Source organism: Haemophilus haemolyticus, from assembly GCF_001008205.1.
In the GTDB taxonomy this organism is placed as follows: Bacteria; Pseudomonadota; Gammaproteobacteria; order Enterobacterales; family Pasteurellaceae; genus Haemophilus; species Haemophilus haemolyticus_Q.
Window position 1 is genome coordinate 1 of record NZ_LCTK01000007.1, and the last position, 57671, is coordinate 57671.

49 protein-coding genes, 1 tRNA gene, 1 other RNA gene and 1 pseudogene (1 of these 52 running past the window's edge) are annotated in these 57671 nt (G+C 37.8%); 38 read left to right on the top strand and 14 right to left on the bottom strand.

What is annotated here, in order from left to right; translation table 11 throughout:
- Nucleotides 1–1312, bottom strand: a 1312-nt coding sequence (gene pyk / locus AAX18_RS02345) for a pyruvate kinase (RefSeq protein WP_046952874.1), incomplete at its 3' end; no start/stop codon positions are given.
- Between the two features lie 229 nt (nt 1313–1541).
- On the opposite strand from pyk, the gene AAX18_RS02350 reads away from it, so the two are divergent.
- Nucleotides 1542–1618, top strand: a tRNA-Val gene (locus AAX18_RS02350).
- Nucleotides 1619–1754: 136 nt separating this feature from the next.
- On the opposite strand, the gene AAX18_RS02355 is transcribed toward AAX18_RS02350, so the two are convergent.
- Both AAX18_RS02355 and AAX18_RS02360 read right to left on the bottom strand, forming a co-directional pair.
- A complete protein-coding gene (locus tag AAX18_RS02355; protein ID WP_046952811.1) occupies nt 1755–2159 on the bottom strand; it encodes a Z-ring associated ZapG family protein in 405 nt (134 codons plus the stop codon).
- A 30-nt stretch (nt 2160–2189) separates the two neighbouring features.
- Nucleotides 2190–2540: a RidA family protein gene (locus tag AAX18_RS02360; RefSeq protein WP_005629055.1), complete on the bottom strand. Its 351-nt coding sequence runs from the start codon at nt 2538–2540 to the stop codon at nt 2190–2192.
- 111 nt (nt 2541–2651) lie between these two features.
- Between AAX18_RS02360 and AAX18_RS02365 the strand changes: the two genes are divergently transcribed.
- The gene (locus AAX18_RS02365; RefSeq protein WP_046952812.1) at nt 2652–3368 is read left to right on the top strand and encodes a YwiC-like family protein; all 717 of its coding nucleotides are present in this window, start codon (nt 2652–2654) and stop codon (nt 3366–3368) included.
- The gene (locus tag AAX18_RS02370) at nt 3369–3911 is read left to right on the top strand and encodes a tetratricopeptide repeat protein (RefSeq protein ID WP_046952813.1); all 543 of its coding nucleotides are present in this window, start codon (nt 3369–3371) and stop codon (nt 3909–3911) included. It begins immediately after the preceding gene.
- Between the two features lie 13 nt (nt 3912–3924).
- Here AAX18_RS02370 and AAX18_RS02375 read toward each other — a convergent pair whose 3' ends face one another.
- A complete protein-coding gene (locus tag AAX18_RS02375) occupies nt 3925–4332 on the bottom strand; it encodes a Cd(II)/Pb(II)-responsive transcriptional regulator (RefSeq protein ID WP_005633867.1) in 408 nt (135 codons plus the stop codon).
- Between the two features lie 89 nt (nt 4333–4421).
- Here AAX18_RS02375 and AAX18_RS02380 point away from each other — a divergent pair, with 89 nt between their 5' ends.
- From AAX18_RS02380 to hypE, 8 genes are all read left to right on the top strand, one after another.
- Nucleotides 4422–5105: a DUF4198 domain-containing protein gene (locus AAX18_RS02380; RefSeq protein WP_046952814.1), complete on the top strand. Its 684-nt coding sequence runs from the start codon at nt 4422–4424 to the stop codon at nt 5103–5105.
- A gap of 12 nt (nt 5106–5117) precedes the next feature.
- Nucleotides 5118–5603, top strand: coding sequence for a hypothetical protein (locus AAX18_RS02385; protein WP_046952815.1), 486 nt, complete (start codon nt 5118–5120; stop codon nt 5601–5603).
- Nucleotides 5603–6223 carry a cobalt transporter CbiM gene (gene cbiM, locus AAX18_RS02390; protein ID WP_046952816.1) on the top strand — a complete coding sequence of 207 codons (621 nt, stop codon included), beginning with the start codon at nt 5603–5605 and terminating at the stop codon, nt 6221–6223. Before AAX18_RS02385 ends, cbiM begins: the two co-directional genes overlap by 1 nt.
- Nucleotides 6223–6855, top strand: a complete 633-nt coding sequence (locus tag AAX18_RS02395; RefSeq protein WP_046952817.1) for an energy-coupling factor transporter transmembrane component T family protein — start codon at nt 6223–6225, stop codon at nt 6853–6855. Before cbiM ends, AAX18_RS02395 begins: the two co-directional genes overlap by 1 nt.
- 1 nt (nt 6856) lies before the next feature.
- Nucleotides 6857–7474 (top strand): energy-coupling factor ABC transporter ATP-binding protein, encoded by a 618-nt coding sequence (locus AAX18_RS02400; protein ID WP_046952818.1) that lies wholly within the window; start codon nt 6857–6859, stop codon nt 7472–7474.
- A gap of 136 nt (nt 7475–7610) precedes the next feature.
- Nucleotides 7611–8420, top strand: coding sequence for a hydrogenase nickel incorporation protein HypB (gene hypB, locus AAX18_RS02405; protein WP_046952819.1), 810 nt, complete (start codon nt 7611–7613; stop codon nt 8418–8420).
- A gap of 3 nt (nt 8421–8423) precedes the next feature.
- Nucleotides 8424–9536, top strand: coding sequence for a hydrogenase formation protein HypD (gene hypD / locus AAX18_RS02410; RefSeq protein ID WP_046952820.1), 1113 nt, complete (start codon nt 8424–8426; stop codon nt 9534–9536).
- A 1-nt stretch (nt 9537) separates the two neighbouring features.
- Complete coding sequence (gene hypE, locus AAX18_RS02415; RefSeq protein ID WP_046952821.1) at nt 9538–10551, top strand: hydrogenase expression/formation protein HypE; 1014 nt, start codon at nt 9538–9540, stop codon at nt 10549–10551.
- A 215-nt stretch (nt 10552–10766) separates the two neighbouring features.
- On the opposite strand, the gene AAX18_RS02420 is transcribed toward hypE, so the two are convergent.
- A complete protein-coding gene (locus AAX18_RS02420) occupies nt 10767–11147 on the bottom strand; it encodes a pyrimidine dimer DNA glycosylase/endonuclease V (protein WP_005638006.1) in 381 nt (126 codons plus the stop codon).
- Between the two features lie 172 nt (nt 11148–11319).
- Nucleotides 11320–11685: a transfer-messenger RNA gene (gene ssrA / locus AAX18_RS08675) on the bottom strand.
- A gap of 172 nt (nt 11686–11857) precedes the next feature.
- On the opposite strand from ssrA, the gene dinB reads away from it, so the two are divergent.
- The 17 genes from dinB to aroG all read left to right on the top strand — a co-directional run bounded on the left by dinB (nt 11858) and on the right by aroG (nt 27765).
- Nucleotides 11858–12925, top strand: a complete 1068-nt coding sequence (gene dinB, locus AAX18_RS02425; RefSeq protein WP_046952822.1) for a DNA polymerase IV — start codon at nt 11858–11860, stop codon at nt 12923–12925.
- A gap of 32 nt (nt 12926–12957) precedes the next feature.
- Nucleotides 12958–13494: an elongation factor P hydroxylase gene (locus tag AAX18_RS02430; RefSeq protein WP_046952823.1), complete on the top strand. Its 537-nt coding sequence runs from the start codon at nt 12958–12960 to the stop codon at nt 13492–13494.
- A gap of 93 nt (nt 13495–13587) precedes the next feature.
- Entirely contained in the window at nt 13588–14670 is a 1083-nt protein-coding gene (gene prfA / locus AAX18_RS02435; protein ID WP_032803489.1) for a peptide chain release factor 1, read from the top strand.
- Nucleotides 14671–14722: 52 nt separating this feature from the next.
- A complete protein-coding gene (locus AAX18_RS02440) occupies nt 14723–15163 on the top strand; it encodes an RDD family protein (protein ID WP_046952824.1) in 441 nt (146 codons plus the stop codon).
- Entirely contained in the window at nt 15163–16041 is an 879-nt protein-coding gene (gene prmC, locus AAX18_RS02445) for a peptide chain release factor N(5)-glutamine methyltransferase (RefSeq protein WP_046952825.1), read from the top strand. The genes AAX18_RS02440 and prmC overlap by 1 nt, the downstream gene beginning before the upstream one ends.
- A complete protein-coding gene (locus tag AAX18_RS02450) occupies nt 16041–16844 on the top strand; it encodes a SirB1 family protein (RefSeq protein WP_046952826.1) in 804 nt (267 codons plus the stop codon). Before prmC ends, AAX18_RS02450 begins: the two co-directional genes overlap by 1 nt.
- A gap of 14 nt (nt 16845–16858) precedes the next feature.
- The gene (gene kdsA / locus AAX18_RS02455) at nt 16859–17713 is read left to right on the top strand and encodes a 3-deoxy-8-phosphooctulonate synthase (protein WP_005629022.1); all 855 of its coding nucleotides are present in this window, start codon (nt 16859–16861) and stop codon (nt 17711–17713) included.
- A 62-nt stretch (nt 17714–17775) separates the two neighbouring features.
- Nucleotides 17776–18723, top strand: coding sequence for a 2-hydroxyacid dehydrogenase (locus AAX18_RS02460; RefSeq protein WP_046952827.1), 948 nt, complete (start codon nt 17776–17778; stop codon nt 18721–18723).
- Nucleotides 18723–19904, top strand: a complete 1182-nt coding sequence (locus AAX18_RS02465; protein WP_046952828.1) for a lipoprotein-releasing ABC transporter permease subunit — start codon at nt 18723–18725, stop codon at nt 19902–19904. Before AAX18_RS02460 ends, AAX18_RS02465 begins: the two co-directional genes overlap by 1 nt.
- Before the next feature lie 21 nt (nt 19905–19925).
- Complete coding sequence (bioA, locus tag AAX18_RS02470; RefSeq protein WP_046952875.1) at nt 19926–21215, top strand: adenosylmethionine--8-amino-7-oxononanoate transaminase; 1290 nt, start codon at nt 19926–19928, stop codon at nt 21213–21215.
- A gap of 8 nt (nt 21216–21223) precedes the next feature.
- The gene (gene bioF, locus AAX18_RS02475; RefSeq protein WP_046952829.1) at nt 21224–22366 is read left to right on the top strand and encodes an 8-amino-7-oxononanoate synthase; all 1143 of its coding nucleotides are present in this window, start codon (nt 21224–21226) and stop codon (nt 22364–22366) included.
- Nucleotides 22367–22375: 9 nt separating this feature from the next.
- Nucleotides 22376–23023, top strand: a complete 648-nt coding sequence (locus AAX18_RS02480) for a DUF452 family protein (protein WP_046952830.1) — start codon at nt 22376–22378, stop codon at nt 23021–23023.
- Entirely contained in the window at nt 23011–23790 is a 780-nt protein-coding gene (gene bioC, locus AAX18_RS02485; RefSeq protein ID WP_046952831.1) for a malonyl-ACP O-methyltransferase BioC, read from the top strand. Before AAX18_RS02480 ends, bioC begins: the two co-directional genes overlap by 13 nt.
- A gap of 12 nt (nt 23791–23802) precedes the next feature.
- Entirely contained in the window at nt 23803–24444 is a 642-nt protein-coding gene (gene bioD / locus AAX18_RS02490; protein WP_046952832.1) for a dethiobiotin synthase, read from the top strand.
- Nucleotides 24445–24525: 81 nt separating this feature from the next.
- Nucleotides 24526–25209: a lipoprotein-releasing ABC transporter ATP-binding protein LolD gene (gene lolD, locus AAX18_RS02495; protein ID WP_046952833.1), complete on the top strand. Its 684-nt coding sequence runs from the start codon at nt 24526–24528 to the stop codon at nt 25207–25209.
- Nucleotides 25209–26459, top strand: coding sequence for a lipoprotein-releasing ABC transporter permease subunit LolE (gene lolE / locus AAX18_RS02500; protein WP_046952834.1), 1251 nt, complete (start codon nt 25209–25211; stop codon nt 26457–26459). The genes lolD and lolE overlap by 1 nt, the downstream gene beginning before the upstream one ends.
- A 217-nt stretch (nt 26460–26676) precedes the next feature.
- Nucleotides 26677–27765 carry a 3-deoxy-7-phosphoheptulonate synthase AroG gene (aroG, locus tag AAX18_RS02505; protein WP_046952835.1) on the top strand — a complete coding sequence of 363 codons (1089 nt, stop codon included), beginning with the start codon at nt 26677–26679 and terminating at the stop codon, nt 27763–27765.
- A gap of 54 nt (nt 27766–27819) precedes the next feature.
- On the opposite strand, the gene AAX18_RS09080 is transcribed toward aroG, so the two are convergent.
- The 4 genes from AAX18_RS09080 to purE all read right to left on the bottom strand — a co-directional run bounded on the left by AAX18_RS09080 (nt 27820) and on the right by purE (nt 31405).
- Nucleotides 27820–27918 (bottom strand): IS3 family transposase, encoded by a 99-nt coding sequence (locus tag AAX18_RS09080; protein ID WP_080948088.1) that lies wholly within the window; start codon nt 27916–27918, stop codon nt 27820–27822.
- A gap of 504 nt (nt 27919–28422) precedes the next feature.
- A complete protein-coding gene (locus tag AAX18_RS02510) occupies nt 28423–29613 on the bottom strand; it encodes an amino acid aminotransferase (RefSeq protein WP_046952836.1) in 1191 nt (396 codons plus the stop codon).
- Between the two features lie 139 nt (nt 29614–29752).
- Nucleotides 29753–30841 (bottom strand): 5-(carboxyamino)imidazole ribonucleotide synthase, encoded by a 1089-nt coding sequence (gene purK / locus AAX18_RS02515; RefSeq protein WP_046952837.1) that lies wholly within the window; start codon nt 30839–30841, stop codon nt 29753–29755.
- A 69-nt stretch (nt 30842–30910) separates the two neighbouring features.
- The gene (gene purE / locus AAX18_RS02520) at nt 30911–31405 is read right to left on the bottom strand and encodes a 5-(carboxyamino)imidazole ribonucleotide mutase (RefSeq protein ID WP_046952838.1); all 495 of its coding nucleotides are present in this window, start codon (nt 31403–31405) and stop codon (nt 30911–30913) included.
- Nucleotides 31406–31566: 161 nt separating this feature from the next.
- Between purE and pepN the strand changes: the two genes are divergently transcribed.
- A complete protein-coding gene (gene pepN / locus AAX18_RS02525) occupies nt 31567–34176 on the top strand; it encodes an aminopeptidase N (protein WP_046952839.1) in 2610 nt (869 codons plus the stop codon).
- Nucleotides 34177–34226: 50 nt separating this feature from the next.
- Here the strand turns inward: pepN and AAX18_RS02530 are convergent, their stop codons facing one another.
- Nucleotides 34227–39068 (bottom strand): DEAD/DEAH box helicase, encoded by a 4842-nt coding sequence (locus AAX18_RS02530; RefSeq protein WP_046952840.1) that lies wholly within the window; start codon nt 39066–39068, stop codon nt 34227–34229.
- 546 nt (nt 39069–39614) lie between these two features.
- On the opposite strand from AAX18_RS02530, the gene metE reads away from it, so the two are divergent.
- Nucleotides 39615–41885, top strand: coding sequence for a 5-methyltetrahydropteroyltriglutamate--homocysteine S-methyltransferase (gene metE / locus AAX18_RS02535; RefSeq protein ID WP_046952841.1), 2271 nt, complete (start codon nt 39615–39617; stop codon nt 41883–41885).
- A 200-nt stretch (nt 41886–42085) separates the two neighbouring features.
- Here metE and AAX18_RS02540 read toward each other — a convergent pair whose 3' ends face one another.
- A complete protein-coding gene (locus AAX18_RS02540) occupies nt 42086–43678 on the bottom strand; it encodes a phosphoethanolamine transferase (RefSeq protein ID WP_046952842.1) in 1593 nt (530 codons plus the stop codon).
- A 267-nt stretch (nt 43679–43945) separates the two neighbouring features.
- Between AAX18_RS02540 and pyrD the strand changes: the two genes are divergently transcribed.
- Together pyrD and rnm are read left to right on the top strand one after the other, a co-directional pair.
- On the top strand, nt 43946–44965 hold the full coding sequence (gene pyrD / locus AAX18_RS02545) for a quinone-dependent dihydroorotate dehydrogenase (RefSeq protein WP_046952843.1): 1020 nt from the start codon (nt 43946–43948) through the stop codon (nt 44963–44965).
- The gene (rnm, locus tag AAX18_RS02550) at nt 44965–45789 is read left to right on the top strand and encodes an RNase RNM (RefSeq protein WP_046952844.1); all 825 of its coding nucleotides are present in this window, start codon (nt 44965–44967) and stop codon (nt 45787–45789) included. Before pyrD ends, rnm begins: the two co-directional genes overlap by 1 nt.
- A 100-nt stretch (nt 45790–45889) precedes the next feature.
- Here the strand turns inward: rnm and AAX18_RS02555 are convergent, their stop codons facing one another.
- Both AAX18_RS02555 and fumC read right to left on the bottom strand, forming a co-directional pair.
- The gene (locus tag AAX18_RS02555) at nt 45890–46498 is read right to left on the bottom strand and encodes a chalcone isomerase family protein (protein WP_046952845.1); all 609 of its coding nucleotides are present in this window, start codon (nt 46496–46498) and stop codon (nt 45890–45892) included.
- 127 nt (nt 46499–46625) lie between these two features.
- A complete protein-coding gene (fumC, locus tag AAX18_RS02560; RefSeq protein ID WP_046952846.1) occupies nt 46626–48020 on the bottom strand; it encodes a class II fumarate hydratase in 1395 nt (464 codons plus the stop codon).
- Between the two features lie 234 nt (nt 48021–48254).
- On the opposite strand from fumC, the gene AAX18_RS02565 reads away from it, so the two are divergent.
- The 6 genes and pseudogenes from AAX18_RS02565 to AAX18_RS02590 all read left to right on the top strand — a co-directional run.
- Nucleotides 48255–48689, top strand: a complete 435-nt coding sequence (locus AAX18_RS02565; protein ID WP_046952847.1) for a DNA polymerase III subunit chi — start codon at nt 48255–48257, stop codon at nt 48687–48689.
- 3 nt (nt 48690–48692) lie between these two features.
- A pseudogene (gene yqfB, locus AAX18_RS02570) lies at nt 48693–48992 on the top strand (N(4)-acetylcytidine aminohydrolase); the annotation flags it as partial.
- 710 nt (nt 48993–49702) lie between these two features.
- Nucleotides 49703–52567: a valine--tRNA ligase gene (gene valS / locus AAX18_RS02575; protein ID WP_046952848.1), complete on the top strand. Its 2865-nt coding sequence runs from the start codon at nt 49703–49705 to the stop codon at nt 52565–52567.
- Between the two features lie 59 nt (nt 52568–52626).
- Nucleotides 52627–53925: a DNA (cytosine-5-)-methyltransferase gene (dcm, locus tag AAX18_RS02580; protein ID WP_080948089.1), complete on the top strand. Its 1299-nt coding sequence runs from the start codon at nt 52627–52629 to the stop codon at nt 53923–53925.
- A 1-nt stretch (nt 53926) separates the two neighbouring features.
- Complete coding sequence (locus AAX18_RS08695) at nt 53927–55801, top strand: McrB family protein (protein WP_046952850.1); 1875 nt, start codon at nt 53927–53929, stop codon at nt 55799–55801.
- Nucleotides 55802–55806: 5 nt separating this feature from the next.
- Nucleotides 55807–57671: the 5' portion of a DUF2357 domain-containing protein gene (locus AAX18_RS02590; RefSeq protein WP_046952851.1), read on the top strand. 436 nt of this gene lie beyond the right edge of the window; the window shows 1865 of its 2301 coding nt (coding positions 1–1865); the start codon lies at nt 55807–55809; its stop codon lies beyond the right edge, outside the window.

Genomic DNA, 57671 nt, shown 5'->3' on the forward strand with positions numbered 1-57671 from the left:
CACTGGTTTCTGTACGGCTATCTTCATCATGATAAACTGGAGTTACACCACGGTATAGTGCACAAAGGTTTAAAGTTTCTTGATTACGAGATAACGCAAAGATTGGTAAGCCAGAGCTAATGCGTGACATTAATAATGGAGTACGGCCTGTGCTAGTTAAAGTGACGATTGCCACCACACCTTTCATGTGGTTTGCAGCATACATTGCAGACATCGCAACAGATTCTTCAATGGTTTCAAATTCTTTATCCATACGGTGACGAGAAACGTTAATACTTGGCATTTTTTCTGCACCTAAACATACGCCAGCCATTGCCGCTACTGTTTCAGAAGGATATTGACCTGCTGCTGTTTCTGCAGAAAGCATAACTGCATCAGTACCATCTAATACTGCGTTTGCAACGTCCATCACTTCAGCACGAGTTGGCATTGGGTTGCTAATCATTGATTCCATCATTTGAGTCGCTGTAATTACAGCACGATTTAATTGACGTGAACGACGGATTAATTTTTTCTGTACGCCGACTAATTCAGGATCACCGATTTCTACACCTAAGTCACCACGAGCAACCATGATAACATCAGATGCTAAAATAATATCGTCCATTGCTTCATCAGTAGCCACTGTTTCTGCTCGTTCAACTTTAGCAACGATTTTTGCATTTAAACCAGCTTGTTGTGCAAGCTCACGCGCATAATTTAGGTCAGCGCTTGAACGAGGGAAAGAAACAGCTAAGAAATCAACACCAATGCGTGCAGCAGTAATAATGTCTGCTTTATCTTTTTCTGTTAATGCATCAGCAGATAAACCGCCGCCTAATTTGTTGATACCTTTATTATTTGATAATGGACCACCAACGGTGACTTCAGTAAATACTTTTGCACCATCAGTTGATAATACTTTTAATTGAACACGGCCATCGTCTAATAAAAGAATGTCGCCAGGAACAACATCTTGTGGAAGCGTTTTATAGTCTAAACCAACAGATTCTTGAGTACCTTCGCCTTTTGGTAATTCTGCATCAAGAATGAATTTATCACCAACGCTTAAGAAAATTTTACCGTCTTTAAAAGTAGAAACACGAATTTTAGGACCTTGTAAATCACCTAAGATTGCCACAGTTTTACCTAATTTTTTCGCAATAGAACGTACACGTTCAGCACGTTCAATATGGTCATCAGGTGTACCGTGAGAGAAGTTCATACGAACTACGTTAGCGCCCGCTGCGATAATTTTTTCAAGATTGTTATCACGGTCAGTTGATGGGCCCATAGTACATACAATCTTCGTTCTTCTTAGTCTTCTAGACATTATTTACTCCGTCAATAATTACAAAATTTTAAAGATACTATTTTTACTTGGCTATATATTAGCCAGATGAAAAATCGGTGCGCATTATACGCTTAAAAATTTGGGAAATCAAAAACAGCCCTGTTATTTAAGGCAATACTGTTTACTTTTTTGCCAGTTATATCGGGTTTTTATAAAAATACTTGTTTTCAATTTAAAAATATCTATAATTCCAAATAATTTGTACAGTGCGACTATAGCTCAGTTGGTTAGAGCACCACCTTGACATGGTGGGGGTCACTGGTTCGAGTCCAGCTAGTCGCACCATCTAACTCTTTCATAACCCCGCGAAACTAATCGCGGGGTTTTGTTTTATCTAGGTTTTATGAGTGGTATAAGAGAACAATAAATTGTTTCTATATTAAAACGGCTAAAAATATTTCTATTTTTAGCCGCACTTTTTTTAATTTTCTTCTTTATTTTCTTTAAATAAACCTGATGCGCCCTCAGAATAATCTCTTGGCTGTTCATTTTGAGATTTATCTGTTGCAGTAATCAACTGTTGGGTGAATAAACCTTTGTGATCTTTTTCGCCCAGTAAATTATTCGAGGAGGTTGCGTAGTGGCGATAAAGTTTTTGATAATCGTTAATGAGGGTTTTGAATAACTCAGCACTTTCTGCGAAATGTTTTTCGATTTGCGCTTTTTGTGTATCAAGTTGGTTTTTGACTGTTTTTAATTCGGCTTCTGTTTTAGCTTGATGTTTTACCGAGTCTTTGGTTAAACGCACAATAATGTAACCAATAAATAAGCCAACAATAAAAGCGATACCAATTGCTACCCAAATTTCATTTGTCCAATTTTCCATAATATTCTCCTGTTTATTCGGCTTAAAAAACTAACAAGTTGCAATAATAACAATTTCAACTTTCCAACGAGGATCCGCTAATTTAGCTTCGACTGTCGCTCGACTTGGTGGGCTAACATGATCGACCCATTCATCCCAAGCTTGATTTAATTGTGCATAATCTTGCATGTCAGCCAAGAAAATTTGTGCGGTTAAAATATTGCTTTTATTGGAGCCAATTTCTGCTAACAATTTATCAATTAAACCTAATACTTCTTTGGTTTGTTCATAAGCATTTTGCTCGATGGTTAATTCTGGAACTTGTCCTGCAAAATAGGCGAGGTTGTTATGAATTGAAACTTCACTTAAACGTGCACTGGGTAAAATGCGTTGAATTGTCATAGTGTTCTCCTTTGGGGTATTTTCTTCTATTCTAAATAGCGTTTACCACTTTGTAAAATCCTCTTTACTAGGCTAGAATACCCGATAATTATTCTCAATTATTTAATCATTATGAAACTGCTTATCTCTAATCAGCATGGCGCTATTGTTATGGCATTGGTGCCTTTTATTTACGGCATGTTACTTGCTAATCCTGTATGGGCGCACGTATTTTTACTATTAGGATGGTTTTCGCTTTATTTGATGACTTATCCTTTTTTGAATTTGTTTAAAGGTAAAAATCTTGAGTTATATAAAAAATGGTCTGTGATTTATTTTGCTGCCGCAGTGATTTTTGCGATTCCCGCGTTAATTTATAATTGGCAAGTACTGTATTTTATGTTTGCCATGCTGCCGTTTGTCGCGATAAACATTTATTTCACCAAGAAAAAAGATGAGCGCAATTTATGGAATGACTTGGCGGGGATCTTAATTTTTGCTCTCGCTGGAATGGGATCTTATTACTTTTCTGACCGCACTTTTGATGAAAAAATACTTTGGGTGGCGATTTATCCAACATTATTTTTTATTGGAACAACACTTTATGTGAAATCGATGATGCGTGAGAGAAAAAATCCACGTTATTTTTGGGCATCAGTGATTTTCCATCTATTATGTGTGCTGATTTTTGTGGTTTCGCAACAATTTATTTTAGCATTAGCTTTTGTTCCCGGATTAGTGCGAGCCGTTTATTTGCCCACTAAAAAGCTTTCTGTTATGCAAGTTGGACTAACAGAATTTGCGATTACTGCTGTGTTTTTTATTTTACTTTTAATAGCAACCCTATAAATGAAACCGAAGTTATTTTTTCATACAGTATTACTTTCTTGTAGCTTGCCTGTTTGGGCGATGAAAACCGTTGATGTTACAGCAAGTTCGAAAATGGATGATCAAGCGAGAATGAATTTGGCACAAGACTTTGCCAATAAACAACAATGGATCTCTGTTTTCGATATTATGTATCCGATGGCGTTAGAAGGAAATATCACCGCTCAAAGTAATCTAGGCATGTTATATAACCTTGGGCGTGGCATAGTGAGAGACTACGAAAAGGCTTATTGGTGGTTTAGCGAAGCGGCAGAGAAGGGGAGCGTGAAAGGGTTAAATAACCTTGGCGTTATGTATCTGCGTGGCGATTACGTCAAACAAAATAAAGAACAAGCCATTAAGCTTTTTGAACGTACAGCTCGGGCTAAAGATACGGATGGAATGATGATGCTAAGTAATATTTATCGCTCACAAAACCAACCTGAAAAATCATTGGAATGGCTGAAGAAAGCCGCTGAATTAGGCAATAAGGAAGCAAAACAGCGTTTATCTAGTCAGCCATAATCCAAAAGTGCGGTTATTTTAATCGCACAAATTTCACGCCACTATGTTGTAATAGCAATTTCATTGGATCTTCATCATTCGAGACTGTTTTTTCACGTAATTCAATTAATTTCATCCGCAAATGGGCGAGTTCATGAATTCGTGTGGCCACCTCTTTAATATGTTTGTCTAACACACGATTAATTTCTTCTGCTTGTTGTTTTGAAGCATTTTCTAAATTGAGTAGGCTTTTTATTTCACTTAATGAAATATCTAAATTTCGGCAGTTACAAATAAATGATAAACGTTGCAAGTGTTCTTCATTATATTGCCGAAAATTGCCTGAAGTGCGTTTTGGGGGGGGGATTAAACCTTGTTGTTCATAATAACGAATGGTTTCTACGGTACAGCCTAGGGCTTTAGCAAGTGCTCCAATTTTCATTAATCACCTTAAAAAATAACTTGATTCTAAAGTTACTTCATATTTTATCATGCGTTCAGATTTTCTTAAACAAACAAGGAGCATCCAAAATGGAATTAAAAAAAATCGCAGTGGGATTAACCGCACTTTTAGGTATGTCTGTAGCTAACGCACACAATGTTTGGCTTGAACCTGCTTCAGCCCAAGGTGAATACGTGGTGAAATTTGGACATGAACAAACTGAAACCTATCCAGAGTCTAAACTTAAATCTATCCAAGCCTTAAATGTGCAAGGAAAATTAACCGCAGTTGATTACCAATTCAGAAATGGCGAAGCCTATCTTATGCCTAAATCAGATTTAGTATTCGTTCATTTTGATAATGGTGTATGGTCAAAATTACCAAGCGGTAAATACGTTGAAAAAACAAAACGTGAAGAACCAACGGCAGAATTTAGTACCAATCCTATTAAATTTGGTAAAGCGATTTTGAAATGGGATGCTGAATCTTTCAAATCTCATCAACAAGCATACGAATTGATTCCTCAAGAAAAAGCACAAGCGAACAAACCACTTTCTATCCTTGTGTTACATAATGGTAAACCAGTTCAAGGCATTAAAGTGGGCGTGAGTGAAGATGCACCGTTCAATTTAACTAATGAAAAAGGTATTGCTCAATTTACGCCAACTAAAGGCTTCAACAAAGTATGGGCAGAGTTTGAGGAAAAAGTAACAAATAATGCGGATTACGATCGTCGCTCTGTAGAATATATGTTAACTTTTGATGCGCAATAATATGGATTTGGGATGAAGAAAATTGTTTTTTTAACCGCACTTTTTGCGGCTTGCTATCTCCCGAATGCTTATGCCCACGCGCTTTATGTGTTTGCCCAATATGATGGGCAAACACTCTCTGGCAAATCCTATTATTCTGATATGACCCCAGCAGCTGAAACTTATTTAGAAGTTTTCCGCTCAGGTGTTGCTGATCCAGTTTTAACTGGAAAAACTGACCGCCAAGGCGCATTTAAGCTTTCTATTGCTGATGTGCCACATACAACCTTAAAAGTTGTGGTGGAAGGGGATGAAGGACATCGTGCGTCAGTGGTTGCCGCTCATACATCTACCGAAAATCAAAGCGGTGCAGATTTAATGCTGCTTCGTGAAGATATTGCGCATCTAAAAGATAAAATTTATTTGCATGATATTTTAGGCGGAATTGGTTATATCGTTGGTATTGCTGGACTTATTGCTTTACGTAATGCGCGTAAAATTAAACAAGGACGTATTTAATGCATTTATCTGAAGGCGTGTTACATACGCCTATTTTATTGGCTGGCGCAGTACTTGCTGTTGCGGGCATTGCTGTGGGGTTGCGTCGTTTAGAATCAGAACGTTTACCGCTTACCGCACTTTTTGCGGCTGCATTTTTTGTGGCAGGAACCATTCATGTGCCCGTCGGAATTGGTAGTGTGCATTTAATTTTAAATGGCATGGCTGGTTTATTCCTTGGGTGGGCTGTTTTTCCTGCGTTTCTTATCGCACTTTTATTGCAAGTCATCTTCTTTTCTTTTGGCGGATTTGCAGTGTTAGGTGTCAACCTTTGCGTGATGGCAACGCCAGCGATGATCGCTCATTATCTTTTCCGTTCTCGTTTACAACCAAACATGGCTTTAAAAGATCGCTTATTAGTCGGTATTGGATCTGGCGTAATTGGCGTTGGTGGGGCAGGCGCGCTTGCTTCTTTTGTGCTGATGTTAGATGGTGGTAAAAGTTATCTGAATCTTGTTTGGCTCTTGCTAGTCTCTCATCTTCCGGTATTTATTTTGGATAGTATTATCAGCGTAGGGGTGATTACCTTACTTGGTAAAATGTATCCTGAAGTCATGAATCGTACCGAGAATTTCTCTTAATGAAAATTCACCGCTTATTTCAACCGCACTTTAGGTTAATTTATCTATTTATCTGGGGGCTAATCATCAGTGGATTGAGCGATCTCACTTGGCTTATCCCCCTTAATGTGCTTGCTGTTTCTCTCTTTTTTATTTCACTGCAGTTCAGTCAAAAATCTTTTTTACCTTACCTTAAACGTTGGTTTGCTTTAGTCATTTTTATTGCTTTAATGTGGGTGACATTAAGTTGGAAAATTGGCGAAAATGGCATTGAACTCAATTTTCAAGGCATAGAATTAGCAGAAAAATTGAGTTTACGGACTCATTTATTGCTGATTTCGCTTTGGCTTTTTTTGTGGAATATTAATGATGCGGTGCTTGTTCAAGCTATTGGTAAATTACCTTTACCAGAAAAATTAATTCAACTTTTTGTGCTGACTATACGTTACATTGCACTGCTTGGCGAATTGCGTCAAAAAATGGATATTGCCATGCGCGCTCGTGGATTTCGTCCTAGACTTAATCGCCGAACCCTTTATGTGACAGCTCAAAGTGTCGCTTTATTATTGATTCATGCCCTGCTGAAAGCTGAAACGGCACAAATGGCTTTAAAATGTCGTGGTTTTCAGTTCGGCAAAAAGAGAGAAAAATAATATGTTAGCTGTAAATAATCTTTATATAGAACGTAATGGTAGAGCGATTATTCAAGATTTGAGTTTTACCTTAGAAGGACAAAAACGTATTTTTGTACAAGGGGAAATTGGCTCAGGAAAAACGACTTTACTGCTTGCTTTGTTGGGATTTGTTCCCGTAACCAAAGGTGAAATTCAATTATTTGGCCAAGTTTGTCGTGAAGAAAAAGATTTCGCACCGTTTCGTGGCACGATTGGTATTTGTTTTCAAAATGCCGATGATCAACTTTTTGGCCCAACAGTATTGGATGATATTGCCTTTGGACCATTAAACCAAAATGTGCCTAGAGAGCAGGCGTATCATATTGCAGAGCAACAATTAGAACGTCTTGGTATTACACGTTTAAAAGATCGTATGGTACATACCTTATCTGGCGGTGAGAAAAATTTTACTGCACTTGCAGGTGTTTTAGCGATGCAGCCAAAAATTTTATTATTAGATGAACCCACCAATGGATTAGATCGAAAAAATACTGAAAAATTGACCGCACTTTTGCATGAACTTTCCTTACCCATTTTGATTTCATCCCATCATCATGGATTTATTAACGAATTAGCCACAGAAATTATCAGTTTATGATCTTCATCAAAAAGCCGAATTTTGATTGTGCTATGCTTGTTGCAAATTTGTTGACAAAGCTAAGGGCTTTAAGGGTTTTAAACTGAAAGTCAGTTTGAAACCTCAGCCCAAATAAGCACATTAAAACGGAGGATTTATGTGTACAACCTGTGGCTGCGGACATCCAGAGCAAGTCCGTATTGGTGAATTGCCTCATACTCATGATGATCAAGGAAGTCATCAATCAGGTACGCCAAACTTTTCACATTCAACATTTCATTTCAATAAACCAGTCGATGCAGACGATACTCAAAAACGTTTATTAAAAATCGAACAAGATGTTCTCGGAAAAAATAATCAACTCGCGGATCACAACCGAGCATTCTTTGCTAAACAACATATTTTAGCCTTGAATCTTGTATCGAGTCCGGGTTCAGGCAAAACCACCCTTTTAACGACGACGCTAAATGCCCTCAAAAATGACCGCACTTGTTATGTCATTGAAGGCGATCAACAAACTGAAAATGATGCAGATCGTATTCGTGCTACTGGCGTGCCAGCTATTCAAGTGAATACAGGCAAAGGTTGCCACTTAGATGCTCAAATGATTAGCGAAGCAATGGTGAAATTAAGACCGCAAGCTGACAGCATTATGTTTATCGAAAATGTGGGAAATTTAGTTTGTCCATCTGAATTTGATCTTGGTGAAAAAGCGAAAGTGGTGATTTTATCTGTGACAGAAGGCGAAGATAAACCACTTAAATATCCTCACATGTTTGCCGCATCAAGTTTGATGATTTTAAATAAAGTGGATTTATTACCTTACTTGAAATTTGATGTAGAACAATGCATTGCCAATGCAAAACGTGTGAATCCCAATATTGAAGTGATTCAACTTTCCGCTACCACTGAACAAGGTCTTAGCGAGTGGTTAGATTGGCTAGAACAACAACGTAAACAAGGATAATCGATGCGATTTGTTGATGAATTTCGCGATCCTGAACTAGCCCGTAGTTTAGTGGCGCAACTTGAAAAACTGATGGAAAAAATGCCGCACTTTACGGTGCAGAATCCATTGTATTTAATGGAAGTATGTGGCGGGCATACCCATACGATTTTTAAATTTGGATTGGATCGACTATTGCCAAAAAGTATCGAATTTATTCATGGCCCTGGTTGCCCTGTCTGTGTGCTTCCGATGGGACGTATTGATGTTTGTATTGAAATTGCGCTCAAACCAGATGTCATTTTTTGTACCTTTGGTGATGCAATGCGAGTGAAAGGTCGTAAAGGTTCGCTTTTAGAAGCAAAAGCGAAAGGTGCAGATGTTCGCATAGTGTATTCACCTTTGGATGCATTGAATATTGCACAAAATAATCCGAATAAAAAAGTCGTCTTTTTTTCCTTAGGATTTGAAACGACAATGCCGAGCACAGCAGTGACGCTTCAGCAAGCCAAAACACTAGGAACAAAAAATTTCTGGATTGTTTGCCAAAACATCACGATTATTCCAACGTTACATAGCTTGCTGGCACAAGATCAAGTCAAAATTGATGGTTTTCTTGCGCCAGGGCATGTGAGTATGGTGATTGGTTCATTGCCTTATCAAGGGATTGTCGATAAATATCACAAACCTTTCGTGATTACAGGTTTTGAACCTTTAGATATTTTGCAAGCGATTGTAATGTTAGTGCAGCAATTTGTTGACGGCCGTTGCGAAATCGAAAATCAATATAAACGTATTGTTGATGACTACGGAAATGCTTTAGCCCAACGCTCAATGCAAGAAGTATTCCAGCTTAAAGCAAGCAGTGAATGGCGTGGCTTGGGAGAAATTGAACAATCTGGCGTGGAATTGACGGATGCTTATCGTGAATTTGATGCCGAAATTTATTTCCAAAGCCAAGCGCAACAGGTGGCGGATGATCCTAATTCTCGTTGTGGTGATGTCTTAACTGGGCGTTGTAAACCATCTGATTGCCCATTATTTGGCACAGGTTGTAATCCTGATAATGCTTATGGCGCATTAATGGTTTCTTCCGAAGGCGCATGTGCAGCCTATTATCAATATCGGAGAGAATAAAATGAGCGAATTTATCACTATGGCGCACGGTAATGGCGGTGCTGCCATGCAGAAATTGATCCAAGATTATTTTGTTGAAGCCTTTGCGAATCCTATTTTGGCGCAAGGGGAAGATCAGGCAAGAATTCCATTAACAGAATTAGCAAAGCAAGGCGAAACACTGTCATTTAGTACGGATAGTTTTGTGATTGATCCCATTTTTTTCCCTGGTGGTAACATCGGGAAATTAGCGGTGTGCGGTACGGCAAATGATGTGGCTGTGTGCGGGGCGATACCAAAATATTTATCCTGTGGCTTTATTTTGGAAGAAGGATTACCACTTGTGGATCTTAAGGCAATTATTCAATCAATGGCTGAAACCGCAAAAGTGGCAGGTATTCAAGTTGTTACTGGCGATACAAAAGTGGTACAAAAAGGCGCAGTGGATAAGATTTTTATCAATACCAGTGGAATTGGTGTTATTCCTCAAAATCTGGATTGGGGTGTTCATAAAATTCAACCAGGCGATAAAATCATTGTGAGCGGCACCATTGGCGATCATGGCGCAACAATCTTAAATTTACGTGAAAAACTGGGTATCCAAACGGATCTTCACAGTGATTGCGCAGTGCTTTATCCATTGATTGAAAATTTGCGCGAAGTAGATGGCCTGAAAGCAGTTCGAGATGCGACCCGTGGGGGAGTTAATGCTGTTTTGCATGAATTTGCACAGGCGCAACAGCTAGGCATTAATATTGATGAACAAGCCTTACCAATTCGCCAAGAAGTGCGTGGAATTTGTGAATTACTTGGTCTTGAAGCATTAAACTTCGCTAATGAAGGAAAGCTTGTTATTGTTGCCTCTGCTGAAAAAACACCAGAAATTTTGACCGCACTTCGTCGTCATCCATTAGGTGAAAATGCGGCTGTGATTGGTGAAGTGACAACCGATAAAAAAGTGCGTTTAGTGGGCATTTTTGGGCAAAGTCGATTATTAGATTTACCAACAAATGAACCATTGCCAAGAATTTGTTAATGATTAGATAAAATCAATACTTTAGAAAAATTAAATAGGCGAAGTGATTTCTCAACTTAGCAAAAATAGCCTAGAACAGCTAGAGTAGTTTATCCATCACTGGCGATTTTCCCAAATGGTACAGAAGGCTACCTCACTATAGAGATTACAATGGTCGGTGTGGATGCTGATTATATTTCATCCAATACAATGGAAGCTAAAGCCCTTTTGGGGCTTTATTTTCTTGCGGTAAATCGTGCCTTTACAGGCATACGTAATGCAATTCGCTCACGGTTTAATGCTAAAGCATTTTCTGTGGGCAAATAATTTTGCCAAAGATTAGGATCATCAGGTAGCTCTTCAGCCCAAAAATATTGCACATTGAAACCACGAGCCAGACACTCTTCATGCAATAAGTCGTAACGTTGCTTTAAAAACGCAAGTTTATTAAAGAAAAATCGTACATGTCCTTCGCCTAATTTATAATCTTCAGGTTGCCCTTTTAAGCTAAATTTTCCTTTCGCAACCGCATTTGGAATCCGTGTTAGCTCTCTATGTTCCGCCAGTAGATGTTGATCGCAAAGTTCCGCTGGGGGAACAAGGTTAATTCTGGTCATAAAATCTCTCTTTATTATTTCATATCCCATCGAGTAACGAATATGACTAATTCCGCCAATAATGTACTAGGTAATAACAAAGTAACGGTTACTAAAATTAAGGTGAGTAGAAAAATAATAAAAACTAAATTATTGCTTTTATTGAAAACTTAGAAGAGGAAAAATAAAAGGGTGGTGGAGCTGGGGGGAGTTGAACCCCCGTCCGAAATTACTCTACCTTCAGTACTACACGTTTAGTCTCGTCTTTAATTTCACTTAAGCATGCGGACAGACACGCTAAACTTAAGCTAGTTTGATTCAATTTAGTGCTTCGATCCTCAAACGGCGGTTTCCACACGATCTCGTTTTGGTTTGACTCCGCGTTATCCCCGTCTTACGAGCGGAAGCTGGGGCGCGAAGGCTAAATGCAGGTTATTAAGCTGCTAAAGCGTATTGTTCGTCGTTTGCGACTATTTTTTTGCGGTTTATTTACGAGGCCTACCGCACCTCGACGTGCACCTTGGGCTTCGCTAATCCCGTCGAATCCAGAATCAGCCCCAAAATTTTGCGTAGTCTAGCAAAAAAAGAAAGGTAGGGAAAGTCGAGATTGATTGAATTGCTGCGTTAAAGGGCATTTATAAAATATTAAATTGCAAGGCTATTAAATTAAATGTATATTTAAACAGTTGTTTGCTTAATTAATATTAGAAAATATTTAACCGCACTTTTTTATGCTACAAGATAAAAAAATTATTCACATTGATATGGATTGTTTTTACGCATCAATTGAGATTCGTGAAAATCCTAATCTTCAGGGAAAGCCTGTTGCTGTAGGTGGTTCTTCTCGTCAACGTGGTGTATTAACAACTTGTAATTATGAGGCGAGAAAATTTGGTTTGCATAGTGCAATGCCAACGGCTCAAGCCATAAAAAAGTGTCCTAATCTCATTCTTGTGCCTGTGAATATGGCTTTGTATAAACAAGTTTCGGCACAAATTCATCAAATCTTCCAGCGCTATACCGATATTATTGAACCACTTTCTTTAGATGAAGCTTATTTAGATGTTACGCACTGCCAAAAATGTTCAGGCTCAGCAACTTGGATTGCACAAGAAATCCGCCAAGCAATTTTTGATGAGTTGAATTTAACAGCCTCCGCAGGTGTCGCGCCTTTAAAATTCCTTGCTAAAATTGCTTCGGATATGAATAAACCTAACGGGCAATTTGTGATTAAGCCGAATGAAGTCGAGGAATTTATTAAAACCTTATCTTTAAATAAAATTCCCGGTGTGGGTAAAGTAACATCACAACGATTACTCGATATGGGATTAGAAACTTGTGCTGACATTCAAAACTTTGATCAAATCGTCTTATTAAATCAATTTGGTAAAGCGGGTAAACGTATTTGGGATTTTAGCCACGGCATTGATGATCGTGAAGTACAAGCCCATCGTGAACGTAAATCAGTTGGTGTAGAACAGACTTTGGTTGAAAACATTCACACAATTGAGCAAGCTTCAGAATTATTGAATAATCTTTATGACGAGTTAATTCATCGCCTTGAACGTGTTAGCCGTAATATATCGTTATCTTCATTCCGTAAAATTGGCATAAAGCTTAAATTTGAAGATTTTCAAGTAACTACTTTGGAGAAAACAGGTTTGCCACTTTCTTTGGAGAGTTTTCAGCAATTACTTCCCCAAATTTTTATGCGAGCAAAAGGGCGATCGATTCGTTTGATTGGGCTACATGTCAATTTACCTGAAGAAAATAAACAAGAACAAATGAGCCTCTGGTGATATAATATTGCGGTTTTTTAGGAGTCGATACCATGGAACATAAATTAGAAGATATTATTGCAATTTTTAATCAATGTTTTGAAGAGGAATACAACACTTGCTTAGTCAAAGGCGGTGATGAGCCCATTTATTTACCCGAAAATGATGAAGTACCTTATAACGCGATTTATTTTGCTCGAGGCTTTTACAGCAGTGCATTGCACGAAATTGCCCATTGGTTAGTGGCAGGTAAAGAACGTCGTAAACTAGAAGATTTTGGTTATTGGTATGAGCCAGATGGACGTTCAGAAGAACGCCAGCGTGATTTTGAAAAAGTTGAAGTTAAACCGCAAGCATTAGAGTGGATTTTAGCGACAGCGGCAGGTTTCCGTTATTTTGCCAGTGCGGATAATTTGAATGGCAATCCGGGCGATACACAGCCTTTTAAACAAGCTGTGTATGAACAAGTGAAAACCTATGCGAAAAAAGGTTTACCAAAACGAGCTGAAACGTTACGCCATGCTCTTGCTATTTTTTATGGCACAGAAGATCGTATTGATTTAAGTAAATTTGATGTGGCGCGTATTTAAAGAGCGGCGATTTTTAACCGCACTTTTGACACTGTCAATTTTCCCTAAAATCGGCTAGAATACGCCGATTTTATTTTCGGTGACTTACAAATGATGAAAGATTCCATTATTGCAAAATTAGAAAGTTTAAAAGAACGTTATGAAGAGCTAGAAGCATTATTGGGTGATGTTTCTGTGATTAGTGATCAGGATAAATTCCGTGCGTATTCTAAAGAATATTCGCAACTTGAAGAAGTGGTGAAATGTTTTAATCGTTGGACGCAATTAAATCAAAATATTGAAGAAGCTGAAATATTGCTCGACGATCCTGAAATGAAAGAAATGGCGCAAATGGAAATCGAAGAATCCAAAGCGGAAATTGAAGAAGTAGAACAACAACTTCAAATTCTTCTACTGCCGAAAGATCCTAATGATGAATATAACTGCTATTTAGAAATCCGTGCGGGAACAGGCGGTGATGAAGCGGGTATTTTTGCGGGTGATTTATTCCGTATGTACAGTCGTTATGCTGAAAGTAAACGCTGGCGTGTAGAAATGCTAAGTGCTAACGAAAGTGAGCAAGGCGGTTATAAAGAGGTGATTGTTAAAGTCACTGGCGAAGGTGTGTATGGTCAATTGAAGTTTGAATCTGGCGGTCATCGTGTGCAACGTGTACCAAAAACAGAATCACAAGGGCGTATCCACACGTCTGCTTGTACCGTCGCGGTAATGCCAGAATTGCCAGAGTCTGAAATGCCAGAAATTAATCCAGCAGATTTACGTATTGATACTTACCGTTCATCAGGTGCAGGTGGTCAGCACGTAAACACAACGGATTCTGCGGTGCGTATTACACATATTCCAACTGGTATTGTGGTGGAATGTCAGGATGAGCGTTCACAGCACAAAAATAAAGCGAAAGCAATGTCGGTATTAGCGTCACGTATTGTTCAAGCAGAGCAAGAACGCCAAGCTGCAGAACAAACAGATATGCGCCGTAACTTATTAGGTTCGGGCGATCGTTCTGATAAAATTCGTACATATAATTATCCGCAAGGTCGAGTAACCGATCACCGTATCAATCTCACAATTTACCGTTTGGATGAAGTGATGAATGGTAAAATTGATGAACTGATTCAGCCGATTATTACCGAATATCAAGCGGATCAGTTGGCGGCATTGTCTGAACAGAATTAATGATAGGGGCATCTGATTTCAGATGTCCTTTTTAACTTTACGGGGAAATAAAATGATCATTGAAAATCAAAAAGATGCTGAATTTTCTTCTGCTTTCAAACCTTCTCAACCCGCTCAAGCGAGCCGTTTTAAACGCTGGCTTGCAAGTATAATTAATGGGCTTGTGCTTTGGGTAATGGTTGGTCTAGGTTTTGCATTGGGAGATTTTGCTGGTGTATTAGGGACGATGGTATATATTGGTTTTCAGTTATATTTCATGAAAACTTATGGTCAAACAATGGCAAAACGCTGGTTAGGCTTGCGTGTATTTAATTATCATACCAATCAGCCTGTTGAATTTGGTAAATACATCGGTCGCGAAATTATTGATATTTTATTGGCGTGGACAAGTTTCTTATTGATTATTAGCGGTATTGTTGCACTTGTACGTGATGATCGCCGTTCTTTAACTGATTTATTGGCTGGCACAATTGTGTTAAAAGACGAAAAATAATGAATTATAAAGAATGGCTAGCACAAGCGATTGCGGATTTAGCGCAAAAAAATCCCACTGAAAATAGTAAAATTGATGCGCTTGTGCTTCTTCAACATGCTACTGGCAAATCGCGTACGCAAATCCTTGCTTTTGATGATACCGAGATTGATGAAAAAGTGCGGTTAAAATTGACCGCACTTTTAGATCGTCGTCTAAAAGGCGAACCTATCGCTTATATTCTTGGTGAAAAAGAATTTTGGTCGTTGTCATTAAATGTCTCAAAAGGCACCTTGATTCCAAGACCAGACACGGAAATTTTAGTGGAAAAGGCATTACAAATTGCTTTAGAAAAATTACAAAAAAATCCACCGCACTTTCGTATTCTTGATCTTGGCACTGGCACTGGCGCAATCGCCCTCGCTTTGGCTTCCGAGCTTGCACCTCTTTGTCAAAAACGACTAATTTTATTAGAGATAATTGGGGTTGATTTTATGCCCGATGTTGTGGCGTTAGCCCAATCTAATGCGGAAAGAAATAAGCTAAATGTAAAATTTTTACAGAGCCGTTGGTTTGAAAATATAACAGGGCACTTTGATCTTATCGTCAGCAACCCGCCTTATATTGATGCTCAAGATGAACATTTGCATCAAGGAGATGTGCGTTTTGAACCTCTTTCTGCATTAGTTGCCAATGATGCGGGGTATGCTGATTTACGTCATATTATTGAATTAGCACCGAGTTATTTGAATTCTAATGGCGTATTATTACTTGAGCATGGATGGCAACAAGGCGAAAAAGTGCGGTCAATTTTCCTAGAAAATCATTGGGAAATGGTTGAAACCGTGCGTGATTATGGCGACAATGAGCGCGTCACTTTAGGTTTTTGGAAGAAGTAATGAAATATTATCGACGTGCGTTATACGATCAATTTGTGCATTTTTATAATACCATCTCAGATGATGGCACATCAGAAGCGCAACTTCGGGGAACAATTGGTGGACTTGTACGTAAAGCACGTAAAGAAATTTCGCCAGATTTGCCGAAAGAAGAGCAGATTCATCAGTTACTACAGCTATTTTATGGTGATTGGGGCTTTCATTGCGATCCAGAAGATTATTTTTATGCTCGCAATTTATATTTGCCTTATGTGTTTCAAAACCGTCAAGGTATGCCAGTGACTCTTGGGGCGATAGTGCTTTATTTAGCTGACGTATTAGATTTACCAATTTATCCTGTCAATTTCCCAACACAGCTCATTTTACGTGTCGAAGTAAGAGATGAAGTGGCTTTTATTGATCCTTGGGATGGCACTTATATATCGCAAGAAAAATTACAGCAACTTTATGAAGGTGCATTTGGCTTTGGTGTGCAAATTCAACCTGAAGAACTTGATAGAGCCGATCTTTCTTTACTTTATTCTCGTTTTGAGCAATTGGCGAAGAATGCGCTCATCCGCGAAGAACATAACGACATGGCATACCGTTATATTGAAAATTTATTGATTGGCAATGATGAAGAGCCTTATCACATCCGTGATCGCGGTTTAGTTTTAGCTCAGATGGGCGCTTACCCTTCAGCATTGAAAGATCTAGAATTTTTTGTGGAACGTTGTCCGGAAGACCCAACTGCGGCTTTAATCCGAACTCAACTTTTAGAACTTAAGGGCGAGATTGATAAAGACTCTTTTGCCCTCCATTAATTTAAGGAAAATTTATGCAAAATAAAATTGTAAAAATCGGCAATATTGATGTCGCAAATGACAAACCTTTCGTGCTTTTTGGTGGAATGAACGTACTTGAAAGCCGTGATATGGCAATGCAAGTCTGTGAAGCTTATGTGAAAGTGACAGAGAAACTTGGCGTGCCTTATGTGTTTAAAGCTTCTTTTGACAAAGCGAATCGTTCGTCTATTCATTCTTACCGTGGCCCTGGCATGGAAGAAGGATTAAAAATTTTCCAAGAATTAAAAGATACCTTTGGGGTAAAAATTATTACCGATGTACACGAAATCTATCAATGTCAGCCAGTTGCAGATGTTGTCGATATTATTCAACTTCCAGCCTTTTTGGCGCGCCAAACAGATCTCGTTGAAGCGATGGCAAAAACAGGTGCTGTGATTAATGTGAAAAAACCACAATTTTTAAGCCCAGGTCAAATGGGCAATATCGTGGAAAAAATCGAAGAATGTGGTAACGATAAAATCATTCTTTGTGATCGTGGAACAAACTTTGGATACGATAATTTAATTGTGGATATGCTTGGCTTCAGCGTGATGAAAAAAGCATCTAAGGGCAGCCCAGTTATTTTTGATGTAACTCATTCGCTTCAATGCCGAGATCCATTTGGGGCAGCATCAGGTGGGCGTCGCGCACAAGTAACCGAATTAGCGCGTTCAGGTTTAGCTGTAGGCATTGCAGGTTTATTCTTAGAAGCGCATCCAAATCCAAATCAAGCGAAATGTGATGGCCCTTCTGCATTGCCCCTTTCTGCTCTTGAAGGCTTTGTATCGCAAATGAAAGCGATTGATGATTTAGTAAAATCTTTTCCAGAATTGGATACATCTATCTAAGAAAATATTTAAGCAAAAGTGCGGTTAATTTTGACCGCACTTTGTATATAAAAGGAGAAACAATGAATATCGTCTTTTTAGATAGTACAGCTATCCCGAAACATATCCCTATTCCTCGTCCAAGTTTTGCGCATACTTGGATTGAATATGAACATACATCTTCTGTAGAAACGATTGAACGAGCGAAAGATGCTGATATTGTTATTACGAGCAAAGTCATTTTTGATCGAGAAACGTTAAAACAATTACCTAAGTTAAAGTTGATTGCGATTACTGCAACCGGTACAAATAATGTTGATCTTGTGGCTGCAGAAGAAATGGGCATTACTGTGCGTAATGTGACAGGTTATTCCAGTACAACAGTGCCAGAACACGTAATCGGTCTGATTTTTTCTTTAAAACACAGCTTGGCAGGTTGGTTACGCGATCAATCGGAAGCAAAATGGCCTAAAAGCAAACAATTTTGTTATTTTGATTACCCAATTACAGATGTGCGCGGTTCAACATTAGGCGTATTTGGTAAAGGTTGCTTAGGGACAGAAGTGGGGCGTTTGGCTAATGCCGTGGGAATGAAAGTGCTTTATGCAGAACATAAAGATGCCACTGTTTGCCGTGAAGGTTATACGCCCTTTGAGGAAGTATTAAGACAATCGGATATTGTGACGTTGCATTGCCCATTAACTGAAACAACCAAGAATTTAATGAATGCAGAAACCTTATCCAAAATGAAAAAAGGTGCATTTTTGATTAATACAGGGCGTGGGCCTTTGATTGATGAAGTTGCCTTAGTTGATGCGTTAAAAACGGGGTATTTAGGCGGAGCAGCTTTGGATGTAATGGTAAAAGAGCCACCAGAAAAAGATAATCCGTTAATTTTAGCTGCAAAAACTATGCCTAATTTAATTATCACCCCGCATATTGCTTGGGCGAGTGATAGTGCAGTGACAACATTAGTTGGCAAAGTAATGCAAAACATCGAAGAATTTGTACAACAATTAAATCAAAAATAATGAATTTTCCTATTTCTCTTTATATTGCACTACGTTATTGGCGTGCGAAAAGTGCGGATCGTTTTGGGCGATTAGTGACTAATCTTGCAAGCCTGGGGATTGTATTAGGTGTGATGGCATTGATCATCGTGCTTTCGGTGATGAATGGATTAGAAGGTTACCAAAAACAACAGGTGCTCTCTTCCATTCCTCATGCGATTGTGAGTGAAAAACAGCCTATTTCTACAGAAAAAACATTAGAAAATTTACCGCACTTTGTCCAAAAAGCAGTGCCGATCAATACAACAAATGTGATTTATCAAACGACAAAAGGCGTGAGTGCAGGACAAATCATTGGTATTCAATCATTTTCTGATGATCCTTTGGTTGAATCTTTTGATCAGACTAAATTTAATGAAATTTTACCGACTGGTGAATTTAAATTGGTCATTGGAGATCAACTAGCTCAAAAATTGGGCGTGAATATTGGGGATAAAATCCGTTTGATGATTACGGAAAATAGCCAATATACACCATTCGGTCGGGTGCCAATGCAGCGTTTATTTACTGTTAGCGATATTTATTATGATTATGGCGAAGCATCGGGTTATGAAGCCTTTGCTAATATTACAGATATTGGTCGCTTAATGCGTATTCAACCGCAGCAAGCGCAGGGATATCGTTTATTTTTGAATGATCCGTTCCAAATTACAGAACTCCCACAACATTTCCCAACACAAAAAATCACGGATTGGCGTGTCCAAAAAGGTGAATTTTTCCAAGCGGTGAGAATGGAAAAAAATATGATGGGATTACTGATTAGTTTGATCATTGTCGTGGCGATTTCCAATATTGTCACCTCTTTAAGTTTAATGGTGGTGGATAAACAAGGGGAAATTGCTATCTTGCAAACTCAGGGCTTAACAAAATCCCAAGTTCGTTCAGTGTTTATTTATCAAGGATTACTGGTGGGATTTGTTGGCACATTGCTCGGTGCTATTTTGGGTGTTTTAGTCACCTTGAACTTAACAGACATTGTAAGTGCAGTAAATCCACAAGGCGTTTTTTTACCGACAGAATTGTCCTTTATTCAAATGATGTTTGTCATTGGATTTTCCTTGTTGCTTTCTTTACTTTCTACCCTTTATCCCGCTTATCGAGCTGCGAAAGTAGAACCTGCCGCTGCCTTGCGATACGAATAAGTTTTTAATGGTAAATGAATGATGGATGAACAATCACTTTTAGCTTTTGATACACAACATATTTGGCATCCTTATTCTTCAGTTTCTTCTGATATGCCGCTTTATGCGGTAGAACGTGCTGATGGCGTGATGATAACCTTAAAAGATGGCTGTCGTTTGATTGATGGCATGTCTTCTTGGTGGGCGGCGTTGCATGGTTATAATCATCCTCGTTTAAATGCGGCTGCACAGAATCAGTTGGCAAAAATGAGCCATATTATGTTTGGCGGTTTTACCCATGAACCCGCGGTGGAATTAGCTCAATTATTGGTACAAATTTTGCCAAATGGATTAGATAAGATCTTTTTTGCTGATAGTGGTTCTGTTGCTGTGGAAGTAGCGATGAAAATGGCTATTCAATATCAGCACGCTAAAGGCGAAGTACAACGGCAAAAATTCGCCACCATCCGTTCGGGTTATCATGGCGATACTTGGAATGCGATGTCTGTGTGTGATCCAACCACCGGTATGCATCATTTATTTCATCATAGCCTGCCCGTACAATATTTTCTTCCTCAACCCAATATTCCATTTAATGAATCTTGGAATGATTGTGTGATGGAACCTTTAGCTGATTTACTTAAGAAAAAAGGTAGCGAAATCGCCGCACTTATTTTAGAGCCTGTTGTGCAAGGTGCGGGCGGTATGTATTTTTATTCGCCAACTTATTTAGTGAAAGCACAAGCGCTTTGTAAACAATATGGTGTATTGCTAATTTTTGATGAAATTGCTACGGGTTTTGGCCGTACAGGGAAATTATTTGCTGCCGAGCATGCTGGGATTTCGCCAGATATTATATGTATCGGTAAAGCCTTAACTGGTGGTTATTTAACTTTATCTGCAACCATTACGACCACTGAAATTGCGCAAACTATTTGTGGCGGTGAGGCTAAATGCTTTATGCACGGCCCCACTTTTATGGCAAACCCGTTGGCCTGTGCAGTTGCGGCAGAATCTATCCGTTTATTATTGGAAAGCCCTTGGCAGCAAAATATTCAGCGAATTGAATCTTCCTTAAAACAACAGCTTTCGCCTTTAGCTGAAAAAGATTACGTCAAAGAAGTTCGCGTATTAGGGGCGATTGGGGTGGTCGAAATGAAAAGTGCGGTAAATATGAAAACTTTAGTCCCACGTTTTGTGGAACAAGGTGTTTGGATTCGACCTTTCGGAAAATTGGTTTATGTTATGCCACCATTTGTGATTAAAGATGATGAACTTCAGAAATTAATGGAAGGCATGATTCTGGCTTTAACGCAGGAATATGAACATTAGGATAAAAAATGGATGCTTTTAAACAGCAACTGGAACAGCTTAGGGCACAAAATCAATATCGTTCAATTCCAGACTTAGTTCATCAAGGACGATATATTACGCGAGAAAATCGCAAAATGTTGAATATGTCATCTAATGATTATTTAGGTTTGGCATCAAATGAAAATTTGCGCCAGTCTTTTTTACAGCAATATGGCGGTAATTTCCCTTCTTTTACCAGTTCTTCGTCTCGTTTATTAACGGGAAATTTTCCTATTTATACCGATCTTGAGCAGTTTATTGCTCAACGTTTCCAACGAGAAAGTGCTTTATTATTTAACAGTGGCTATCACGCCAATCTTGGTATTTTACCGGCGTTGACGACAACAAAAAGTTTAATTTTGGCAGATAAATTAGTGCATGCCAGTATGATTGATGGTATTCGTTTAAGCCAATGTGAGTTCTTTCGTTATCGTCATAATGATTATGAACATCTAAAGAGTCTACTCGAAAAAAATGCCGGAAAATTTGACCGCACTTTTATTGTGACGGAATCGGTTTTTAGTATGGATGGCGATGTAGCTGATTTGAACTATCTTGTTCAATTAAAAAAACAGTTTCCCAATACTTATCTTTATGTGGATGAAGCCCATGCAATAGGCGTTTATGGTAAAAACGGATTAGGTATTGCTGAGCGAGCCAATGTGATAGCTGATATAGATTTGTTGGTTGGCACTTTTGGCAAAGCCTTAGCTTCAATGGGCGCTTATGTCGTCTGTGATAAAATATTAAAAGAGTGCTTGATTAATCAAATGCGTCCATTGATTTTTTCAACCGCACTTCCGCCGTTTAATGTGGCTTGGACTCATTTTATTTTTGAACGATTACCACAACTTTCAAAAGAAAGAACACATCTTGAGCAGTTAAGTGCATTTTTACGCCAAGAAGTGGAGCATAGAACGCAAATAATGCCAAGCCAAACTTGCATTGCTCCCTATATTTTAGGTGAGAACGAAGCAACCCTTGCTAAGGCGAAAGATCTGCAAGAGCAAGGTTATTATTGCTTGCCGATTAGGCCACCGACAGTACCCAAAGGTACATCCAGAATACGATTGTCTTTGACGGCAGATATGACAATGGATGAAGTAAAACAGTTTGTGGCATGCTTATAAGGAAATAATGTGAAAACGAAATTTTATGATCATCAAGGTGAGCATTTAATAGTTTATTTTGCTGGCTGGGGAACACCTCTTGATGCTGTGGCTCATTTGATTTTGCCAACAGATCATGATTTATTAATTTGCTACGATTATCAAGATTTGACGTTAGATTTTGATTTTTCTGCCTATCAGCAAATTCGTGTAGTGGCATGGTCAATGGGTGTTTGGGTGGCAGAGCGAGTATTACAGGGAATCACCTTACAATCAGCAACAGCAGTGAATGGTACGGGGTTACCTTGTGATGATAGCTTTGGTATTCCCTATGCTATTTTTAAAGGTACGTTAGATAATCTCACAGAAAATACTTGTTCAAAGTTTGAACGTAGAATTTGTGGTGACAAAGTATCTTTTGAACGTTATCAACAATTTTCTGCACGACCATTTAACGAAATTCATCAAGAACTCACCGCACTTTTTGCGATGATTCAGCAGGATAAACGCACTGATCTTATTCACTGGGCAAATGCATGGGTTAGTTCTCGCGATAAAATTTTTATGCCAGCTAATCAGCACCAATATTGGGCATCGCGTTGTGCGGTTCAGGAAATAGAGGGTGAGCATTATGTGTTTTCAAGATTTAGCCACTGGTCGGCATTATGGAATCATTAACTTCCGTAAATAAATCGCGTATTCAACACGCCTTCCAAAAAGCCTTAAATAGCTATGATGAACATGCGTTAATTCAACAAAAAATGAATATTAAGTTAATGATGCATTTGCAAGACTATTTACCAAATGGATCATTAGATAGCGTTTTGGAACTCGGTTGCGGTTCTGGTATGTTGAGTACGTTGTTGCAGAAACAGATTTCAGCCAATTATTGGTTATTTAATGATTTGTGCAATGTGCGCTCTCTACTCGCTGAAAAGCTGATTCAACCCTTTGATTTTTATTGTGGTGATGCAGAGAACTTTCCTTTTCAACGACGATTTGACTTGATTGCAAGTGCATCAGCGGTGCAGTGGTTCCATCATCCTGATAATTTTATTTCCTATTGTAAAACAGGATTGAAACCTAACGGTTTATTGGCAATTACGAGCTTTGGTGAAGATAATTTAAAAGAGATTCGCCAAATGACGAATGTGGGGTTAAGTTATCCGAATTTATCTCAATGGCAAAATTGGTTAGCCAATGATTTTGAGCTTTTATGGTGTGACGATTTTACTGTAATACTAGAGTTTGATACGCCATTGGATGTACTCAAACATCTGAAATATACCGGTGTAACAGCGACTAACCAGAAAAATTGGACAAGAAAAAATCTCAACAAATTTATTGATGATTACTTACAGGCTTTTAGGTTGCCATCGGGTAAAGTGCGGTTAACTTATCATCCATTGTTTTTTATCGCACGTTATTCTGGTGCTGGAAATTAGTAAGGCGTATTTATGGGCAAGGTTATTTTTGTATCGGGCATTGATACCGATGTAGGTAAAACGGTTGCAACAGGCATTTATGCTAAAAAGTTGATGGAACAAGGCTTTTCCGTTATTACACAAAAAATGATTCAAACAGGCTGCAAAAATATCGCTGATGATTTGCTTGTACATCGAAAGATTCAAGGGATTGATTTGACAGCAGAAGATTTACAAGGCGACACCTGTCCTTATCTTTTTGAATATCCTTGTTCTCCTCATTTAGCGGCAAAGCTCGAAGGGCGAGAAATTAATGAAAAAATTATTAAAAAATCCACCGCATTTTTGGCTGAAAAATATGATTATGTATTGTTGGAGGGGGCGGGAGGATTAATGGTGCCTTATTGTGACGATGCGACGACGTTAGATTATATCCAGTCAAATAATTACCCTTTGATTTTAGTGACATCAGGAAAATTAGGTAGCATCAACCACACATTATTAAGTTTAGAGGCTTGCCGTTCTCATGGTGTGTCAGTGTTAAGCGTGATGTATAACGGTTATCCAGAATACGATCCTATCATTAGTCAAGAGACACAAGGCTATTTAAAACGTTATCTTAAAAGATATTTTCCTGAAACGGGATTTGAATGCTTTGGGCGTATTGAAATTTAAGCTCAGGGAAAAGTGTGATAGACTCGCGCCAGTTTTTAATGAGATGATCTGCCGCTAAAGTGCGGTTAAAACGAGTAAAAAATGAATAACTATTTATTAAAATGCGAAAACATCAATAAATTTTATCAAGAAGGTGAAAATCAAACGCAAGTGTTAAAAGGCGTTTCTTTTTCTATGGAACATGCAGAGCTGGTTGCGATTGTGGGAAGTTCTGGTTCAGGGAAAAGTACTTTATTGCATACTTTAGGGGGACTTGATCAGCCAAGTAGTGGGGAAGTGTTTATTAATGGGCAATCCTTGCAAAAAGCATCGGCTAATGAATTAGCTGCTTTGCGTAATCGCTATTTAGGATTCGTGTATCAATTCCATCATTTAATGGCGGATTTTACCGCACTTGAAAATGTGATGATGCCGATGTTGATTGGTCATCAAAATAAAACAGAAGCGAAAGATCGTGCCGAAAAAATGCTAAATGCGGTGGGATTAAGCCATAGAATTACACATCGTCCATCTGCGCTTTCTGGTGGGGAACGTCAGCGTGTGGCGATTGCACGAGCTTTGGTGAATAATCCATCGTTAGTTTTAGCGGATGAGCCTACTGGAAATCTCGATCACAAGACCACAGAAAGCATTTTTGAACTCATTCAACAACTCAATCAAGAGCAAAATATCGCTTTTTTATTAGTTACTCACGACATGGGGCTTGCTGAAAAATTATCACGCCGTTTAGTTATGCAAGATGGTATTTTGAAGGAAGGTGTGTGATGAATACGCCGTTTTTTATTAGTTGGCGTTATCAACGTGGCAAGCAGAAAAATCCTTTGGTTGCATTAATTGCAAAATTTTCAGCTATCGGTATTGCGCTGGGTGTTGCAGTTTTAATTGTTGGCTTAAGTGCGATGAATGGTTTTGAGCGTGAGCTTAACCAACGAATTCTTGCAGTGGTTCCCCATGCAGAGATTTTATCAGCGCCCAATGCAACGGATCCAACCATTCATCATTGGCAAAATTTGGAAAAACGCTTACAACAAAATGCCCAAATTAAAGGTATTTCCCCTTTTGTTAGTTTTACTGCATTAGTAGAAAATGGCTCAAAATTGAAAGTGGTTCAGGTGAAGGGCATTGAAAAACAAGCAGAAGATCGTGTGAGCTCTCTTGGTAATTTCGTACAAGAGCAAGGCTGGGATACATTTGGTAAAGAAGGCGGATTAGTCTTGGGATCGGGTATTGCTAGAGAACTTGATGTGCAATCGGGCGATTGGGTTACCTTACTTATTTCTCAGCAAAATGGCGATGAACAACTTGCTCAACCCACTCGTGAACGCGTACAAGTCACTGCGATTTTACGTCTAGATGGGCAACTTGATTATAGTTATGCCTTATTACCGCTTGCTCAAGCACAAGAATTTTTGACTTATAAATCAGACCAAATAACAGGTGTTGAATTGAAATTAGATGATCCTTTTTCTGTGAAAAATCTGGATTTATCTATGCTTAATGATTATCCGCAGATGCTTTATATTCAAAACTGGATTGGTAAATTTGGTTATATGTATCGCGATATTCAACTTATTCGAACAGTGATGTACATCGCCATGGTGCTCGTGATTGGGGTGGCATGTTTTAATATTGTTTCTACGCTGATTATGGCGGTAAAAGATAAGCAAGGCGATATAGCCATTATGCGTACACTTGGGGCGAATAATGCGTTCATTAAACGTATTTTTATTTGGTATGGCTTACAGGCAGGAATGAAAGGTTGCTTAATTGGTATTGTGCTAGGCATTATACTTGCATTAAATCTTACAACCTTTATTCAAGGCATTGAGTGGGTTATCGGTAAGAAATTATTATCGGGCGATGTGTATTTTGTCGATTTTTTGCCAAGCGAGTTACATTGGTTGGATGTTTTGATGGTTTTAGTCGCAGCGCTCGCATTGAGTTTAATTGCTAGTCTTTATCCAGCAAGTAGGGCCGCTAAATTACAACCAGCACAAGTATTAAGTAGCCATTAATTTTGTGAATACCGCATGAAAGTGCGGTATTTTTTTGTCCTTTATTCACTCAATATTTCACTTTATTCGGCTTGCAAGCATGTGTTAAAGATAGTTTAATAACGAACTTGTAGGTTTTATTCTTAAAAAATACAACGAACTAGTTTACTAGTACAAAAAATAGGTGTAGATTACCTACATAATTAAAACACAACATTTGAAGGTTTGAGAGTGATATATGGCTAAAGAGAAAATTGAAATTGTCGTGGCAAACGACGATACGCGAATTGAAAAAGTCGATCAGGTGTTACCACCCATTGCCTTATTAGAAAAATACCCAGCAAGTGAACATGCTGCGGCATTAGTGAAGCAAACCCGTCATGAGGCACATAATATTATTCATGGTAAAGATGATCGTTTATTAGTGATTATTGGTCCTTGCTCTATTCATGATCCTAAAGCTGCGATTGAGTATGCAAACCGTTTAAAACCATTACGTGAAAAATATAAAGATAGTCTTGAAATTATTATGCGTGTGTATTTTGAGAAACCACGTACAACAGTGGGCTGGAAAGGTTTAATTAACGATCCGTATTTAAATGATACTTATCGTTTAAATGATGGTTTACGCATTGCACGAAAATTACTTTCTGATATTAATGATTTAGGTGTACCATCTGCCGGTGAATTTTTAGATATGATCACGCCACAATATGTGGCAGATTTTATGAGCTGGGGCGCAATTGGGGCGCGTACAACTGAATCACAAGTTCACCGTGAGTTAGCCTCTGGTTTGTCTTGTGCGGTTGGTTTTAAGAATGCAACCAATGGTGGTGTGAAAGTTGCTTTAGACGCAATTGGCGCAGCAGAAGCACCTCATTATTTCTTATCTGTAACCAAATTTGGTCATTCAGCGATTGTTTCTACAAAAGGGAATGAAGATTGCCATATTATTTTACGTGGCGGAGATAAAGGACCGAACTATAGCGCTGAAGATGTGGCAAAAGTTTGTGCAGATATTGAGAAATCTGGCCGAATCCCTCATGTAATGATTGATTTCAGCCATGCCAATAGCTGTAAACAATATAAGAAACAAATGGATGTTTGCCAAGACGTATGTAATCAGATTGCATCTGGTTCTAAACAAATCTTTGGAGTAATGGTGGAAAGCCATTTAGTGGAAGGCCGTCAAGATTTAGTTGATGGCAAAGCACAGACGTACGGACAAAGTATTACTGATGCATGCATTGGATGGGAAGATTCTGAAAGATTATTGCAACAACTTTCTGATGCAGTTATTGCTAGACGTAAAGTGACGAGTAATTAATTGAAATAGATAGAAGTACGGTTGATTTTGATCTGCTCCAAAAAAGTTAGACTGTTATTTAAAGGATTGTTTTCGATATTGTATCGGACTCAGTCCTTTTAATTTTAGTTGAATCCATCGGTGATTATAGTAATCCAAAATCTCTGACGGCATCAATTATCTCTTCTCTACTGTTAAATTCCCGACCATAAAAACATTACGTTTTTAATCGCCGCGGCATTGTCCTAGCAATTCCCTTTTCTCGATATACTTTGAATGATGCAATGTTCAGCCAAGATATCGACGATAGACACCTCCGCTTCAAGCTGAAAAATTCTCAAACACAAGCGATCTTCTTCTATTTTAGGTGGAGGTGACATTTTGGTATATTGGTATAGTGAGATTTCATAGAGAGTTGTCCAGATGGTTCACGAAGAATCAGCCTATTTATGCTATTTTGTTCAATGAATTTCAATCTAGTTCCAACTAATTTTTCTGAGAATATATTGTACGCTTTTCTAATACTGATTTTTCGATTCAGAATAGACTGGAGACGCTATCATTTCAATTCTATTGTATCGTATTTACTTATGATAAAATCTGCACCTCAATTGTTGGTTTGGTTAGTCCAACTTTTGGGGTGCAGATCAACTTAACCGCACTTTTGCTTTTTATGAATTACAGTACTTTCACAATGCTTTCACATAAATAACGAATATTGTCTTCAGTGATACCAGCCACATTGATACGACCAGAACGAACAGCGTAAATTGAAAATTCTTCTTTTAAGCGATCAACTTGTTCAGGTGATAAGCCGCTGAAAGAGAACATACCGTTTTGTTCCATGATAAAGCTGAAATCTTGTTCTGCACCATATTCTTTTAATAACTGAACGAATAAATGACGCATTTTTTTGATACGTTCACGCATTTCAGTTAATTCATTTTCCCATTCTTGACGAAGTTGTGCATCATTTAAGACCGTTGCTACGGTCGCACCACCATGAGATGCTGGGTTAGAGTAGAGTGTACGAATAATTGATTTCACCTGTGTTAATGCCGTTGAAGCAATTTCTGCATTTTCAGCCACAAGGGTAAAGGCACCTACGCGCTCATTGTATAAACCAAAGTTTTTAGAGAATGAACTCGCCACTAATAATTCTTTATGATTTGCCGCAAAAGCACGTAAACCGTAAGCATCTTGATCTAAGCCATTGGCTAAACCTTGATAAGCAAAGTCAAAGAGTGGTAACCAGCCATTTTTTGCTGAAAGCGCAGCTAATTCTTGCCATTGTTCTGGGGTTGGGTCAATACCAGTTGGGTTGTGGCAGCAACCGTGTAAAAGCACCACATCACCTTCACTTGCTTGGCTTAAATCTTCGAGTAAATGTTCCCAATCAAGGGCTTTACGTTCAGCATCATAATAGCGATATTCACGAATCGTCATGCCCACTGCATTGAAAATTGCATTGTGGTTTGGCCATGTTGGTGTACTAATCCACACATTTTGTGCTTTGGTTTGGCGTTTAATGAATTCCGCAGCAATGCGTAATGCACCTGTGCCCCCTAAACTTTGCGCAGTTCTTGCACGATTAGATTGGATGACTTCAGAATCTTTACCGAAAAGTAGTGCTTTTGTACGTTCGTTATAATCCGCAATACCATCGATAGTTAGATAATTCTTCGTTTTTTCCTTATCAAATAAGCGTTTTTCGGCTTCTTTTACCGCACGCATAATTGGGGTTGTGCCTTGCGCATCTTTATAAACGCCAATACCCAAGTTGATTTTATTTTCGCGAGTTTCGGATTTGAATGCTTCGCCTAAGCCTAAGATTGGATCGGCTGGTGCCGCTTTGATATGTTCAAACATAGCTTTTCCTTATGTATGTGTTGTGTGGTGGATAATTTTATACTTCAGCCGTTTTATTTTATCAAGAAAGATTTTTATAAAAATTAACCGCACTTTGATATTTTTAAATATTCATCAAAAAGTGCGGTCATTTTTTACATTATTTTAGCTTTTCAATCGTCCAATTTAATCCCGATTGATAATCTTCTGGTAACTCAGTACGGAGTTTTTCTAATTGTTGAATAATGACTGTTTTATTAGGATGAGAAAGATTGATATGTCCGACTTTACGCCCAGCTCTCACTTCTTTACCGTACCAATGAAGTTGTGTAAACGGTGTATTAAGCCATTTTGGGTTATGGTTTATGCCGATTAAATTTACCATTACACTTGGGGCGAAAGTTTGTAATTCAGGTGTTGGTAAATCGAGTAGCGCACGTAAATGTAATTCAAATTGGCTAATCGAGCATCCTAGTTGTGTCCAATGTCCACTGTTATGTACACGGGGCGCAAGTTCGTTAATCAGCAATTTATCGCCAACAACAAAACATTCCATTGCCATGACACCCACATAGCCTAGTTTATCCATAATTTTGCCGAGCATTGCTTCTGCTTGTTTTTGTTGTGCAGATTGTTGAGGAAACGCAATATCAACCACACTGTAGCGTAAAATACCGTTTTGTTGCAGGTTATGCGTAACGGGATAAAAACGTTTTTCACCATTTTTAAATCTTGCGCCTACAATAGAAACCTCATAATCGAAAGGAATAAATTTTTCTGCGATTACTTCACCAAATAAATCATCGGTGATGTCCGCTTTGTTTTCATCGCTGATAATCCATTGACCACGCCCATCATATCCGCCGGTTCTGCGTTTAACGACGACTTTCTCGCCAACAGTTTGGAAAACCTCATTCCATTGCGTTTTATCTTTTAATAAATACCAAGGAGAGGTAGAAAGATTCAGTTCATCAAGCAAGGATTTTTGAGTAAAACGATCGGCTAATAATCCAAATACATGTTGATTAACGAAGTTTTTATGATTGCCGAGTAATTCAGTCAAAGGTGTTTTTTCCCAGCGTTCAATTTCCGCCGTGATGATCGCATTTTCAGGTAAGTCAAAAACTGGCGCATTGAAGGCTAAGGGTTCAACATAAATATCTAAAGGTGCGCCCGCGTAACGTAACATTCTGCCGAGTTGTCCGTTGCCGAGTACATAAACAGTTGGGTATAAGGTGGAGTTTTGCATAATATTTCTCGTTAAATTTACGAAAAAAACAACCGCACTTTAAAAGTGCGGTCAGATCTGAAGATGTTTTTATATGCGTGGATCGGGATTATCCAATACAGCATGAGTTTGGCTTTCACGGAAAGATTGCAGGCGTGAAAGCAATTCTAAATCCCAACCTGCTAGAATTTGTGCGGCTAACAACCCAGCATTTGCCGCGCCCGCAGGGCCAATTGCTAATGTTCCGACAGGAATCCCTTTTGGCATTTGCACAATCGAATAAAGGCTATCTACGCCACTTAACATAGAACTTTTTACTGGCACGCCCAGCACCGGCACAAGTGTTTTCGCTGCGATCATACCGGGTAAATGTGCCGCACCGCCTGCCCCAGCAATAATTACTTTATAGCCATTTTTTTGTGCATTTTCGGCAAATTCAAAAAGTTTATCAGGCGTACGATGAGCCGAGACGACTTCCACATGATAAGGTACTTTTAATTCATCTAAAATCTGAGTTGCCTCTTGCATGGTAGCCCAATCGCTTTTTGAGCCCATGACAACGGCAATTTGTGCAGTTTTTGACATGCTATTTTTCTCAATTTTTTAATTAAAAACGTGACGTAGAATAGCACATCTTACACATATCAAGCAAACGTTTGCTAAATGGGTTTTATAGGAAAATACCATTGCAACTTTAAGGATAAAATTTTATCCTAAGCACAATTTTTATAAGAATAGGGCAAATTATGTTAGCCAAAGCAAAATATAGAAAAGATTACAAACAACCAGATTTTACTGTCACAGACATTTATTTAGATTTTCAACTTGATCCTAAACACACTGTGGTGACTGCAACCACAAAATTCCAACGCTTAAATGATGAAGCGACTTCTTTACGTTTAGATGGGCATAGTTTCCAGTTTTCCTCTATTAAATTTAATGGTGAGCCATTTTCTGCCTATCAACAAGATGGCGAGAGTTTAACGCTCGATTTAAAAGGTAAAAGTGCGGAAGAATTTGAACTTGAAATTGTGACGTTCCTTGTACCAGCCGAAAACACTTCATTACAAGGCCTATATCAGTCTGGAGAGGGAATTTGTACGCAATGTGAGGCGGAAGGTTTCCGTCAAATTACTTATATGCTTGATCGTCCTGATGTGTTGGCGCGTTACACAACCAAAATTACCGCAGATAAAACCAAATATCCATTCTTACTTTCGAATGGTAACCGCATTGCAAGTGGTGAATTAGAAGATGGTCGCCATTGGGTGGAATGGAACGATCCATTCCCGAAACCAAGCTATTTATTTGCTTTAGTTGCAGGGGATTTTGATTTATTACAAGATAAATTTATTACTAAAAGTGGTCGTGAAGTGGCATTAGAACTTTATGTGGATCGCGGCAATCTTGATCGCGCAACTTGGGCAATGGAAAGTCTAAAAAAAGCGATGAAATGGGATGAAGATCGCTTTAATTTAGAATATGACTTAGATATTTACATGATCGTTGCCGTCGATTTTTTCAATATGGGCGCAATGGAAAATAAAGGGTTAAATATTTTTAACTCTAAATTCGTGTTGGCAAATCCACAAACGGCAACTGATGATGATTATCTTGCCATTGAAAGTGTAATTGCTCATGAATATTTTCATAACTGGACAGGTAACCGTGTAACCTGCCGAGATTGGTTCCAGCTAAGTTTGAAAGAAGGCTTAACTGTTTTCCGTGACCAAGAGTTTTCTTCAGATACGGGTTCGCGCGCAGTGAATCGCATTAATAATGTGAAATTTTTACGCACTGTGCAATTTGCCGAAGATTCAAGCCCAATGTCACACCCAATTCGTCCTGAAAAAGTCATTGAGATGAATAACTTCTATACAGTGACGGTATATGAAAAAGGGGCAGAAGTGATTCGTATGTTGCACACTTTATTAGGTGAGCAAGGTTTCCAAAAAGGCATGCAGCTTTATATTGCTGAAAATGATGGCAAAGCGGCAACCTGTGAAGACTTTGTTTCTGCGATGGAACGGGCAAATAACCTCGATTTAAACCAATTCCGCCGTTGGTATAGCCAATCGGGTACACCTGAATTATTGATTAGCGATGCTTACGACGAAAAAACGCATACTTATCGTTTAACGGTTTCACAATCCACACCGCCAACCGCAGATCAAATGGAAAAAGTGAATTTACATATTCCATTAAAAGTGGCGCTTTATGATGTGAATGGCACGAAACAAATGCTACAACATAATGGCGAACTGTTGAGTGATGTATTAAATGTCATTAAAAAAGACCAAGTCTTTGAGTTTCATGGCATTTATGGTCGCCCAATTCCCGCATTGCTATGTGATTTCTCCGCGCCAGTAAAACTGGATTATGATTATAAAACGGAGCAGTTATTAGGCTTACTTAAATTCGCAGATAATCAATTTATCCGTTGGGATGCGGCTCAGATGTTATTTGCGCAAGAATTACGTCGTAATGTTGTGCGTTTCCAACAAGGCGAGCCACTAGAAATTTCGCCTGAAATTTTGACCGCACTTTCTCATGTTCTCAACCATTATGAGAAAGATATTGAACTGGCAACATTAATTCTCACTCTGCCGAAAGAAATGGAATTTGCCGAAGGTTTTAAAACCATCGATCCTGATGGTATTTCAGCCGCAAGAGCATTTATGCAAGCGCAAATTGCCGAGACTTTAAAAGATGATTTCTTGCGTGTTTATACCCATATTCGCCTTGATGAGTATCAAGTTACGCAACAAGACATCGCCTTGCGTGCAATGCGTAATCTTTGCTTAACTTATTTGGCTTACACCAATTTGGGTAACAACCTAGTACAAAAACACTACAATAATGCGAATAATATGACAGATACATTGGCTGCATTAAGTGTTGCAACTAAAGCAGCATTACCTTGCAGAGATGTGTTATTAACTGATTTTGAACAAAAATGGCAACACGATGGATTAGTGATGGATAAATGGTTTGCATTACAAGCCACTCGCCCAGATGAAAATGTGTTGGAAATTATTCAGTTATTAATGGATCACCCAAGTTTTAACTTCAACAATCCAAACCGTTTGCGTGCATTAGTAGGTAGCTTTGCAAATCACAACTTAAAAGCATTCCATAATGTAAGTGGAGCAGGCTATCGTTTCTTAACGGATGTGTTAATTCGTTTAAATGAAAGCAATCCGCAAGTGGCTGCGCGTTTAATAGAGCCATTAATTCGTTTTTCTCGCTTTGATGCTCAACGCCAAACGCTCATGAAACGAGCTTTAGAACGCCTAAGTATTGTAGAAAATCTGTCAAAAGATTTATTTGAAAAAATTGAGAAAGCGTTGCAGTAAAAGTGCGGTAAATTTTTTAAGTTTAGGGGCGTTTATTGCGCCCCTTATTATTAAATATTCAACGTTGGCAATGCTCTCACAATTCGCATAGTTTCTAAACTTACCGTCACTACTCGTAAGAATAATTCCATTGAATAGCGAGGGTTATTCATTGTTTCAATCGCCCAATCGTTAGCATCATTCACAATACCGCTGGCTTTGTCGGTTTTTACCGATTGGCGTTCCATGACCCATTCTAGCGCTGGTTTGCCATTGACTACATAATCGTAGGCTTCTTCAGGAATGTTGGTAAGCGTAAATTGGCTGTTGTAGATAACGGTAGTTTTATCATCCACTTTTTTACCCGTTTCCTCATCCATTTTTTTGCCGAATTTCATTTTTTCTACATAGAAATCTTCGCCTACACCACCAGTGATTTGGTTACCCAGTAATTTTAATCCACCTTTAAATAGCACGTCTTGATACATCGGCACGGTTTCGTAATTTAAGTGCAATTCTGCTAATTCACGTCCCGCTTGTGAAAAAGCCCAAAAATCTGCTGTACTTTTCATACATGGAATACGAGGCAGTTGCTTACTTAAATTATCAGAATATTTTTCTCGATATTCCTCGCTATGTAATAAGCCGTAGATATAGTAGAAGATATCTTCTTTAGTGAAATCCTCGCTTGGATAAGCTGCTTTAAAATGTGCTAATGCTTCATCTGTAATCGCATCATGGCGTTGGTAGTTTTCACTATTTTCCTCTTTTTCGTAGAGATAGAGAGGGAAGCATTGACTATCACCAATTAAATGCAGATCTGGTGTAATATCGGTCATTATTGTTGAAAATCCTTTTCCTCCAGTAACGGTTAGACAGATTACTTTGTTTTTTGAGTTATTTTCAGGAAAGAATTGCGGAATTTGGTATTGGGTCTCGTTAAATAACTTATTGAAATATAAATTCTGTTTTGTATAAGGACGATACAATGCAACTCTCAAATCATCAGTATTAAAATTAGCTTCTACTCGTCTATTGAGATTGTTTTTTAAGGCTCTGCTCCAGCTAATTTTAGTTGGATTTAAGTCTATAAAATTCGCTAATTCAATAGATTTATCACTATTGTGATATTTATTCATTTCTTGGTTGTAAAATGAGCAACAATTTTGCATGGTTTCAGTTAATTTAGTTTTAGATGAATTAAACACCCAATAATCTCTACTTGATACAACACCAAGAGAGTTAAGTCTAAAAATAGAACTTGATTTATCTTTTTTATCGCCCATTGATAAATATGTATCAAAATTCGGATCACGTTGGTTAAGCCAATCATTAAATTGGTCGGGAATAATTCGTGACCAACCATTTTTTGCAGAAATGCCGTTAATACTTTGAAAATCTTTAATGATTTCTAATTTCTGTTCACGGTTAAGATAATCACCAATATCGTGGAAATAAATTTGTCCGTGTTTTTCCGCATTTGGATTTTTCACTAAAATAGAAATGGCTACGGGTGTTCGTGTACCTTGTCCAAAAATGTTATCTTTTTCTTTACGGCGACGTTCTCCAGAAGTACGAGCGTTGCCACGTAAATGGAAAATATAGAGTGAACTAAATTCTTCCGCTAAGCATTTACGTAAGCCATCCGCAGAGTTACTTTCTAAATAACCGCCATTGGTGACAAAAGCAATCACGCCATTGTTTTCGATACGATCTGAAGCCCAGCGGATTGCACGAATATAACTATCGTAAATGGATTTTTGTAAACCTGCATTTGAGTATTTCACATAAGATTGTTCAATACGTTGATCTAAATTGTTATATTTGACATTTTTTGCATTATCATTTTCAGATGTTTGCCCAGCAGAATACGGAGGGTTCCCAATAATCACTTGAATATCCAACGCTTTTTGGCGTTTTCGGCGGTTGCTATTTACTTGCAAAATTTCATCGACTAGGTCTTCTTTTTCATACATTTGAAAGGTGTCTGTTAAGCAAATACCTTCAAATGGCTGGTAATCAGTAGAATTTTCTTGCGTGTTTACAGAATGTTCAGCAAGCAAGGCGTGATAGACCGATTCTATGTTAATTGCTGCGATGTAATAGGCGAGTAGCACGATTTCATTGGCGTGAATTTCGTGATACTTCAACGGTAATTTTTCCGGTGGAATAATGCCACTTTGCAGTAAGCGTGTAATGAATGTCCCTGTACCTGTAAACGGGTCAATAATCTGCACGCCTTTATCGGCAAGGCTCGCATTAAATTCGTTATTCAACACATCTTCTACTGAGCGGATAATAAAATCTACTACTTCCACTGGCGTGTAAACAATGCCTAAACGTTCAGCCATTTTCGGGAAGGCTTTGTTAAAGAAGCTGTCATAAAGCTCTTTAATAATTTTTTGTTTACCTTCTGGCGATTGAATGTTTTTCACTCTAAACTGGATGCTTTCATAGAACTCTTTGAGTTGTTTAGTTTCAGTTGCTAGATTTTTTTGCTCGAAAATATCCACCACTTTTTGCATCGCCTGCGACATCGGGTTGTGTTGGGTAAAGTTATCATTAGCAAATAGCGCATCAAATACTGGCTTAGTGATTAAATGTTGTGCCAACATTTCCACTGCTTCGCCTTCGCTGATGGCGTTGTTTAAGTCATCACGCAATTCTTGCAAAAATGCCTCAAAGATTGACCGCTCTTGGGTGTTTTGTTGGTTAGCTAAAATGGTATTAATGCGTTCGATATGCGTATTCGCAATTTTTGCCACATCATTTGCCCAATCTTCCCAATGGGTACGATTGCCGCATTTTTTCACAATTTTAGCGGTTAATGCTCGTTCAATTTCGCCAATTTCAAATTCCATTTCAAGCTGAGTTTCACCATTAAAGGAACTGTTGTCACGGTTACCAATGGTTTTTTCACCTTTACCAGAGGCTTTTTTCACTTTTGTTGGTTTTTGTTTTTGCTTCGCTAAAACTTGGCTAACAACAGAAATGACTTCAATTTTATCTTTTGCCGCACCGTCAAATTCCATTTTGTTAATCATCGCATCAAAACGGTCATCGTGGGCGCGTAGGGCGTTGAGCACTTGCCAAACGACTTTATAGTTTTCATTTTTTTCAAGAGCCTTATCAGGTTCTATACCAGCAGGAATGACGACAGGTAAAATGACATAACCACGTTTTTTACCAGGAGCATTACGCATTACACGTCCGACAGATTGCACTACATCAACTTGTGAGCTTCTCGGTGTTAAGAACAAAACAGCATCCAAAGCAGGTACATCCACACCTTCAGATAAACAACGAACATTCGAAAGAATACGGCAAGTGTTGTCTTCCTGTTCTGCTTTTAACCATTCGATTTTGGCTGATTTTTCACTGGCATTCATTCCGCCATCTACGTGTTCCGCTTCGCACTTAAGCAACAATGAATTATCAGGTCTGAAATCAGGATTTTGTTCTTCTAATGCTGCAATTTCTTGTTTCTGATAAGCATCAACCACATTACTAAAAATCTCAGCAATATTTTTGGAGCTAACTTTGTGAGTTTTTCCTTTATATTCTTTTTCAATTACTTGGCAAAAAGCGACCGCTCTTTTCATCGGTTCATCATCGCCTAATTCGTTCATAATACCGTATTTAGATAAGGCTTTCCAACAGCCGACAATTTTTGCCGCATCATCGACTTGAATTTCTGTGCCTTCAAAGAGTTTTTCTAAGCGTTGGTGAATATGGCTTTCTTCTACGGCTAAAACGAGCACTTTGTAATCAACTAATAGATTTTGTTTAACTGCACTTGAAAAGCTGATGGTGTAAAGGTCTTGCCCGAATTTAGTTTCATCGTCCATTGAGTAAACGGTGACACCTTCGGTTTTCTTGGCGTCTTCGGTATAAATACGCGGTGTTGCCGTCATATAAAGGCGTTTTTGGGCTTTGATGTAATCGTTGTTATGTACGCGAATGAATGCAGATTCTTCTTTATCGTCAAAACTCGCCCCTGTTGTTCGGTGAGCTTCATCACAGATGATGAGATCAAATTCGCCTAAGCCTTGTTGCTGAGCCTGGTGAATCACATCAATGGAATGATAAGTAGAAAATACGACCGTCATAGCTAAGTCACGGCTTTGTGCATTCACCGCTTTTATTAGTGATTTTGCGTTCGTCGTGGCAGGATATTGCAATTCATGATTAAGCTGTTGTACACGATCATCTTCATTTTTTATTTTTCCTTGTTTCCCTACATCGCTATCGGAACAAACGGCAAAGCAATGTAATGGATATTCAGATTCTTGTGTCCATTCAGTTAAACTTTGAGAAAGTAAGGCAAGACTTGGCACTAAGAAAAGCACTTTTTTGCCATTACCTGCGATATTTTCGGCAATTTTTAAGGAAGTAAAGGTTTTCCCTGTGCCGCATGCCATAATGAGTTTACCTCTATCTGCATTTTTTAAACCATTGCGCACGGCAGATAAGGCACTCTTTTGATGTTCACGTAGCGATTTTTTAGGTTTTAGTGGAAGCTCTTTTTGGAAGGCAAAATTATCCCAGTCTATTGCACTATTTTCTAATGCTGAGCGATCTATTACGGTAACAGGGGGATTTTGGTGAGAGAGTGAGTCGTAGGCATTTTCTGTCCAGTGATCAGTGGTTGTGACAATTATGCGTAGTTGGAAATAGCTTTTGCCTGATGCAGTAAAGAAACTATCAATATCAGCTTTGCTAATACGGTGATATTGTGAATAATTTTTACATTGAATCGCGTGGTTTTCGCCATCGTGAGTAACAGCAACAAGGTCAATACCAGTATCATTAGAAGGGAGGTTTGGGTAGTATTTTTCAATCCAATCTTTAAAAGTAAGAACTTCTTTATAGTAAACGCTGTAAAAAGGCTCGTTTTGGAAATAGAGCTGAATTAAATCCTCAAAATAGGTGCCTTTTTCGCGCTCGGAAAGGGAATGTTGTTGAAAGTCAGCTAGAAGTAGGGATAATCCTTGCTGTGCTGTGCTGTGCTGTGCTGTGCTGTGCTGTGCTGTGCTGTGCTGTGCTGTGCTGTGCTGTGCTGTGCTGTGCTGTGCTGTGCTGTGCTGTGCTGTGCTGTGCTGTGCTTGCCATAAAAAGCCTCATTTAATTAAAAATAAGGATAATTCTACTGAAATATAACTTACAAATAAAGAATAAAAGGTGAGGTTGATTTATAAAAATGGCAGGTCTAGTAACATAAAATAGTGTTTATTTTCAACTATTTCTTAGTGTTTAAAGCTTAAGTTTGAAGGAGCTAAAGTAGCTGAATTGATTCTATATTATTTGTTAGGTGAATGAAATGTTTAAATATTAATTTATTTCATACAAATCCTGAAAATAATAAGTTTGCATAATACTCTAAGATGACGCATTCTATACCCGTACAGACGTTTAGCCGTCTAAATGATTAAGAAAATTACTTTAAAATGGGAGTTATTATGACAACATCACATATCTTAGGCTTTCCTCGTGTGGGTGCGAAACGTGAATTAAAATTTGCACAAGAACGTTATTGGCGTAAAGAATTAGCAGAGCAAGATTTATTAGATTTAGCAAAAGCATTGCGTGAAAAAAACTGGAAACATCAAGCAGCGGCGAATGCGGATTTTGTGGCTGTGGGCGATTTCACGTTCTACGATCATATTTTAGATTTACAAGTGGCAACAGGGGCAATTCCTGCTCGTTTTGGTTTTGATAGCCAAAATTTAACCCTTGATCAATATTTCCAACTTGCACGTGGTAACAAAGATCAATTCGCAATTGAAATGACTAAATGGTTCGATACGAACTATCACTATCTTGTGCCAGAATTTCATAAAAATACACAATTCAAAGCTAATCCAGCACATTATGTAAATCAAATTCGTGAAGCAAAAGCATTAGGTTTAAACTTCAAACCTGTGATTGTTGGCCCATTAACATTCTTATGGTTAGGTAAAGAAAAAGGCGAAGCGTTTAACCGTTTCGATTTGTTAAATCAACTAGTGCCTGTTTATGTTGAAATTTTAAACGCATTAGTGGCTGAAGGGGCTGAGTGGATTCAAATTGATGAACCTGCATTAGCATTAGATTTACCTGCAGAATGGGTTGAAGCCTATAAATCTGTGTATGCTGAATTAAGCAAGGTGAATGCAAAATTATTGTTAGCCACTTATTTTGGTTCCGTTGCACAACACGCTGAGTTATTAAAAGCCTTACCTGTTGCAGGATTGCATTTAGATTTAGTACGTGCACCAGAACAGCTTTCGGCATTTGAAGATTACAGCAAAGTGTTATCAGCTGGCGTGATTGAAGGCCGTAATATCTGGCGTGCAAATTTAAATAAAGTGTTAGACGTATTAGAGCCTTTAAAAGCAAAATTAGGCGAGCGCTTATGGATTGCACCAAGCTGTTCATTATTGCACACCCCATTTGATTTAGAAGTGGAAGTACAATTAAAAGAGAAAAATCCTGCACTTTACAGTTGGCTATCTTTCACGCTACAAAAAGTAGAAGAATTCAATGTATTAAAACAAGCATTAAATCATGGAAGAGGTTCTGTACAAGCAGCATTAGATGCAAGCCAAGCAGCAGCAGATGCACGCTCAACCTCAAAAGAAATTCATCGCCCTGAAGTGGCAGAACGATTAGCAAACTTGCCAAAAGGTGCGGATCAACGTAAATCGCCATTTACAGAACGTATTGTTAAGCAAAATGCGTGGTTAAATTTACCGCTTCTGCCAACCACAAATATTGGTTCATTCCCGCAAACGACTGAAATTCGTCATGCCCGTGCGAGTTTCAAAAAAGGTGAATTATCTCTTGCAGATTACGAAGCGGCGATGAAAAAAGAAATCGAATATGTCGTTCGTCGCCAAGAAGAATTAGATTTAGATGTGTTAGTTCACGGCGAAGCGGAACGCAATGATATGGTGGAATATTTCGGAGAATTATTAGATGGTTTTGCCTTCACTAAATTTGGTTGGGTACAAAGTTACGGTTCACGTTGTGTTAAACCACCAGTGATTTACGGTGATGTGACCCGCCCAGAGCCAATGACAGTACGTTGGTCTCAATATGCACAAAGCCTCACAAACCGCGTAATGAAAGGAATGCTCACAGGCCCAGTGACTATTTTACAATGGTCATTCGTGCGTAACGATATTCCACGTTCAACCGTATGTAAACAAATCGGCGTGGCATTATCTGATGAAGTGTTAGATTTAGAAGCGGCAGGCATTAAAGTTATCCAAATCGATGAACCAGCCATTCGTGAAGGTTTGCCACTTAAACGTGCAGATTGGGATGCGTATTTACAATGGGCAGGCGAAGCATTCCGTTTAAGCTCAATGGGCGTGCAAGATGATACACAAATTCACACACATATGTGTTATTCCGAGTTTAACGACATCTTACCTGCGATTGCGGCATTAGATGCAGACGTGATTACCATCGAAACTTCACGTTCAGATATGGAATTATTAACGGCATTTGCAGATTTCAAATATCCAAATGATATTGGCCCGGGTGTTTACGATATTCACAGTCCTCGTGTACCAACGGCGACGGAAGTGGAGCATTTATTACGCAAAGCATTAAATGTAATTCCAAAAGAACGGTTATGGGTAAATCCAGACTGCGGTTTAAAAACACGTGGTTGGACAGAAACTATTGACCAACTAAAAGTGATGGTGGATGTAACGAAAAAATTACGCGCGGAATTAGCGTAAGTCATAATACAAAAAGCATAATTTTCAAACACAACATAATTAAAGCCGAATCCGATTGGATTCGGTTTTTATATAGCCAATTTTCTTTGAATTATCAACCGCACTTTTAGTGGTTTTTCCTGAATAAAAAACTCAGCAGAAATATCTACTGAGCTTTGTTTAATGTTTTTTCAATTTAAACTTTTTATCAAAATAAAGTATTATTTTCTATTAGGATTAATAAAAGCTGGTGGATTTGCTGGTTTAACAGAAAGATAGCCATAATCACCAGTAATCATGTGTGAATTAATGACACCATTTTCACAACTAGATATAGGCATATCAAATCCCATAATATTGATAACTAAAGTTGAAAGTTGTTGATGGAATAATCGCTTACACTGATCGAGTTCTTTTAATTTTTGTTGGATCTTTTCATTTTTTGTATAAATAAATACTGGTACAAGATATTGATCTTCTGCCGTTGTCCCTTGATTGTAATGATTTTTGGTAACAAATTGCCCGTGATCTGAGGTATAAATTAAAATATAATCATCTTTCCCTCGTTGTTTGAGATAATTAAATACTTTTTGAATAAATTGATCAGTATTATAAATTGTGCTGTCATAATTATCTAATGGTGAACCATCTTTAAATATTTTTTCTTCTTCGGTTAGGTATTCAGCATAAGGGCCATGTGAACCTCGTTGATGTAGCACAATAAAATTTTTTTGTTTATCAAGATCAATTTTTTGTAATAGAGGGAAGAGTTTATGATCGTTCATTCCTTGCTCTGGAGATAAACCCAACTGTGTTGGGGTGATTTGGTGATTCATCCAACTTTTTCCCATAATACTCATAATCATCATTGCGCGTTCTGGTTGTGCAGTATAAAAATGAGTATCAAATCCTTGAAGTTTTGCTAGTTTGAAGAAATTCGTATCGCCTTTCATTATTTGTTTTAGTCCATTTGGACGCGGAATTGCATTGAAAAGTGCAGGTACAGAGATGGCGGTCATTAAGCCTGCACTATACGCTTCTTTTAATAAAACATTAGAATTTTCGTTGGCTAATTGTCGAATAAAAGGCATAGTTTCTCGTTCATAACCGAAATAATCGACGTGTTTTGAAGTTAAACTTTCTCCCATAATAAAAATAATATTGTTTACATCAGGTGAAGATATAATTGCGGGCGTTGGATGTAAATAGTCTTTTACTTGACTTAAGTTGAATGTTTCATAAGGAATAACTTTTCCGATGAAATTACCTACAGAAAAGAAATTACTTTTTACTCTAGAATAAGCAGGATTTGAAGTAACGCCTAATTCTTGCGTAGAATAAAATGATCTACTAAATAAGTAGAGGAATAAGCAAATAAATAAAATATCAGATATACAATACTTGCTTACTTTTCTTGTAGGATATATAAATAATGCAGAAATAAAAATAATAGTTTCCAATAAGGAGTAAATTACAGGTGGTCCAACGCGATCCAACATTGTAATACCAACATGAGAGACTTCCCCAATTTCTTTGAACATCAGGAAGTAATTTGTGCCATTGATCCAATTATCATATACTGCGTAATGTCCAGAGTTAATAATAACAGAGGATGCAAAAAATAAACAAACAAAGAATTTAGTGATTTTATATTTTGAGAAAAGAAGAAAAATGATAAGTAATAAATTAATGCTGTAAGTTTCAATATAACGACCAAGTGGAGGAATATTAAATATATTTCGATAAATTATTTCGCTAATCAATAGTATTAGGGGGTAGGCTAATATGATAAATAATTTTGAACTAGACTTCATTTTTTCTCCAATTGATTGAGCTGTTTTATTTTTTAAATATAATCGTTGCCAATAGAAAAATCAACGTTAAATTTTTATTAAAAACATATAAAATTTTATGTGTTATGATAACTATTAATGAAAAATAGGATGATTTTTATTAATTAGATTTTTTATTATTTGCACATCATCTTTGTTCCTCGTAGAATACAAGCAGTCTTCCCTTTAAAGTGCGGTGAAAATTGACCGCACTTTCTTACAGTCAACTATCCTGAGAGATAAACGAGTATGTATCAATTATTCCGTCAAGGCATTTTTCAAATGGATGCTGAAAAGGCTCATAATTTCACGATTCAATGCTTGAAATTAGCCGGTAATCCTTTATTTCAACCGATCTTAAAATCTCTTATTAATGCTCCCAAAGGCTTTCCGAAAACAGTAATGGGTGTGAATTTTCCTAATCCCATTGGATTGGCGGCAGGCGCGGATAAAAATGGTGATGCGATTGACGGCTTTGGTGCATTGGGTTTCGGTTTTCTGGAAGTAGGAACTGTTACGCCCGTTGCACAAGATGGGAATGCAAAACAACGTCAGTTTCGTTTGATTGAGGCTGAAGGCATTATTAACCGTAATGGCTTTAATAATAATGGCATAGACTATCTTATAGAAAATGTGAAAAACGCACGTTATGAAGGCGTGATTGGTATCAATATTGGTAAGAATAAATTTACGCCTTTGGAACAAGGCAAAGATGATTATATTTTCTGTTTGAACAAAGCCTATAACTACGCTGGTTACATTACGGTGAATATTTCATCCCCCAATACACCGGATTTGCGTCAGTTACAATATGGTGATTATTTCGATGACTTATTGCGAGACATCAAGGAGCGTCAGGCTATTTTGGCAAACCAATACAATAAATATGTGCCGATTGCGGTAAAAATTGCACCAGATTTAACGGAAAGTGAATTAGTGCAAATTGCGGATACGTTAGTTCGTCATAAAATGGATGGGGTTATTGCAACGAATACTACAATTTCTCGAGATACTGTGATGGGGATGAAAAATGCGGAACAACAAGGCGGGTTAAGTGGAAAGCCGTTACACCATAAAAGCACAGAGATTATTAAGCGATTACATCAAGAACTGAAAGGTCAGATTCCGATTATTGGTAGCGGCGGCATTGATGGCTTGCAAAATGCGCAAGAGAAAATTGAGGCTGGCGCCGAGTTGTTGCAAGTTTATTCAGGATTGATTTATCACGGTCCAAAATTAGTAAAAGATTTAGTAAAAAATATTAAATAATGACAAAAAAATACGACTTACATTGTCACAGCACGGCATCTGATGGAGTGCTGAGTCCAACGGAATTAGTGCATCGTGCTTATGCGCAAGGCGTGAACGTGCTGGCATTATGCGATCACGATACGATTGCGGGCATTGATGACGCTGAGATTGCAGCGAAAGAAGTAGGCATTGAATTAATTACTGGAGTAGAAATCTCCACAAATTGGGAAGGGCGGGGGATCCATATTGTAGGATTAAACTTCGATAAAACTCATCCCCAAATGACCGCACTTTTGCAAAGCCAAAAAGCATTACGCGAAAAAAGAGCGGTGGAAATTGGCGATAAATTAGAAAAAGCAGGAATTCCTCATGCTTATGAGGGTGCAAAAGCTTTAGCCGATGGCGAGGTTACTCGTGCTCATTACGCACGTTATTTGGTGCAGATTGGTAAGGTATCTAATGATGGTCAGGCTTTTAAACGCTATTTAGGGCAAGGAAAATCGGCATTTGTCAAAGCTGAATGGACAGATATTCCCACAGCGATTAAGACAATTCATGCCGCGGGCGGTATAGCTATTATTGCGCATCCATTACGTTATAACATGACGGGGAAATGGGTGCGTAAGCTGATAACCGATTTTAAGGCTTGGGGCGGTGATGGCATGGAAATGGCGGATTGTGGTCAGACAAAAGATCAACGTCAAATGCTTGCTCGTTGGGCAAAAGAATTTGCTCTTCTGGGATCGGTTGGCTCCGATTTTCATTTCCCTTGTGGCTGGATTGAGTTAGGAAAAAATTTAGATTTAGTTGATGGAATCATCCCAGTTTGGGAAAAATTTTAGCCCGATAGATAATGTTCAAAATAATAAATACCTGTTTCCTTGATAATAAAATTTATTTGGAAACAGGTATTTTTTATGGTTCAAAATATAAAAACTGAATTTATCCTTCGGATTTTTTTTGATTATCTAATAAATAATGTGGCGGCAATTCAGGCATTGAATCTTGTTCATCAAAGGATTCAATTTCAGGTTTGAGATAAAATTCAGTTGCTTCATGATTGCTTTTAGTTTTACCTAATAATTGTGGCTGAAGTTTTACAAAAGTACTATTCGGTGCAAGCCAAATGCCGATAAACGCTTGATTAAATTTAGCATCAAAATCGTGTTCCAAAACGGTGTCATTTAAGACGAAGTAGCCTCTATCTGGTAAAGCAATATAGTTCAAAATATCGTTTGGTGAGAAATCTGGAAATGTGGATTGCATTTCTTTAAGCCAGCTTTGAGTATCGCCATCATTAAGTTTTAATGTTTCGATTTCTTTAATAAGCGTAATCGCAAAATTTTTTCCTTCAATGGGTTTTTCATATTTGAAAGAGAGCATTAATGGGCGTTCATTTTCTTGATAAGTGCCCGTTTCGGAAAATAAGCCAATGGTATAAACATGGAACGGCCCCCAAGTGTATTCGGCATTTCCGATGGGTTGCCAATGAGCAAAAGGTGCGGCAGAAAAAAACGTGATTATTGCCACAAAAAGGGATTTCATTTTCATAATAAATTGCCGTGAATAAAATTGTGTTGATTATAACAAACCGCATCAAAAAACAAATGATAAACGAGTAAAAAGGCGAGTAATTTTACTCGCCTTTAATATTACTGATGTTAATTTGTGCGGTGAATTATTTTAGGCTACCCACCATATCTTCTGGGCGAACCCATTTATCAAAATCTTCGGCAGAAACTAAGCCTAAATTAATCGCTTCTTCACGTAATGTTGTGCCATTTTTGTGAGCCGTTTTTGCAATTTTAGCCGCATTTTCATAGCCAATATGCGTATTAAGTGCGGTCACCAACATCAATGAATTTTCAAGTTGTTGTTTAATTCTTGGATAGTTTGGTTCAATACCCACTGCACAGTGTTCATCGAAAGATACGCAAGCATCACCCAATAATTGAGCTGATTGTAAGAAGTTTGCAATCATCACAGGGTTGAACACATTTAATTGGAAATGACCTTGTGAGCCTACAAATGCGATAGTGGTGTCGTTACCAAATACTTGTGCGCAGACCATTGTCATCGCTTCGCATTGAGTAGGGTTTACTTTACCTGGCATGATTGATGAACCCGGTTCATTTTCAGGAATTAAAATTTCGCCAATTCCTGAACGTGGGCCTGATGCTAATAGACGAATATCGTTTGCAATTTTAAATAAACTCATTGCTAATTGACGTAATGCACCGTGAGTTTCAACAATCGCATCATGAGCGGCTAATGCTTCAAATTTATTATCAGCGGTGACAAACGGAAGTGCGGTGAATTTTGCAATGTAATCTGCCACTTTCACATCATAGCCTTTCGGCGTGTTCAAACCCGTGCCAACCGCTGTACCACCCAATGCTAATTGACTTAAATGTGGAAGAGTATTTTTTAATGCTTTTAAGCCGAAATCTAATTGAGCAGCATAAGCTGAAAATTCTTGGCCTAATGTGAGTGGTGTTGCATCCATTAAGTGAGTACGGCCAATTTTTACCACGTTTTTGAAGGCTTCAGATTTTGCCGCAAAAGTTTTTTGTAAACGTTTAACACAAGGAATGGTGTGCTCAACTACTTTTTTATATGCAGCAATGTGCATTGCCGTTGGGAAAGTATCATTTGAAGATTGTGATTTGTTCACATCATCATTTGGATGAATGATAGATTTTTCACCTAATTTTCCACCGTTTAGCACATGAGCACGATTTGCAACCACTTCGTTCACATTCATATTGGATTGTGTACCAGAACCGGTTTGCCAAATAACGAGTGGGAATTGATCATCTAATTTATTTGCTAAAATTTCGTCACAAGCTTGAGCAATTAAATCACGTTTTTCAAGAGGTAATACACCTAAATCATGATTAGCAAATGCGGCTGCTTTTTTCAAATAGCCAAAAGCTTCGATAATTTCATGTGGCATTGAGGCGGCAGGACCAATTTTAAAGTTATTGCGTGAACGTTCAGTTTGTGCAGCCCAGTATTTATCTGCTGGAACTTGAACTTCACCCATTGTGTCTTTTTCAATACGAAATGCCATTCTGTACTCCTATGAATTGAATGAAAATTAATACTGAGTTGATTTTAACACTTCAGAGTTATGAGTGGAACGTAACAAAAACGTTAAAAATCAGTTTTGTGACATAGATCATAAAAGTGCGGTGGATTTTCACGCATTTGTAATAATGTGTATTTAATTATTTATTTTTTAGGGTTTTTTCGTTAGAATTTTAGCCTTTTTATAGGGCAAGATTGAGAAAATAACGGGGCTAAAATGGCAAAAACTGCGCAATTTTATATTCTTACGGAAGATTGTACGTTAACTGTCGAAGAAATAGCCTGTAATCTTGCTGCCTCAATATGGCGATTAGGGAAAAAAGTATTGATTAGCTGTGAAAGTGAGGCTCAAGCGTTAGAGATTGACGAGCGTTTGTGGCAACGAGATCCTAATGAATTTGTTCCACATAATTTATCGGGTGAGGCAACGCAATATCCCACACCGATTGAGATTTCATGGCTTGGGAAACGAAATTTACAACGCCGTGATGTGTTAATTAATTTGCAACAAGCAATCCCAGATTTTAGCCATAGTTTTACCCAGATTATTGATTTTGTACCGAAAGATGATGCCTTAAAAACACAAGCTCGAGAACGCTATAAACAATTACGTCTGCAAGGTTGGAATCTTTCTACTGAAAACGTGGGTTAATAAATGAACGACATTACCTTTTATCAACGCTTTGAAGCCGATATTCTCGCAGGGCGTAAAACCATCACCATTCGGGACAAATCCGAAAGCCATTTTAAAGTAGGCGATATTTTGCGTGTTGGTCGATTTGAAGATAATCAATATTTCTGCACCATTGAAGTATTAAGTGTGTCTCCGATTACCCTTGATGAACTGACGGAACAACATGCCGCTCAGGAAAATATGGGGTTGGAAGAATTAAAAGAGGTGATTCGAGGGATTTATCCGAACGAAGAGCAGTTTTTTGTTCTCTCTTTCAAATTAACTCCTATGGGAAAACTCTATATCGTATGTCAAGGGAAATATAACTCAGAATCGTTTTATCAAAGATTGAATTTAGAGTCTTATCAAGACGATTTTGATTTAGTTTTTCTTCCCTATAAGGATGGTTTATATAAAAAGTTAGAAAATGAACTAGATGAGATAAATACAATTATTATCACTGATGAAGTGATTGATGAAAATAAGCAATTTAATTTGCTTATTCAAGAAAAAGATTTTATTACTCAAGAGCGAGCGATTTTTGCTTTAGAAATGCTAGTTACTTGCATAACAAACTCAAACATCGTTCATTGGGATGTTATTGATTGTTTAGATTTTATATCTGATTTTAAAGATTCTAATGTTAATGCCTTAGTACAGTCAAATTGGGTTGATTCTCTAGAAAAATTATTAGTTCAGTCTAAAATAAATATTGCCAATATATGTAGAAATGTAAAATCAAATAAAGTAAATAAAATTTATTCATTTTTGTTTTGTAATCATCTTCCAGAATTTAGCATTATTCCTGCAATTTCTGATTTAAACGAAAGTTTTATAAGAGAACAAATGTTAGGTATGGATGTAGAACAAGTTATTATTCCATTCTTTTCTATATGGAAAAATAGAGAAGATTTTTCAGAAAAATTCAAAATTTCAACAGTGATAATTTAATTAACGGTGCAACAATTCGCACCTAACCAAGAGAAAAATAAATGACACAAAAATTCGAAATGGCAGACCGTTTTAATCCGTCTGCGGTAGAACAAGCCCTTTATCAACATTGGGAAGAGAGCGGTTATTTTAAACCGTCTGAAAATGAAAATGCGCCGAGCTATTGCATTGCAATTCCTCCACCGAATGTCACAGGTTCCCTACACATGGGACACGCGTTCCAACAAACTTTAATGGATACCTTAATCCGTTTTAACCGTATGGAAGGGCATAATACCTTATGGCAAGCGGGGACAGACCATGCGGGTATTGCGACCCAAATGGTGGTGGAACGTAAAATCGCGGCAGAAGAAGGCAAAACTCGCCATGATTACGGTCGTGAGGCGTTCATCAACAAAATTTGGGATTGGAAAGCCTATTCTGGTGGCACAATCAGCCAACAAATGCGTCGTTTAGGTAACTCTATCGACTGGGAACGTGAGCGTTTCACTATGGATGAGGGTTTATCTAACGCTGTAAAAGAAGTGTTTGTTCGCTTGCACGAGGAAGGTTTAATTTACCGTGGCAAACGCTTGGTAAACTGGGATCCAAAACTCCACACCGCGATTTCTGATTTAGAAGTGGAAAACAAAGAGAGCAAAGGTTCCCTTTGGCATTTCCGTTATCCGTTAGCAAACGGTGCGAAAACGGCAGATGGTAAAGATTATTTAGTGGTGGCAACCACGCGTCCAGAAACTATGTTAGGCGATACGGCGGTGGCGGTGCATCCTGAAGATGAGCGCTATCAATCTTTAATCGGCAAAACTGTGGTTCTGCCATTGGCAAACCGTGAAATTCCGATTATTGCCGATGAATATGTCGATCGTGAATTCGGTACTGGTGTGGTAAAAATCACCCCTGCGCACGACTTTAACGACTATGAAGTGGGTAAACGTCACAGCTTGCCTATGGTTAACGTATTAACCTTAAATGCAGATATTCGTGATGAAGCGGAAATTATCGGTACTGACGGCAAACCGCTTGCCGGCTATGAAGCGACTATTCCTGCGGATTACCGTGGCTTAGAGCGTTTCGTTGCACGTAAGAAAATCGTGGCAGATTTTGAAGCGTTGGGTTTATTAGACGAAATTAAACCGCATGATTTGAAAGTCCCTTATGGCGACCGTGGTGGCGTGCCGATTGAGCCGATGTTAACTGACCAATGGTATGTGAGCGTGAAACCGCTTGCTGATGTAGCGATTAAAGCGGTGGAAGACGGTGAAATCCAATTCGTACCGAAACAATATGAAAACCTCTACTTCTCTTGGATGCGTGATATTCAAGATTGGTGTATTTCCCGCCAACTTTGGTGGGGACACCGTATTCCTGCGTGGTATGACGCAGAAGGCAACGTGTATGTTGCGCGCAACGAAGAAGAAGTGCGGTCAAAATACAACTTAGATTCTGCGGTTGAACTTAAACAAGATGAAGACGTGTTAGATACGTGGTTCTCATCAGGCTTATGGACGTTCTCAACTTTAGGTTGGCCAGAGCAAACCAAAGAGCTCAAAATGTTCCACCCAACGGATGTGTTAATCACCGGTTTTGACATCATCTTCTTCTGGGTTGCGCGTATGATTATGTTTACGATGCACTTCGTGAAAGATGAAAATGGCAAACCACAAGTACCATTCAAAACGGTGTATGTAACAGGCTTAATTCGTGATGAGCAAGGCCAAAAAATGTCGAAATCGAAAGGTAACGTACTTGACCCAATCGATATGATTGACGGTATCAGCCTTGAAGATTTACTTGAAAAACGTACCGGCAACATGATGCAGCCGCAATTAGCAGAAAAAATTGCTAAAGCGACTCGCAAAGAATTCGCAGAGGGCATTGCCGCTCACGGTACAGACGCATTACGTTTCACATTAGCGGCATTGGCTTCAAACGGTCGTGATATCAACTGGGATATGAAACGTTTAGAAGGCTACCGCAACTTCTGTAATAAATTGTGGAATGCAAGCCGTTTCGTCTTAACGAATGGCAAATTAGATTTAAGCGAAGGTGAGATCGAATTCTCATTAGCGGATCGTTGGATTCAATCAGAATTCAATCGCACAGTGGAAACTTTCCGTAATTCATTAAGCCAATATCGTTTCGATCTTTGTGCCAATGCAATTTATGAATTCACTTGGAACCAATTCTGTGACTGGTATTTAGAATTGACTAAACCAGTATTTGCAAACGGCAACGCAGCACAAATCCGTGCGGCAAGCCAAACCTTGGTTCATGTGCTAGAAAAATTATTACGTTTAGCACATCCGCTCATTCCATTTATTACCGAAGAAATTTGGCAAAAAGTGAAAGGATTCGTGGGCATCACTGCAGACAGCATTATGTTACAACCTTTCCCACAAGTGGAAGATAACGGCTTTGATCCAGAAGCAGAAGCTGAAATTGAGTGGTTAAAAGAAGTGATCGTTGCGGTACGTAATATTCGTGCAGAAAGCAACATCGCACCAAGCAAAGGCTTAGATCTGTTATTCCGTAATTTAAGTGCAGAAAACGCAAAAATTCTCGAAAAACAGACCGCTCTTTTAAAAGCGATGGCGAAATTAGACAACATTCAAGTGTTAGCCGCAAACGAAATAGCACCACTTGCGGTAGCGAAACTCGTTGGCAATGCGGAATTGCTTGTACCAATGGCGGGCTTTATCAATAAAGAAGCAGAGCTTGCCCGTTTAGCTAAAGAGATTGAAAAATATCAAAACGAAGTTAAACGTATCGAGAATAAACTGAGCAATGAAGCTTTCGTGGCTAAAGCACCAGAAGCGGTTATCGCCAAAGAACGTGAAAAACAAGCAGAATATCAATCTGGATTAGAAAAAATCCAAGAGCAGTATAAAGCGATTGAATCCTTATAAGGCGGTAATAAAATGTAGGGGCGTATTGAATACGCCCCTGATTATATAAAATGTAAATTATGAAATCAGATAATAAATATTCCAAAATAGTAGAATTATTACACCCCTTAGCTATACAGCATAGCCCTGAAGGAACTATGCCAAATTCTGTTATTGAACAATGGCTACATGCTCTTGCGACAGATAGTGATTTATTCGCTAAAAGAGAGATTAAAAACGCTAAAGAATTGAAAAAAGAAGTAATAAATATCCTAAAGTCTAATAAGTTATATGAGAAAGAGAGTGATTTTTTTGAACTGATTTATTCTGATTTAAAATTAAAGCCAACTCAAAAGGCTAGATTTAGATTTATTGACCTTTTTGCAGGTATTGGAGGGATTAGATTAGGTGCTCAAGTAAATAATGGTGTATGTGTATTTTCATCAGAGTTTGATAGTTTTGCTCAAAAAACATATTGTTTAAATCATGCCGAAACGCCTTTTGGCGATATTACAAAAATTAGTGAAAACGATATTCCAGAACATGATGTTTTATTAGCTGGGTTTCCTTGCCAGCCATTTAGTTATGCAGGAAAAACGCAAGGATTTGAAGATAAAACTCGTGGAACATTATTTTTTGATGTTTTAAGAATTTTAGAAGCTAAAAAGCCTAAGGTAGCATTATTAGAAAATGTAAAAGGTTTTAAATCTCATGATAAAGGAAACACAATGCATATCGCATTGAGTGCACTAAATGAAGCTGGGTATAATACTTACTGGACTATTTTGAATAGCTATCATTTTGGTGTGCCACAATTTAGAGAGCGTTGGTATTGTGTAGCTATTCGCAGTGATATTGATAATGGAAAATTCAGATTTCCTATTGGTAATGCACCTAAAACAACATTAAGAGATATTGTAGATCTTGATTTAGAAGATCCAGCTTTAACATTACCTAAATTTGAATTAGATAGAATTGCATATCATTTTGAAAATTATCATTTAACTGAACGAGTTCAACATGATAATTCTATGTATGCACCAAATACTAAAAAAGGAAAATATGGTGTATTTTCTTTTTTAAAAGCGGATGGTTCATTAAGATTTCATGTAGGTGATTTTGCTAAAACACAAATTCAAGAAGCTTTTTATGCTTGTTTAGATACTTATGCACCAACAATTATTGCGAATCGTGTTCCTAAATTATGGGATATTAAGCGTAAATTATCTATTAAAGAAGCAGCGAGATTACAGGGGTTTCCTGATGAATTTCAATTTAATGTATCAAATGCACAAGCATTTAAACAGCTAGGGAATTCTGTTACGGTTACAGTTATTGATGAAATTGTAAAAGAAATTTTAAATGTGTTAGGAGAATAAAATGTCTTATATCTCAAAAGAAACGCTATTTAATTCAAGAGAGTATTTAAACCAGCGGACTAAAAAAACAGACACGCTTATTGGTTTAATTGTTTTTTTATTTTGTGTTCAAGAGCGGAAAGAACAGGGGCGTTATCTTTTGTCAGATATGAGAGAATTTGCTCATGTTGTAGATGAAGCATTTTATTTGTTGCCTTCAATTACGAAAAATACGGCAGAGCCGTTAGTTTGGTATGGCTTTATTTCTGAAAATTGGCTAAATGAAGTTAAATTAACTTTTTTAAACAATAATAAGATATCTGCAAAGCATGTTGTTAATGTTTTATTTTGGAGAAAATCATTTTCTCATACGAATGAAGCTGTTGAATGGTTTAAAAATAAAATTACACCAGTGATTTTTAATGAGTTATTTGAGCTTCAAGAAAATTCAGGTAATGATTTTGTTAATGATAAAGCTATTGATGTTTCGGACATAATTAAACACTATGATGGAAACAATCAAGATCTTACTTTGAAATCAGATGGTAAGTTTATTAAGAAAAAAGCCAGTGATTTAAGTGCTGCTCCATTTGGTCAAACACTTTATGCTGCTTCAGAAATAAAAAAAGTGATTTTAATCACACCTTTTGATTTCATTGAAAAATTTACATTTACAAGTTTTGTTCGCCAAGAAAAACCAAAGAACCTTATTTCAAATAATAATAGTGATTCAAAACTTACTCAACTCCCCAAACCCTTCCTAATCCTAGCTGGCATTTCTGGTACGGGCAAGACTCGCTTTGTGCGAGAGCAAGCGAAATTAGCCAATGCCGATAATCAAGCCAAAGATAATTATTGCCTTGTGTCTGTTCGCCCTGATTGGCATGAGCCTTCTGATTTATTAGGTTATATTTCTCATCTAGGAAGTCAGCCAAAATACATTACCACAGATGTGTTGCGTTTTATTGTGAAGGCCTGGAAACATATTGCAGATGGTGGCTTTGACCTAAAAACAGGTAAAGTAACTGAGGAACAATTAAATGAGATTCAACCTTATTGGCTTTGTTTAGATGAAATGAACTTGGCGCCAGTAGAGCAATATTTTGCGGATTATCTTTCCATACTAGAAACTCGCCAATGGAATGGCGAAGTATATCAATGCGATCCTTTATTAAAATCAAGTGTACTTGAAAATATTCAACCAGCTGATTTTGGATTAGATGAGGGAGATGAGTTGTGGAAGCATTTTAAAGAAGCAGGGGTTTCAATTCCGTTTAATCTTATTGTGGCAGGCACAGTAAATATGGATGAAACTACTCACGGATTCTCTCGGAAAGTTTTAGATCGTGCATTAAGCTTTGACTTTAATGAGTTTTATCCAAATGACTTTAATGCTTATTTCTCGCCTAACGCCCAAAATAAGACATTTACCTATCCTATTTATTCCGATGCGAGCTTATCTCTTAATTTTGCTTCATCTTTTGTTAAAGAAAGCAGTGAATTTCTATCAGAAGTAAATAGTGTTTTAAAGAATTCACCTTTTGAATTAGCTTATCGTGCATTAAATGAATTACTACTTTCTGTGAAATGTATCAATCCAAAAAATGAGATTGAGCTACAATCTATTTGGGATGATTTCCTAATGATGAAAGTGTTGCCTCGCATTGAAGGGGACTCAGAAAAATTAGATTTTGATGGTGAAAAATCATTATTAACTAACTTAGAAGCGATAATGAGGGAACAATTATCAGCTATTTGGGAAGGCACAAAACGTATTGATTTATTCCGAGAAACAAATGAAGGAGATGTTATTAATATAGAATGTCGGAGTAAGGCGAAGATTAGTTGGATGCAAACTAAATTAGAGAAGTTTGGGTTTACACATTTCTGGAAATAAGGGAAATGGATTGTATTTTTAATCAACAAATAGATGAAGTATTTGAGCTTTCTATTTATGTGAAAGATAGTGAAAAGAATACTACGCGCTATCAACAAACCTTAAAAAAACGCAGAGCAGAACGTGTTTCTATCCATTATCAAACTGAAAAATTTGAAATTTCAGGTGATTTGCAAAAATCTTATGAAATTCAACCGCTCTTTTTTGAAAATACTCAATACCATTTTGAAATTCAATTCCGTGCACCTATTCATTATGCGGAATTGCGTCATAAACTCGTGCTAATTAATGACGGTTTCCGCTTTTCTCAAGTTGCTAACATGCTTGTTGGAGTGATTAATACAGGAAATGATATTGGGCAATTAAATTTACCTATTTATTATGAAGACAAAGTAGGAAAAGGTTATTTCATCACGCTTTCTTTTATGGTATTGCCAACAAAGATTGATCTTCAGCAAGATATTGAACCTATTAATGAAGCTATTGATGGCACATTTCCTCTTTGGCGCTTTAATCTTACGGCTAAAACAGAGCAGGGGGCTGGAAAAACAAATGAGAAAGGTTATTTCCCGCTATTTTGGCTTGCACACTTCCAGCAATTACAACAATTCAGTCAAGCTTTAAAAATTATTAAAAATTCACCGCATAACCGTTTACAGACCTATTCTTTACATCAAAAAGCGGAACGTTTAAAAGGTAAGTTGTCTGCAAAGCAAACCCATCGAATTAAAAATGATTTAGCGAGCGGTTTACATCATAAAAAATATGCGATTGAAAAAAAGAAATTAAGTGTTAATACGCCAGAGAATCGCTTTATTAAACAAGTGATTATCGAAACAGATAACAAGCTTACTCAGATCAATCAAACATTAGCTAAATCAAGCAAAAATCAACTTTCCCAAGCATTTTTTGATACGCTAAATAATTGGCAAAAACCATTAAAACAATTTCAAGCGCTATCTTTTTTTAATGATATTGGGACCTTCAAAGGATTGGAAAAAATTTCTCTAGTACTGCAACAGAAACCAGGTTATTCCACGATTTTTCATGTTTGGCAAGAGTTACGTTTTTATTTAAAGGTCCTTTCGCATCATAGCCTGATTTCACAAAAATCCCTTTCGGAACTTTATGAAGTGTGGTGCTTTTTAGTTATTCGCCGATTGTTAATTGAAGAACTTGGTTTTGAAGAAGTCAGTTCTCAGAAAGCAAAATTAATGTTTTCTGAACAACTTGATTTGACGATGAAAGATGGAATGTATGGTGCATTTCATTTTGAGAGACCTGATGGTTTGAAAATTAAACTTGCACATGAGCCAATTTTTCATCAAAAAACAGAAATTAAGTCCTATTTGAATACGCAAAAGCCAGATATTTTATTAGAAGTACTTTTCCCAAATAAACAACGTTTTATTTGGTTATTTGATGCAAAATACCGTTTAAATTCCGATGATGGTGAAGATGATTTAGTGCCAGATGACGCAATAAATCAAATGCATCGTTATCGTGACGCATTGGTTTGGGCTAAACAGGATGAAGGTAAAAGCCGTCCAGTGTTTGGTGCTTACGCCCTGTATCCAGGTTTTTTTGATCAAGTTAATATGAAGAATCCGTATCAAGCCGGAATTGATGAAGTCGGTATTGGCGCATTTGCATTGTTGCCTAGCCAACAAAATCAAGGTGCAATTTGGTTACGGGCTTTTTTTAAAGCGCAGTTAGGAAATTATCTACTTTCTTCACCACTTATTAAGGAAGAGAGTTTATTTGTGCAAGAACAAAGCCGAATTCCTTATACAGGAATGAAGCAACAACTTTATACCGACTTAACGATGTTAGTTTCTCTTGGTCATGCACAAGAGGGCGAAAATATACG

Excerpts from the sequence above, each read along its gene's own strand:
- AAX18_RS02355 (WP_046952811.1), bottom strand. The coding sequence starts at position 2,159 with ATGGAAAATTGGACAAATGAAATTTGGGTAGCAATTGGTATCGCTTTT.
- AAX18_RS02360 (WP_005629055.1), bottom strand. The coding sequence starts at position 2,540 with ATGACAATTCAACGCATTTTACCCAGTGCACGTTTAAGTGAAGTTTCA.
- AAX18_RS02365 (WP_046952812.1), top strand. The coding sequence starts at position 2,652 with ATGAAACTGCTTATCTCTAATCAGCATGGCGCTATTGTTATGGCATTG.
- AAX18_RS02370 (WP_046952813.1), top strand. The coding sequence starts at position 3,369 with ATGAAACCGAAGTTATTTTTTCATACAGTATTACTTTCTTGTAGCTTG.
- AAX18_RS02375 (WP_005633867.1), bottom strand. The coding sequence starts at position 4,332 with ATGAAAATTGGAGCACTTGCTAAAGCCCTAGGCTGTACCGTAGAAACC.
- AAX18_RS02380 (WP_046952814.1), top strand. The coding sequence starts at position 4,422 with ATGGAATTAAAAAAAATCGCAGTGGGATTAACCGCACTTTTAGGTATG.
- AAX18_RS02385 (WP_046952815.1), top strand. The coding sequence starts at position 5,118 with ATGAAGAAAATTGTTTTTTTAACCGCACTTTTTGCGGCTTGCTATCTC.
- cbiM (WP_046952816.1), top strand. The coding sequence starts at position 5,603 with ATGCATTTATCTGAAGGCGTGTTACATACGCCTATTTTATTGGCTGGC.
- AAX18_RS02395 (WP_046952817.1), top strand. The coding sequence starts at position 6,223 with ATGAAAATTCACCGCTTATTTCAACCGCACTTTAGGTTAATTTATCTA.
- AAX18_RS02400 (WP_046952818.1), top strand. The coding sequence starts at position 6,857 with ATGTTAGCTGTAAATAATCTTTATATAGAACGTAATGGTAGAGCGATT.
- hypB (WP_046952819.1), top strand. The coding sequence starts at position 7,611 with ATGTGTACAACCTGTGGCTGCGGACATCCAGAGCAAGTCCGTATTGGT.
- hypD (WP_046952820.1), top strand. The coding sequence starts at position 8,424 with ATGCGATTTGTTGATGAATTTCGCGATCCTGAACTAGCCCGTAGTTTA.
- hypE (WP_046952821.1), top strand. The coding sequence starts at position 9,538 with ATGAGCGAATTTATCACTATGGCGCACGGTAATGGCGGTGCTGCCATG.
- AAX18_RS02420 (WP_005638006.1), bottom strand. The coding sequence starts at position 11,147 with ATGACCAGAATTAACCTTGTTCCCCCAGCGGAACTTTGCGATCAACAT.
- dinB (WP_046952822.1), top strand. The coding sequence starts at position 11,858 with ATGCTACAAGATAAAAAAATTATTCACATTGATATGGATTGTTTTTAC.
- AAX18_RS02430 (WP_046952823.1), top strand. The coding sequence starts at position 12,958 with ATGGAACATAAATTAGAAGATATTATTGCAATTTTTAATCAATGTTTT.
- prfA (WP_032803489.1), top strand. The coding sequence starts at position 13,588 with ATGAAAGATTCCATTATTGCAAAATTAGAAAGTTTAAAAGAACGTTAT.
- AAX18_RS02440 (WP_046952824.1), top strand. The coding sequence starts at position 14,723 with ATGATCATTGAAAATCAAAAAGATGCTGAATTTTCTTCTGCTTTCAAA.
- prmC (WP_046952825.1), top strand. The coding sequence starts at position 15,163 with ATGAATTATAAAGAATGGCTAGCACAAGCGATTGCGGATTTAGCGCAA.
- AAX18_RS02450 (WP_046952826.1), top strand. The coding sequence starts at position 16,041 with ATGAAATATTATCGACGTGCGTTATACGATCAATTTGTGCATTTTTAT.
- kdsA (WP_005629022.1), top strand. The coding sequence starts at position 16,859 with ATGCAAAATAAAATTGTAAAAATCGGCAATATTGATGTCGCAAATGAC.
- AAX18_RS02460 (WP_046952827.1), top strand. The coding sequence starts at position 17,776 with ATGAATATCGTCTTTTTAGATAGTACAGCTATCCCGAAACATATCCCT.
- AAX18_RS02465 (WP_046952828.1), top strand. The coding sequence starts at position 18,723 with ATGAATTTTCCTATTTCTCTTTATATTGCACTACGTTATTGGCGTGCG.
- bioA (WP_046952875.1), top strand. The coding sequence starts at position 19,926 with ATGGATGAACAATCACTTTTAGCTTTTGATACACAACATATTTGGCAT.
- bioF (WP_046952829.1), top strand. The coding sequence starts at position 21,224 with ATGGATGCTTTTAAACAGCAACTGGAACAGCTTAGGGCACAAAATCAA.
- bioC (WP_046952831.1), top strand. The coding sequence starts at position 23,011 with ATGGAATCATTAACTTCCGTAAATAAATCGCGTATTCAACACGCCTTC.
- bioD (WP_046952832.1), top strand. The coding sequence starts at position 23,803 with ATGGGCAAGGTTATTTTTGTATCGGGCATTGATACCGATGTAGGTAAA.
- lolD (WP_046952833.1), top strand. The coding sequence starts at position 24,526 with ATGAATAACTATTTATTAAAATGCGAAAACATCAATAAATTTTATCAA.
- lolE (WP_046952834.1), top strand. The coding sequence starts at position 25,209 with ATGAATACGCCGTTTTTTATTAGTTGGCGTTATCAACGTGGCAAGCAG.
- aroG (WP_046952835.1), top strand. The coding sequence starts at position 26,677 with ATGGCTAAAGAGAAAATTGAAATTGTCGTGGCAAACGACGATACGCGA.
- AAX18_RS09080 (WP_080948088.1), bottom strand. The coding sequence starts at position 27,918 with ATGCCGTCAGAGATTTTGGATTACTATAATCACCGATGGATTCAACTA.
- AAX18_RS02510 (WP_046952836.1), bottom strand. The coding sequence starts at position 29,613 with ATGTTTGAACATATCAAAGCGGCACCAGCCGATCCAATCTTAGGCTTA.
- purK (WP_046952837.1), bottom strand. The coding sequence starts at position 30,841 with ATGCAAAACTCCACCTTATACCCAACTGTTTATGTACTCGGCAACGGA.
- purE (WP_046952838.1), bottom strand. The coding sequence starts at position 31,405 with ATGTCAAAAACTGCACAAATTGCCGTTGTCATGGGCTCAAAAAGCGAT.
- pepN (WP_046952839.1), top strand. The coding sequence starts at position 31,567 with ATGTTAGCCAAAGCAAAATATAGAAAAGATTACAAACAACCAGATTTT.
- metE (WP_046952841.1), top strand. The coding sequence starts at position 39,615 with ATGACAACATCACATATCTTAGGCTTTCCTCGTGTGGGTGCGAAACGT.
- AAX18_RS02540 (WP_046952842.1), bottom strand. The coding sequence starts at position 43,678 with ATGAAGTCTAGTTCAAAATTATTTATCATATTAGCCTACCCCCTAATA.
- pyrD (WP_046952843.1), top strand. The coding sequence starts at position 43,946 with ATGTATCAATTATTCCGTCAAGGCATTTTTCAAATGGATGCTGAAAAG.
- rnm (WP_046952844.1), top strand. The coding sequence starts at position 44,965 with ATGACAAAAAAATACGACTTACATTGTCACAGCACGGCATCTGATGGA.
- AAX18_RS02555 (WP_046952845.1), bottom strand. The coding sequence starts at position 46,498 with ATGAAAATGAAATCCCTTTTTGTGGCAATAATCACGTTTTTTTCTGCC.
- fumC (WP_046952846.1), bottom strand. The coding sequence starts at position 48,020 with ATGGCATTTCGTATTGAAAAAGACACAATGGGTGAAGTTCAAGTTCCA.
- AAX18_RS02565 (WP_046952847.1), top strand. The coding sequence starts at position 48,255 with ATGGCAAAAACTGCGCAATTTTATATTCTTACGGAAGATTGTACGTTA.
- valS (WP_046952848.1), top strand. The coding sequence starts at position 49,703 with ATGACACAAAAATTCGAAATGGCAGACCGTTTTAATCCGTCTGCGGTA.
- dcm (WP_080948089.1), top strand. The coding sequence starts at position 52,627 with ATGAAATCAGATAATAAATATTCCAAAATAGTAGAATTATTACACCCC.
- AAX18_RS08695 (WP_046952850.1), top strand. The coding sequence starts at position 53,927 with ATGTCTTATATCTCAAAAGAAACGCTATTTAATTCAAGAGAGTATTTA.